The following is a 56,055-nucleotide window of genomic DNA, read 5'->3' as shown; positions in this document are numbered from 1 at the left end:
CCGGGATGAGCAGACCCTGACCGAATCCATCGAACTCGCTCGCCGCTTCAAGGCTGGAGGTCTTGACCTGCTGAGCGTCAGCGTAGGCTTCACCATTCCGGAAACCAACATTCCCTGGGGCCCGGCCTTCATGGGGCCGATCGCCGAGCGGGTTCGCCGCGAAGCCGGTCTCCCGGTGACCTCCGCCTGGGGTTTCGGCACGCCACAGCTGGCGCAGACCGCGCTGGAGTCTGGGCATCTGGACCTTGTGTCAGTGGGGCGTGCGCACTTGGCCGATCCACATTGGGCCTATTTCGCCGCCAAGGAACTGGGTGCGGAGAAAGCGTCCTGGACCCTGCCTGCGCCTTACGCTCACTGGCTGGAACGCTATCGCTGACCTGATTCATCGAGGACGGGTGCACGCTCGTCCTCGATGCATTGTTCAAGACGCTTTTTAACGCGGCCATCGCCGCGCCAGGACGTCTCTTTTTTAGCGAGAAAATCCGGCGGCTTTCATTTCCACGTGCCATGCTCATCGCACCCTGCACAGCGAGGAAGCGACATGACAACGCCTACGGACACGCAAGACCGCCTCGGCATGGCAGTGATCGTTTTCGAATCGCCCATGCTGCCGCGCCTTACGACAGCGGTGCAGAGCCTGGGGCTTGAAGTGCAGGCGTTTGACGATGCCAATGAAGCCCGGGCGTATATCACTCACCCGCAGACCTCGATCAGTGTCGTCATCGCCAGCGGCACCCTTCCCGGCGTGCTCAACGGCGCGGACCTCACGACGACGCTCTCCCGCGACTACCCCGCCCTGCCCTTCATCATCGCGGATCACTACGATGGCCTCGTCGAAAGCAACGTCATGTGCCTCGACTCACCATGGACCGTCGATGAAATCGATGAGCAAGTGGCGGCCATGATCGACAAACTGCCTGAGGGCAAACGTCCGGCCGCCTAGCCTCGGGAAATGGACCGCCTGCACCTCAGAGGCATTGCCGTTTCAATGCCGCCTCCAGCCGCCGAAGAAAAAATCCTCACCCGGCTCGAAACGTGCGCGGGCGCATCCTTGCGCCTTGCCAGGCCTCTCGCGGGTTACATCACGGGCACTCACTTACGAGTCGATGGCGGGCTGTCCCCCGTTCTCTGACCGTTTGGGTGTTGAGCCTGCCGCGTCACCCACGCCACCGCACACAGCACCATCCCGGCCACGTTCAGGGTGACCGGGTTGAACGCATCGACCAGCATGGACGGTTGCATCACAGCGACGTCCACCAGTAGCCCCAGCAGCACAACCGCCGCCAGCATCACAGGCCAGTTCAGTCGTGGGACAAGCAGCAAAACTGCGGCGAGCATCAGCTCCGCAACTCCTGCGGCGTGTGACAACCACGGCGCGCCTTCCAGACCGTGAGCGCGCAGCAACACCTGCTCGCCCGGGCTTAACGCGATGAGTTTGGGCACCAACCCGTGGTAGGCGAACATGAACGCCAGACCACCTCGCGCCAGCCAATGGGCCTGACGCAAAGGGCTCACGACTGCGCCTTGAGAAAGCGCTGCTGATGATCCGGGGTCGGCATCAGGCACACGTCGTATTTGCCGAACAAGCGATAGCGGTTGAGCGCGATGCGGTCGTACGCCCAGTCCCGCAGCGCCCGTGGAAAAACTCGCAGCAGCCCGAGTGCGGGCCAAGGCGCGGGCAGCAGCGATACCACTACGAAAAACGCCTCCGACCTGACCCAATAGTGCTGATCACGAATGACCGCCATGGTGTCGAACGCGTCCACCGCCAAACCCGCCCAGGCCAGCAAATCCTGGCCTTCTCGCGATTGCACGGTGGCGAGTCGGACACGCTTGTGGCGATCGTGACGAATGAGGAATTTCGCCCAGCCGTTACACAGTTTGCAGACGCCGTCGAACAGCACGACGGTTTCACCGGGGGCCAGATGAGGGGCAGCAGTCGGACGTGTCAGAGCGGCAGGCATGGCCGGGCCTTTTGTGTGAAAACGATGGCCGCATTGTAGGACGTTGCTGAGCACGTCTTCCAGCGGCCAGAACCGACAATGCCTGGTGCTTCAGCTCACGCCCGGCGGAATGCCGTCTTTATTGAAATCTTTCAGACGCGCCTTCTCCTCCTCGGTCGAGTGCGCCGGTACGTCAGGTTGTTTGGGTGGCGTTGGCGTTTCGTTCACGGGTGTTTTTTGCTGGTTCATCGCGGAGGGCTCCTGTCGGTCAATCGTGGGGAATCACGCCAGTCATGGCGGTGAACTCGCTCTGCCGGTGCTGCAACTTGTCGAGGACCTCAGGCGGCGTGGACTCCCGAAACACGACCATGTGCCCGACGTCCTTGCCACCTTCGGTGACGCGTTCGATGTCATTGATCATCCAGGTTTTCAACTCGTCGCTGGTCAAGCCGAGCTCCTGCGCCACGCGTTGGTGAAGACGCTCCGCATCGTACTGATTGAATTGATCGGTGTTCATCACGGTCTCTCCTGTGCTGACTGTCAACATCAGGCCCTGATGCGGCGGCACAAGTTCACTGAAATGCACGGTGTCGCCCGTTCAATCCCCTTGCCGGATCTGGCCACGTGTTCAACCCATGGAGCTTCGCGCATGTACCCGACAACCCCCGATGGCCGGTATTTCGTCGTCAAGGAACGGCTGTGGCGCTGCTCCAACCCGGCCCTCGACGAAGCGCAACGTCAGCAGCGAGTGAATGAACTGATGGCGGCGCGGCGGGCGGTCAAAGCCGCGAAAACGTCGCGGGACTCAGCGCAACTGAAAGCGGCGCGGGCGCAGGTCAACGCGGCCAAAGTGGGTTTGGGAGAGCGCGGGCCGGTCTGGTGGAACGACGGAGCGCCTGATTTGAATCGGCGCATGGTCAAGAACACGCCTTACGCCGGGTGGTACGAGGCGTTGAATACACCCGAGTCGTGATCAATCAGGACCTTTTGCCGCTGGACGCGTCCAATCCCAAAGAACCGACCCCACCCGATCGCTCACGCCATAGGACACTCGATGACTTTTTATATCTTTCTGATTGCCTGCGCCGCCGCTGCCAGCACCGGCGTGATTTTCAAACCCGGCAGTTGGTACGAAAGCCTGCAAAAGCCCCGCTTCACTCCGCCAAACTGGGCGTTCCCGGTGGTCTGGACGATCATTTATCTGTTGCTGGCCTGGGCCGGTTATCGACTGACGTTGCTCCCCGACAGCCAAACCGCGTTGGCCTTGTGGGCTGCTCAAATCGCCCTCAACACGTTATGGACGCCGGTGTTCTTTGGCGCCCATCGCATCGTCGCGGGCATGGTCATTCTTGCGGCGCTCTGGCTCACCGTTGCCACGCTGATCGTGGTGGCAATGCCGGTGGACCTGATCACCGGGCTGATCCTGTTCCCCTACCTCATCTGGCTGAGTGTGGCGGCTGCGCTGAATTTCTCGATTTTGCGGCATAACCGCTAAGTCCCTTCACCGCACGGGAGGAGCGTCGGTCGCAGACCGGTTCAGCGTGCTTCGCTCCTCATCACCTTGCTCTCACCACCTGACTCTCACCGCCTCGCTCCCAACCACCACCGAGTGCGCGGACCAGATTCACCGTTGCCGCCGCTTGAACACCGGTCAGGCGGCTCAGTTGCAGCTCGGTCTGCAACACTTGACGTTGCGCATCAATGACATCCAGGTAGCTGATCTGCCCTTCCTCGTACTGTTTTTTCGACAGCCGCTCGGTGCGCTGCGAGGCGCTGACGGCTGTGCTTTGGTCCCGAGTCTGCTCTCCCAGCAACCGAAGGTCGGACAAGCTGTCCTCCACTTCCCGAAACGCGATCAGCACCTGTTCGCGGTAGCGGGCGACGTCTTCTTCATACTGGGCGCGGGCCGTGTCGAGGTCGGCCTGTCGACGGCCACCGTCGAAAAGGGGCAAGGTCAATGCGGTGCCGGTCAACGGCCCCAAGACAAAGGCATGCGTGGACCAGTCAAAGAGATTGCCCAGTGAGCCCGCCTCGAAACCGCCTGCACCATTGATCACCAGCCGAGGAAAAAACGCGGATTTCGCCAGGCCGATGCGCGCGTTGGCGGCGGCCATGGCCCGCTCCGCTGCGGCAATGTCAGGCCGACGTTCCAGCAGTTCAGACGGCATGACGTCTGGCACCTGCATGCGGACCGGCTCCAGCGGCGAGGGGGCCAATCCGAATTCAGCAGGCGTGTGTCCCAGCAATACCGCGAGGCTGTGTTCGGACGCGGCACGAAGCCGCGCCACACCCGATGAGTCGGCGCGGGCCGCGAACAGCTCGTTGCGGGCGCGGGCATCGTTGAGTTCACTGATGTCCCCCTCCTTGAAGCGGGCCTCGACCAATTTCAACGTGTCTTCCCGAAGCGCCACGGTGCGTTGATACAGGCGCAGCTGATTGTCGTACTCACGCAGTTCAAAGTAGTTGCGGGCAACGTCGGCCTGGAGCGCCAGTTGTACCGAATGAAACAACGCCTCTTGTTGCGCTTGATCCGCCACCGCAGCGTTGACGCTTTCACTCACCCTGCCGAACAGATCGGGTTCGTAAGAAGCCGTGGCTTGTGCGCGCCATAGCGTCTGAGTCGGCACGTGGGCGCTGTCCGACTGAAACTGCGACGCTGGAGAAAGCCGCTCGCGGGTCGGCCCGAAGCCTGCGTCGAGGGTGGGAAACCGACTGGCACGGGCCGCAGACGACTCCGCCCTCGCCTGCAGCACCCGCGCTGCGGCGGCTTTCAGATTCTGGTTGGCCTCGGCGGCCTGGCGTTCCAGGTCGTTGAGCACCGGGTCGTTGAAGAGGGTCCACCACTCACCCCGCTGCCGGTCGTCCGCCGGTTCCGCTGTTTTCCAGCGATCGGTCACCGCAGCCTCTTTGAAGCGCGCGGGCGTGCGGACGTCTGGCCGTTCATAAGAGGGCGCGACGGAGCAGGCGCTCAGCAACAAGAGCAGCGCGCTGGCCGCCCACCGTGTGGCGTGGCCGTGTATCAGCCTATCGATCATGGTGAGTTCCTCAGACAGTCGTTGACAGGGACGGCGCGTCTTTCTGCGCCACATGGACCTTGCCGCCTGCCAACGTGCGCAGGACCACATAGAAAACCGGGGTCAACGCCAGGCCGAAACCGGTGACGCCCAGCATCCCGAAGAACACGGAAATGCCCATGGCCTGGCGCATTTCGGCGCCCGCTCCGGAGGAGAACACCAGCGGCACGACACCCATGACGAACGCGATGGAGGTCATCAGGATCGGGCGCAAACGCAGCCGACTGGCTTCGATGGCGGCGCGCAATGGCGTGTAGCCGTCGTGTTCCAGCTCTCGCGCGAACTCGACCATCAGAATCGCGTTTTTTGATGCCAGGGCAACCAACACCATCAAGCCGATCTGGGTGAAGATGTTGTTGTCGCCGTGGGTCAGCCACACACCGGTCAAGGCGCACAGCACACTCATCGGCACGATCATGATCACTGCCAGCGGCAGGGTCAGGCTTTCGTACAACGCCGCCAGCACCAGGAACACCAGCAGCACGCTGATCGGGAACACCCACAGCCCCGCGTTACCGGCCAGCACTTGCTGATAGGTCAGGTCGGTCCATTCGAACTTCACGCCTTGGGGCAAGACCTGTAACGCAATACGCTCAGCCGCTGCCTGCGCCTGGCCCGAGGAATAACCGGGCGCCGGGCCGCCATTGATATCGGCAGCCGTGTAGCCGTTGTAGCGCACGACCATGTCCGGGCCGTACGTCGGTGTCACGTGCAACAGCGAGGACAGCGGCACCATTTCCCCCCGGTCGTTACGCGTCTTTAACTGAAGAATGTCGTCGGCCCGTTGACGGAAAGGCGCGTCGGCCTGGACCCGCACCTGATACACCCGACCAAACGCGTTGAAGTCGTTGGCGTACAGCGAACCGAGGTAGACCTGCAGTGTGCTGAACACATCGGACACGGAGACCCCGAGCTGCTTGGCCTTCACCCGGTCCAGCTCGATGTTCAACTGCGGGAAGTTGATCTGGTAGTTGCTCAGTGATCCGCCCAGTTCCGGGGTTTTGGCGGCTTCGGCCATGAACGCCTTGGCGGCCTTGTCCAACGCCTCATAACCCAGGTCAGCGCGGTCTTCGAGCTGCATCTTGAACCCGCCGAGGGTGCCGAGGCCGAGAATGGGGGGTGGCGGGAAGGCCGCGACGTAGGCCCCCTTGATGCTGGCGAACTTCTGGTTCAGCGACGCGACAATGGCCGCCGCCGTTTCGTCGGCCCCCTGACGTTCGGCAAAGGGCTTGAGCGGCACGAACACGATGCCGGCGCTCGAACTGTTCATGAACCCGTTCACTGACAGCCCCGGATAGCCCACGGCATGGGCCGCGCCAGGCTGATGCATGACGATCTCGCTCATCTGGCGAATCACCTCTTCGGTGCGATCGAGGGACGCGCCGTTCGGCAACTGGGCGATGGTGACCAGGTATTCCTTGTCCTGTTGCGGCAGAAACCCGCCCGGCACGACCTTGGCGATCAGCACGGTCAGCCCCAGCAACACCGCATAGATCATCAGCATGCTGCCCTTGTGCCGGATGACGCCGTTCACTCCCTTCGAATAGCGCTCCGAGCCGCGATGAAAGACGTGGTTAAACGCGCGAAAACCTCGTCCGAATACCCTGTTCATCCCACGTGTCAGCCAGTCTTCCGGCGCGTCATGACCGCGCAGCAGCAGCGCGGTCAAGGCCGGTGAGAGCGTCAGGGAGTTGAACGCGGAAATGACGGTGGAGATCGCAATGGTCATCGCGAACTGTTTGTAAAACTGGCCGGTGAGGCCGCTCATGAAGGCCAGCGGCACGAACACTGCGATCAGGGTCAGGGCGATGGCGATGATCGGCCCGCTGACTTCCTGCATCGCCTGATACGTCGCCTCTCGGGGGGCGAGTCCGCTGGCGATGTTGCGCTCGACGTTTTCCACGACGACGATCGCGTCATCGACCACGATACCGATCGCCAGCACCATGCCGAACAGCGACAACGCGTTGATGGAGTAACCGAACACCAGCAGCAACGCAAAGGTGCCGATGATCGAAACCGGCACGGCGATCAGGGGAATCAACGACGTGCGCCACGATTGCAGGAACACGATGACCACCACCACGACGAGGGCGATGGCTTCGAGCAGGGTGTGGATGACCGCCTGGATGCTGGATTTGACGAAGCGCGTCGGGTCGTACACCAGCCGGTATTCCAAGTCCGTCGGGAACTCAGCGCTCAGGTCCACCAGCTGTGCGCGGATCTCGTCGGAGATGTCCAGCGCGTTGGCCCCCGGCGTCTGGTAAATCGCCAAGGACACCGCCGGTTGGTTGTCGAGCAAAGCGCGCAGGCCGTATTCCGTTGCGGCCAGCTCCACCCGCGCCACATCCCGAAGATGGGTGACGGCCCCGTTGGCGCCGGTCTTGAGCACGATGTCTTCGAACTCGGAAACGGTTTTCAGGCGACCCTGTGCGTTGACGGTCAATTGCATGGCCGTGCCCGGTGCCGCAGGCGCTGCGCCTACAGCCCCCGCCGCCACCTGAATGTTTTGTTCCTTGATCGCGTTGACCACGTCCAGCGCGGTGAGGTTGCGTTGTGCGACCTTGGCGGGGTCCAGCCAGACCCGCATCGAATAGTCACCCGAGCCCCACAAGTCGACGCGACCGACGCCATGGATGCGCTCGAATCTGGTCTTCACGTTGCGCAACGCGTAATTGCGCAGGTAGGTGTTGTCATAGCGGCCGTTCGGCGACACCAAGTGCAGAAACAGCACCAGCGAGGACGTGCTCTTTTGCGTGGTGACACCCAGGCGCTGCACGTCTTCAGGCAACCGGGGCAAGGCCTGATTGACCCGGTTCTGCACCAACTGGGTCGCCAGGTCCGGGTCGGTGCCCAAGGCAAAGGTCACGGTGAGGGTCAAGTTGCCGTCGCTGTTCGCCTGGGATTGCATGTACAGCATGTTCTCGACGCCGTTGATCTTTTCTTCCAGGGGCGCGGCGACGGTTTCGGCGATGACTTTCGGATTGGCGCCAGGGTATTGGGTGCTGACCGTCACCGACGGCGGCACGACCTCGGGGTATTCGGCGATAGGCAGGCGGAAAATCGCAATCAGCCCGCCCAGCAGAATCAGCACCGACAGCACGCCTGCGAAGATAGGACGGTCGATAAAGAAGTTGGAAATTTTCATGAGTCAGTCTTCTGCGTGAGCGTGCGGAATCGAGCGTTGCCGGCGTGGCCGAACGGCGGATGGACATGTCGTTCACTCATGGCTATTGCACCGATGTGCCGATAGATACTTTGTCTCCCGGACGTACCCGTTGCAGCCCGCTGACGACCACCCGTTCGCCCTCCTTCAATCCGGACTTGACGATGCGTTCGTTGCCCTGCAGATCGCCGAGAACGACCTGGCGGTACACGACGTGATCGTCATCGCCGACGACGTAGGCGAACCGCTTGTCCTGATCGGTGCCCATGGCGGCGTCGTCCATCAGCAGCGCGGGATAGGGCTCGCTGCCCCCGACCTTGAGCCGCGCATACAGACCGGGCAGCAGCGCGCCATCGGCGTTGTCGAAGCGCGCCCGCACACGGATGGTGCCGGATGAGGTGTCGAGGGCGTTGTCGACGGATTGAATGACGCCACGGCGCGAATAGCCGGTCTCGTTGCCCAGCCCGAGGTCGACCGGCACCTTGCCGTTGCGGCCTACGCTGCGGATGTATTTCAAGTACGTCTGTTCGTCGGCATTGAACTCGGCGTAGATCGGGTCCATGGACATGACGGTGGTCAGCGATTCCGCACCGGCGCCCGCATGCACGAGGTTGCCCAACGTCACTTCAGCGCGGGAGACCCGCCCTGAAATCGGCGCGATAACCTGGGTGTAAGCCAAGTTGATTTCGGCAGCCTTCAACGTGGCCTCGGCGGTTTTCAGATGGGCGACGGCCTCCAGCGCGGCATTGTTTTTTTCGTCGTAGTCGCGCCGGGCGATGGCATTTTCAGCCAGGAGCCGTTGCGCCCTCGCCCAATCATTCTGCGTGTAGGCCATCCGCGCCCTGGCCGCTGCGACCTCGCCTTTTGCCCGGTCCACCTGCGCCTGATAGGGGCGCGGGTCGATCACGAACAGCACGTCACCCTGTTTCACCATCTGCCCGTCATGGATGTTGACGAACGTCAGCGTGCCGGAGACTTGCGGCCGAACATCCACCCGCTCCACGGCGCTCAAACGCCCCGAGTAGAACTGCCAGTCGGTCACGTTCTGCTGCTTCACCACCGCCACATCGACCACCGGCAAATGTGGCGCTTCCTGTGCGACCGCCTGCTGTGTACGTTCCATCAGGCCATACGTCACGCCAGCGGCAAGTAAACAGCTGCCCGCCAGAACGAGGGCCAGGCGCGGCTTCAATAGGGTTGTCATAGGGGCTCCGAGTCGGTCAATGATCCGTAGATCGAACGGCCGCCCACCCCCTTCTGCCGTATCCAGACGGAGGCTGCACAGTCGCGGGACGTGTTCGATGCCATGGGTGTTGAGGCGCTCAAGGACGCCTGCTCATGAAACGGTGGGCATTTTCGTCACCGCAACGCACAGGGAAAAGGACGTAGTTCCCTCCTTTAACGCCATGAAGGAAACGTTCGCAGTAACCCCCCCAGCGTCTGGGCCTTTTTCGCGAATGAATTCGCGCCTACAGAGGGCAGCGTCTCGCGGTGCTTCCGCGACCTCCTGTGACGATGACGGTTTTTGCGGGTTTTACGCCCTTTGCATCGTTCCGGATCTGGCGGATCATCGGCGGGTCACAGACGTGTGTCGCAAGGAACACAGACGTCACAGAGTGGAATTCACGATGCTTGAATAGGTACTGAGATGCGTGATATCGCCTTCCTGATCTTCCCCGGCTTCCAGATTCTCGACCTCACGGGTCCGCTGGCGGCGTTCGAGCTGGCCAAGGGGGTGGGCGTGCCTGATCCCTATCGGTGTTTCGTGGTGTCGCAATCGGGCGGTCCAGTCAGGAGTTCTTCCGGTCTGGAGGTGACAGCGAGCAAGATCAGGTCCAAGCCTTACGACACGTTGACGGTGGTGGGCGCCGATCTATTGTCCAGACCGTACGATCTTCCCGACATCTCGGATCACTTGGCCAGGGCCGCGGCCAAAGGCACCCGACGCGTCGCCAGCGTGTGCACCGGCGCGTTTTTCCTGGCCGAGGCGGGTTTGCTGGACGGACGTCGGGCCACGACGCACTGGAAGCAGACGGCGCAGTTGCAACGTCAATTCCCGAAAGTGAAGGTCGAGCCGAACCGGATTTTCGTCAAGGAAGGCGGCATCTGGACGTCAGCAGGCGTGACGGCGGGCATCGATCAAGCGTTGGCGATGATCGAAGAAGATCTGGGCAGCGCCGTTTCCCACGAAGTCGCAAGGCTGCTGGTCGTTTATCACCGCCGTCCTGGCGGGCAATCGCAGTTCTCAGCCATGGCCGACATGGAGCCCGCCACCGACCGCATGCGCGAGGTGCTGACCTACATGCGCGAGCATCTGCACGAGCAGCTGTCAACCGAACACCTGGCCGCCATCGCCTGCCTGAGTCCGCGTCAATTTGGCCGAGCTTTTCTGATGGAAACGGGTGAAACGCCCGCGAAGGCCGTCGAACGCTTGCGCGTTGAAGTGGCCAGGCAGCGCGTCGAGCGAAGCGCCGAGCCCATCGAGCTGATCGCCCATTCGGTCGGGTTCAGAGACCCGGAACGCATGCGCCGAGCGTTCATCAGAGTGACCGGCCATCCACCACAAAGCGTCCGTCGGCTCTCTCATCAGAAGGGTGTGGACGACGCCCTCGCCATCGCGCCATAACCGGCGGCCTCACGCGAGGCCGCAAGCCTGGACGTTGAGGCACGCGTCATCCGACAGGGTCAATCAAACCTTCAAGGCCGCGACGACCTTGATCTCGATCTTGAGCTCCGGCAACCCAAGCGCTTCGATACCGATCAACGTCCACGCCGGGAACGGCTCGACGAAATGCCGCTTCTTGACCGGCAGGAAATCGTCGAGGTGCTGTTTCAGGTCCACGTGATAACTGACGACCTCCACCAGATCGCCCATGCCCAACCCTTCCAGACGCAACACCTCAGCGATGCGCTGAAAGGCCAGTTCGGTCTGTTCAGCAACGGAAACCGGCACGGTGCCGTCCGCTTTCACACCCACCAATCCTGCGACAAACAACAGCCCACCGGCCCTGACCGCCGGGGCATATTGCCAGTCGGTGAACGCTTGGGTGCTCACGCCGAACACGTCGTTGCCTTCGGGAATCTCTACGACTGATTTGCTCATGTTCAATCCTCATCACATCATGCGACAGCCACACGTAGCGCTGTCTGTGGCTGTGAAGCCTAAGCGTTGCTTGAGGGAAAACGAACGACACAAATCCCTCGCTTTCGGTCATTGAGGGCCATTCAACGCGGGAGAGCCACGGGCATCCTGTTGTATAGTCGCCCGTCATACGCCTCGGCACTTGGTGACTCATGTCCTACCCGCTCGACACCATCGCCCATACCTATCTGGGCTCCAACGTCTACTCGCAGTTGCGCAACGCGCTGATCACCGGCGGGCTCAAGCCGGATGACCGGCTGCGGATCCGGGAACTGGCCGCCCAGCTGGGCACCAGTGTCACGCCGGTCCGCGACGCCATCCTGCAACTGGCGAAGGAGAAGGCGTTGGTGCTCAAGACCCCGAAGGACATTCGGGTTCCGGTGCTGGATCGCGAAGCGTATCTGGAAATCCGCACCCTGCGCTTCAACCTCGAAGGCCTCGGCGCCGAGGCCGCTGCCAACGTGGCCACAGAGGCCGACATCACGCGCATCGACACCAATATCCAGCTCAACCTTCAGGCCATCGAAAGGCATGACGTGCCCGAAGCGCTGCGACTCAACAGCGAGTTTCACTTTCTGATCGCCGAAGCGGCGCGCATGCCCCTGCTGCGGGGTTATCTGGACAGCCTGTGGATGCGCGCAGGCCCTTTGATCGCTCAGGCGTACGCCCACTTTTCCCTGACCATGGCCATCGAACATCACGTGGAAGTGCTCAGCGCCCTTCGCCAAAAAGATGCGGCCGCCGCCAGACACGCGATCCAGACCGACATCATGGACGGCAACCAGAAGATGCTGGAATTCATCGCCGTCAGTCAGGAAGCACTCGACGAGTGACGTCATTTTCAAGGGCCTATTGACACATCACTCGGCTAAAAAACATGATGCATCAAACTTCATACCTACGGAGAGACCATCATGACTGCCAAGAAGACGCTCCTGTTGACCGGCGCCAGCCGCGGTATCGGTCATGCCACCGTCAAGCATTTCCACGCTGCGGGCTGGGAAATCTTCACCGCATCCCGGCAGGATTGGGTCGCGGAATGCCCGTGGGCGGAAGGCCTGCTCAACCACATTCACCTCGATCTGGAAGACATCGACAGCGTCAGCGACAGCATGGCGGCGATCAAGGACAAGCTCGGTGGACGCCTGGACGCGCTGGTCAATAACGCCGGCATATCACCCAAAGGTCCGGAAGGTGCGCGAATGGGCGTTCTGGAATCCGACTACGCGACCTGGACCAAAGTGTTCAACGTCAACCTGTTCTCTACCGCACTGCTGGCGCGGGGCCTGTTTGATGAACTCAAGGCCGCGAAAGGCAGCATCATCAACGTCACCTCGATTGCTGGCTCGAAAGTGCACCCGTTTGCCGGGGTCTGCTACTCCACGTCTAAAGCCGCGCTCTCGGCCCTGACCCGGGAAATGGCCTACGACTTCGGTCGTCACGGCGTACGGGTCAACGCCATTGCGCCGGGAGAAATCGACACGTCGATCCTCTCCCCCGGCACCGCAGACATCGTCGAACGGCTGGTGCCGATGCACCGCCTGGGCAAGCCTGAAGAAGTCGCGTCGCTGGTGTATTTCCTCTGCACCAGCGGCGCGTCGTACGTGAACGGCTCGGAAATCCACGTCAACGGTGGTCAGCATGTCTGAAGCAGTGATGACTGACGTCTCCTGCGCGAAGCTCATGACGACCCAAGCGCCCGAGGTGGACGAACGCAGAGCGCTGGAAATGGCCGCGCAGGTCTACGGCCTGAACGGGACGATTCAGCCGCTGAACGGGGAACGGGATACGAATTTTCTCGTGCGCTCCGATCGGGGCGCGTACGTGCTGAAAGTCATCAATCCAGCGGAAAGCCCCAGCGTCACCCACTTCCAGACGCAGGCCCTGTTGCACATCGAGCGCCATGGCGCCCACCTTCCGGTGCCTCGCGTGCTGGCGGCATTGAACGGTGAGTTCGAGCCCTGCGTGCGGGTCGGTGAACAGCATTTCACCGTACGCGCGGTGACCTACCTGGAAGGCATTTCGCAGAATCAGGGCACGCCCAGCATGGCGCTGATGCATCAGTTGGGCACGATCCTGGCGGACGTCAATCTGGCGTTGAACAACTTTCAGCACCCCGGTGCGCAGCGCAATCTGCTGTGGGATGTGGGCCATGCCGAACGCACCCGCCCTCACTTGCACTGCGTGGACGCCGCGCAACAACCGCTGGTGACCGCGCTGATGGACCGCCACGAAACCCACGTGAAGCCTCGACTGGCCAAGCTGCGCGCGCAAGTTATCCATAACGACCTGAACCCGCACAATGTCATGCTCGATGCCGCGACCGGCACCCGAGTGACGGCCATCATCGATTTTGGTGACGCCCTGTTCGCCCCTCTTATCAATGATTTGGGCACTGCGCTGTCGTACCAGTTCGACGCTGACGCCGCCGACCCGCTCTGGCAAATCAAGGCCTTTGCTGCTGCCTACTCCAGACGCATTCCGTTGCTGCGCGAAGAGCTTGAGGTCCTCGGCGACCTGATCGCCATGCGCATGGCCATGGCGATCACCATCGCCCAATGGCGAGCAAGCCTGTACCCGGACAACCGCGCCTACGTGCTGCGCAACCTCAGCACCACTTGGCGCAACCTGCAATCGCTGGTCGCCCTGCCCGCTGGGCAACTGACCCAAGCGCTGATCAATGCCTGCACACCGGAGGCCGCATGAGTTCCGATCTGCTTTCCCGCCGCGAGCATGCCCTCGGCGCCAGCTACCGCCTGTTTTACGAAGAACCCTTCGCACCGGTGCGGGGCGAAGGCGTCTGGCTGTTCGACCAGAACGGCACGCCCTTTCTGGACGCCTACAACAACGTGGCTTCCGTGGGCCACTGCCACCCGGCGGTGGTGCGGGCGATTGCCGAACAGAGCGCGCAGCTCAACACCCATACGCGTTACCTGCACTCGGCGATCGTCTTCTACGCCGAAGATTTGCTCAGCGAATTTCCCGAGTCCCTGAACAACCTGACCATGACCTGCACCGGCAGCGAGGCCAATGACCTCGCGCTGCGCATCGCCCACTGTCACAGCGGCGGCACGGGGATTCTCGTGACACGCTGGGCCTATCACGGCGTCACCAGCGCGCTGGCAGAAATCTCGCCGTCATTGGCGACTGGACTGCCCACCGCCAGCCATGTGCGCTTGCTCGACCCGCCGGATTCGTATCGCGGCAACCATTTCGTGGCCAGCGTCAAAGCCGCCCTCGCGGACATGCGGGCTCACGGCATCCAGCCTGCGGCGTTGATGGTGGACAGCATTTTTTCCAGCGACGGTGTGTTTTCTCCATCCAACGGCGAACTGGCCGCTGCCGCTCAGTGCGTGCGCGAAGCTGGCGGCCTGTACATCGCCGATGAAGTCCAGCCCGGATTCGGCCGCACCGGCGCGCAGCGCTGGGGATTTCAGCACGACGCCGTGATTCCGGACCTCGTGACCCTGGGCAAGCCCATGGGCAATGGCCACCCCGTCGCAGGCGTGGTGGGCCGCTCGACGCTGTTCGACCAGTTCGGCCGTCAGCAGCGCTATTTCAATACGTACGGCGGCAATCCCGTGTCTTGCAAAGCCGCGCACGCAGTGCTCGGCGTGCTTCGCGATGAGAACCTACAGGCCAATGCCCATGACGTGGGCGGCTACCTCAAACGCGGGTTGCAAGCCTTGGCCGAGCGCTTCGAAGTGATCGGCGATGTTCGTGGCGAGGGCCTGTTTCTCGGCGTCGAACTGGTGGAAGACCGCACTACCCAATCCCCCGCCACCCGCATTGCGGCAGCGACGGTGAATGGCATGCGCCGCAGGCAGGTGCTGATCAGCGCCACCGGCCCCGCCGCCAACGTCCTCAAGATCCGTCCGCCACTGGTGTTCCAGCGCAACCATGCCGATCTGTTGCTGGAACGGTTGGAAGCCACGCTAAGGGCGGTCACATAAAGCCCCACCCGGATTGGCCCGCACCGTCTAAACTCCATCCAGTCGCAAAAAGAACGGGCCGCGTCGCTTTTGTAAGAAAAATTCAAAAACGGCATGCCAAGCTGCGTTCCATACCCGACCAAGGGCGTGACAAAGATCGCGCCGGGTACAACAAGATGCCCGACAAGGGTGCCCTGGCTTCGGCCTGAAAATCCACGTGCCCGTGACGTGGTACATGCGCCGCAGCCCACACTTTCGGACAACCGACAACCATCTGGTTCGTCCGTGACCGTGAGGAATGCTGTATGCCTGACCAGATGTCGATTCTGCCCATGGTCAACAGCCTGCTGGAGCGCCACAAAGGCTCTGCGGGCGCACTGTTGCCCATTCTCCACGAGATTCAGGAAGGCATCGGTTACATCCCCGACGTCGCCATCCCCGACATAGCCCACGCCCTCAACCAAAGCCAGGCCGAAGTGCGTGGCGTCATCAGTTTCTATCACGACTTCCGCACCGCGCCACCGGCCCGCCATATTCTGCGCCTGTGCCGGGCCGAGTCCTGCAAAAGCCGGGGGGCTGAGCAATTGGCGGCGCAATTGCGCGACCGTCTGCAACTGGACGATCACGGCAGCAGCGCCGACGGCAATATCAGCTTGCGGCCGGTGTATTGCCTGGGCGCCTGCGCGTGCTCACCCGCGCTGGAGCTGGACGGAAAACTGCACGCGCGGCTCAGCGCTGAGCGTCTTGATGCCCTGCTCGACACGTGCCGGGAGGACGCACAATGACGCGTCTATACCTGCCCGCCGACTCCGTGGCCCGCGCCGTGGGGGCGGACGCCGTTGCCGTGGCCCTCGCCAGCGAAGCGCGCGCACGCAACCTGCCGCTGGACTTGCACCACACCAGCTCCCGAGGCCTTTACTGGCTGGAACCGCTGCTGGAAGTGGACAGCCCGCAAGGCCGCCTCGGTTTCGGCCCGCTGACGGAAGATGACGTCCCCGGCGTGCTCGACGCGCTGCTCGGCGATCCCTCCAGCCATCCGTTGTCTTTGGGATTGGTGGAAGAGTTGCCCTATCTGAAGACCCAACAACGCCTGCTGTTCGCCCGCGCCGGGATCACTCAACCGCTCTCGCTGCAGGATTACAAGGCCCACGGCGGTTTCGAGGGCCTGACCCGCGCCATTGCCGTGGGTGGCGACGAGACAGCTACCGCCGTGTTCGACTCCGGCCTGCGCGGTCGCGGCGGCGCGGCCTTCCCTGCCGGGATCAAATGGCGCACCGTCCGCAGCACGCAAGCCGCGCAGAAATACGTGGTGTGCAACGCCGACGAAGGCGATTCCGGGACCTTCGCCGACCGCATGCTGATGGAAGGCGACCCCTTCCTGTTAATAGAAGGCATGGTCATCGCCGGGATCACCGTCGGCGCCAGCCTCGGCTACATCTACGTGCGCTCGGAATACCCCCAAGCCATCGCCACCCTGCGCGAAGCCATCACGATTGCCCGCTCCGCTGGCTTCCTCGGCAACGACGTCGCGGGCAGCGGCCTGGCGTTCGATCTGGAAGTGCGGGTCGGTGCAGGCGCGTACATCTGCGGTGAAGAAACCGCGCTGCTGGACTCACTGGAAGGCAAACGTGGGCTGGTGCGTGCCAAGCCGCCGATCCCTGCGCTGAAAGGGCTGTTCGGTCAGCCGACCTTGGTTCATAACGTGCTGACCCTGGCGTCGGTGCCGCTGATTCTGGCCAAGGGCGCGCAGTTCTATCGCGATTACGGCATGGGTCGTTCTACCGGCACCATGCCCTTTCAACTGGCGGGCAACATTCGCCACGGCGGTCTTGTAGAGCGGGCGTTTGGCCTGACCTTGCGGGAACTGGTGGAAGTCTATGGCGGCGGGACCGCCAGTGGTCGTCCGCTGAAAGCCGCGCAAATTGGCGGCCCGCTGGGCGCCTGGGTACCGCCGTCACAGTTCGACACACCGCTGGACTACGAGGCGTTCGCTGCCATCGGCGCGATGCTCGGCCACGGCGGCGTGGTGGTGGCTGACGACACCCTGGACATGGCCCACATGGCGCGGTTCGCCCTGGAATTCTGCGCCGAAGAATCCTGCGGCAAATGCACACCCTGCCGCATCGGTTCGACCCGGGGCGTCGAGGTCATCGACCGGATACTGGCTGCGCCTGACCAAAACATCCGGGATCAGCAGGCCATCATCCTCAAAGACCTGTGCGACACCCTGCAATTCGGTTCGCTCTGCGCGCTCGGCGGCATGACCGCCTACCCTGTCGCCAGCGCGCTGAAGCACTTCCCTGCCGACTTTGGTCTGCAACTCTCGGAGGCCGAGCAATGATCACGATATTCGACCCGAAAACCGACGCCGACTTAGGCACGCCCGCCCGCCACAGCGGCGTGCAGGTCACCCTGAACATCGACGGCCAACGTATCAGCGTGCCTGAAGGCACCTCCGTCATGCGTGCCGCCGCGCTGATGGGCACCACCATTCCCAAACTGTGCGCCACCGACAGCCTCGAAGCGTTCGGCTCCTGCCGCATGTGCCTGGTGGAAATCGAGGGCATGCGCGGCTATCCGGCCTCGTGCACCACGCCGGTCACCGAAGGCATGACCGTGCACACCCAGACGCCGAAACTTGCGACGCTGCGCCGCAACGTCATGGAGCTGTACATCTCCGATCACCCGCTGGACTGCCTGACGTGCTCGGCCAACGGCAACTGCGAACTGCAAACCGTTGCCGGTCAGGTCGGCCTGCGGGAAGTGCGCTACGGCTACGAAGGCGAAAACCATCTCGCTGACAAAAAAGACGTGTCCAACCCGTATTTCGATTACGACCCCAGCAAGTGCATTGTCTGCAGCCGCTGCGTGCGGGCCTGTGAAGAAACCCAGGGCACTTTCGCGCTGACGATCACTGGACGCGGCTTCGAATCCCGCGTGTCCGCCGCCGGTGGCGACAACTTCCTCGAATCGGAGTGCGTGTCCTGCGGCGCCTGCGTGCAAGCCTGCCCCACCGCGACCCTGATGGAAAAAAGCGTGGTGGAGAAAGGCCAGCCGGAGCACAGCGTCATCACCACCTGCGCCTATTGCGGCGTGGGCTGCTCGTTCCGCGCCGAGATGAAAGGCGATGAACTGGTGCGCATGGTCCCGGACAAGAACGGCCATGCCAACCATGGCCACTCCTGCGTCAAGGGCCGTTTCGCCTGGGGCTATGCAACCCACCCGGATCGCATCACCAAACCGATGATCCGCAAGCACATCAGCGACCCTTGGCAGGAAGTCAGCTGGGACGAGGCCGTGACTTACGCCGCCAGCGAAATGCGTCGCCTGCAACAGAAATACGGCCGCGATTCCATTGGCGGCATCACCTCCAGCCGCTGCACTAACGAAGAAACCTATCTCGTACAGAAACTGGTGCGCGCCGCGTTCGGCAACAACAACGTCGACACCTGTGCGCGGGTTTGCCACTCGCCAACCGGCTATGGCCTGAAACAGACGCTGGGCGAATCGGCAGGCACCCAGAGCTTCGACTCGGTGATGAAAGCCGATGTGATTCTGGTCATGGGCGCCAATCCGAGCGACGCCCACCCGGTGTTCGGTTCCCAACTCAAGCGCCGCCTGCGCGAAGGCGCTCAATTGATCGTCATCGACCCACGGCGCATCGATCTGGTTGATTCGGTTCATGGCCGGGCCAAGATTCACCTCGCGCTGCGTCCGGGCACCAACGTCGCCATGCTCAACGCCTTGGCTCACGTGATCGTCACCGAAGGCTTGCTCGATCAGGCGTTCATTGACGCCCGCTGCGAAGGCAATGACTTTGCCCGCTGGAGCGAATTCGTCAGCCGCGCAGAGAATTCGCCGGAAGTACTGGGCCTCATCTGCGGTGTGAACGCCGCCGACATTCGCGCCGCCGCCCGCCTCTACGCCAGCGCCAACAACGCCGCCATTTATTACGGGCTGGGCGTCACCGAACACAGTCAGGGCAGCACCGCCGTCATGGGCATCGCCAACCTGGCCATGGCCACCGGCAATATTGGCCGTGAAGGCGTCGGCGTCAATCCGCTGCGTGGGCAGAACAACGTCCAAGGCTCCTGCGACATGGGCTCATTCCCCCACGAACTGCCGGGCTATCGCCACATCTCCAACGAAGTTGTGCGCACTCAGTTCGAGAATGCCTGGAACGTCACGCTGCAACCCGACCCAGGCCTGCGCATTCCCAACATGTTCGAATCGGCGCTGGCCGGTCAATTCAAGGGCTTGTACTGCCAGGGCGAAGACATCGCCCAGAGCGACCCGAACACCCAGCACGTGACAGCAGCCCTGTCGGCCATGGAATGCGTGGTGGTGCAGGACATCTTCCTTAACGAAACCGCGAAATTCGCCCACGTGTTCCTGCCGGGCGCTTCGTTCCTTGAAAAAGACGGCACCTTCACCAACGCCGAACGCCGCATCTCACGGGTGCGCAAGGTCATGGACCCGCTGGGCGGCAAGGCCGACTGGGAGGGCACCGTCGCTCTGGCCAACGCCTTGGGCTACCCGATGAGCTACACACACCCGTCGGAGATCATGGACGAAATCGCCAGCCTGACGCCAACGTTCACCAACGTCAGCTACGCCGCGCTGGACGTTCACGGCAGCCTGCAATGGCCGTGCAACGAAGGCGCGCCCGACGGCACGCCGACCATGCACATCGACCAGTTCGTGCGTGGCAAAGGCCGCTTCATGCTCACCGGCTACGTGCCCACCGAGGAAAAGGTCAATACCCGCTACCCGCTGCTGCTCACCACCGGCCGCATCCTCAGCCAATACAACGTTGGCGCCCAGACCCGTCGCACCGAGAACGTTGCCTGGCACGAAGAAGACCGGCTGGAAATCCACCCGACCGACGCCGAAAGCCGTGGGGTCAACGAAGGCGACTGGGTGGGCATCGGCAGCCGCGCCGGCCAGACCGTGCTGCGCGCCCGGGTGACCGAACGCGTCGCACCGGGCGTGGTGTACACCACCTTCCACTTCCCGGAATCCGGCGCCAACGTCATCACCACGGACAACTCCGACTGGGCCACCAACTGCCCGGAATACAAAGTCACCGCCGTGGAAGTCAGCCGCGTCTACCACCCTTCCGAGTGGCAAAAACGCTACCAGGCCTTCAGCGACGAACAGCAACGCCTGCTCGACGAACGGCGCCAGGCTCGCCACACCGACAAAGCAGAGGTGCGCCGATGAGCGACGCCAACCTGATCAAAATGGTCAACCAGATCGCCAAATACTTCGCCACCGAACCGGATCAAGAGGCCGCAGTTCTCGGTGTGCGCAACCACATCCAGATGTTCTGGACGCCGGGGATGAAGAAGGAGTTGGTGGCGTTGCAGGCGGCGAATCACGGCGCGGAATTGCACCCGCTGGCGCAAGATGCGGTAAAGGGGGCTGGATGGTAGAACCGGCCTGAGGTGAATGCTGAAACCCAAAAGCCCCGAGTGATCGGGGCTTTTCTTATGACTTGAACAGATGCTTCGCTGCCCACCCGTTTGAACAGAGCATGAATGCGAACGTTAACGAGTTGCATGCTGACAGGGCACTGTCTACCCTTGAGCACATGCACGCCATCACTAACGACAACAAACGGCGTTTTGCCCGCTACCAGCGGCACCTCCAGGACCTGTCCTGGGTTTCGTTCGCCGATGACAGCCCCTCCCCCGGCACCCATGGTTTCGTCTTGCCCACAGCAAAAACGAACGCTCCGTGCTGCCGCTACAACCCGATCCGCATGCTGCACGGCCTTCACCCCGGCGTACATCCCACTGAGCCTTTTGCCAGCGTGCTCTCTACCGAGCTCAAGGTCACGGACGAGCTGTGCCAGGCGTTGTTGAAGTTATCTAAGAGCCAGGCCGTCAGCCAGGATCAAGCACGCGACATGTGCGCGCTGATCCGCTCGACAATTACTCAACTACTTTCGGCACATACCTCATGATCAGCACACTGGGCATCATGCAACCCTACTTCTTCCCTTATCTGGGCTACTTCCAACTCATTGCCTCGGTGGAACGCGGCGTGATCTTCGATACCGCGCAGTACGGGCGAAAGAGCTGGATGAATCGCAACCGAATACTCGATGGCAAAGGCAGCTGGCAGTACATCCAGGTGCCGGTCAGCACGACGCTGGGCAGCTCGATTCAAGCCACCACGGTGATCGATCACCGCGCCGCCCAGCAACGCATTCAGGGCCAACTCGGTATCTATCGAGGCAAGGCACCGTTTTACCGTCGGGTGACTGAATTGATTCCAGCCGTCTTCGATTCGGTGACAGGCAACAGCATCAGCGACCTGAACACGCGTTCACTGCAGGTGGCGTGCGATTACATCGGCCTGCGCTTCAACTGGACACCGCATTCAGCGTTGAACCTGGAACTGCCGCCCATTGAGCATCCCGGTCAGTGGGCGCTGGAAATCAGCAGCCAGATGGGCGCCCGACGCTATATCAATTCGCCGGGCGGAAGGGACATATTTGTCCCCGATGAATGGCACCAGCGCGAGATCGAATTGCGCTTTCTGGATCTGTCGACTTTCGTTTACCCCACCGGCGCGTTGCCCTATGTCGAGAATCTGTCGATCCTCGATGTATTGATGTGGAACGAACCCGGCGACGTCGCCCGCTACATCCGCGAGCATACCCGAGTGGCCTGCTGACTCAGACCCCGAGCATGGGCTAAAAGCTGGGTGTAGCGGCGATCAACAGCCGTTTGCGAGACAACGCGACACCCGGCTGCAATACCACCCACTCGTTCCTGACCACCCGGCGCAGGTACTCGTAGTGACTGGCGGGCATGCCCGCATCGACGATGATGGGCATCGAATCGAACTCGGGATGACGGGACAATGCCCGCAAGCGACACCAAAACTCGGGCATCCAATGATCGAACTCCACCGATGCGGCCCGAGATCAGAGTGCCTTCATCGGCATCCGCAAGCGTGCGCTTCAAGTCTGTTATCGCGTTGCTTGCACAGCCGAGCCCTGTTTAGGCGCAATCGGAAGCTGGCTGAAGTCACGCAGACTCCCAGGATTGTGCGGGTTGCCAATCAGGAGGCGTTCGGATTTATACCCTTGGCTCGCAATACTCCTGGCCGGCTCAAACTCATCAAAACGCAGCCCTGCCAAATCTGTCCACGTGTGGATGAAGTGAGACGTACTGTAGGGGCGTGCCAGGTAGTCAGCAGGTTCCAGAATCGTGCCTTGTGCAGCTTTCCAACTGGGCGATTTCCAAACGATGAATGGCACTGTGTACATTGGGCGAGTGGGTGCAGCCTCGTTGCGGCCCAGCACCTCTGGCGCTACCGGGTCATATACGGATTCACCGTGATCAGACAGGTAGAGCAGGAAGCCGTTAGGGTCTGTGTCGCTGAAGCGCTTGATCAGCGACGAGACGACGTAATCGTTGTACCGCACCGCATTGTCGTAGCTGTTGTAGACCTCTAGCTGGCCATCAGTGACATTTGCCGGCACCCCGATCCGATCCTTGAAGTAATCGTATGTGGGTGGGTAGCGATACTTGTAGCTCATGTGCGTGCCCAGCAGGTGCACCACAATCAGCTTACGTGGCGCGTCGTCTTCCAAAACTTTAGAGAACGGGTCCAGGACGTCCTCGTCGTATTGGCTGGTCTCGTTCTGATCGCGGTTGTTGTTCAGGTAGGTCTGCTGGTCTGCCTGCTGAGAAAACAGGGTGAGCATTGTGTTGCGCTTGGTCATGGTCTGCTGGTTGGTAATCCAGAACGTCTTGTACCCGGCCTGCTTCATCACGCTGATCAGGGTTGGCGTACTCAGGTATCGATCCGGATGCTCCTCGTCAGCAAATGTCAGTACCTGCTGGAGGGTCTCGATCGTATAGGGGCGTGGCGCGACCACTTCGCTGAATATCTGCAGTTGGCCACGTAGCTGGTCCAGATTGGGCGTCGTAGGACGGCCATAACCATAAACGCTCATACGCTCCCGGTTCGTTGATTCGCCAATGACCAATACCAGCGTGGAGCGTTGACCTGCATGCGTGTCGGTCAGGTTCTTGAGAGGAGGAATCTGCGCCTGGGTCGCCATCATCGTCGACATCTCGGCGAGTTGCTGACGATACTGGTGATATCCGACGACCATCTGCCAAAGGGCCGCGGCTTCGATATTTTCTTCGAATTTCGCTGCCGCCAGTTGAAGGGTCGGTCGCTTACGATACTGGTTGACAGCGTTGAAGCCCACGCCGACGGCAATGAACAAAACACAACAGGTCACTAGCGCCTTACGCGTCAGGTACGCTGGCCTGACCCGCGTCCACAGCACCAGCCCTGCGAAGGTGTAAGCGGCGATTGCCCCCACAATCGACCAGGAAAAATAGTGCCCCAAGTACTCTGTTGACTCCTGCATGTTCGAGTCGAACATGATGAAAATCACGCTCTGGGAAAACTCCTGCCCATAAATCAGAAAGTATCCGAGGCCGGTCAGTGAGGACGCCCAAAGAAGAAGTCCAATGACGCCAGCGAGAATCCTCGCACGGGCGGGAAACAGGATCAGCGGAATCAGCCACAGCAACGTGACCATCGACGCCTGGATCATCCCCTTCCAGCCTGCAACGCCAGCGCGAATGATAAGGAGCTGTGCGACACCGGAGAAGTACCAGAAGAACAGATAGGCCCAACCTAGACGCGCCCAGACTGCCCGGTTCGGTGTTGCGGGTCCTGAAACTTTAGCTTTCATAACGTCCTCGATTAAACCGCTCTTTACCGAGCGAGGCAGGCCTTCAGGCACCAAACCCTGTGATTCAACGACCGGTGAGTCATTGAGATAAAGCGCGTCCGAACGCTTCAAACATGAGTTTCTACCGCTGGGTGGGAATTGCCTTGCTGATTGATCAGCAACTGACGTACCAGTTGGGCGCAGATCGCCTGTACCCGTTCCAGCGGCTGGCTGGCGTCCACGTCGATAATTTTCGCGTTATTGAAACGGAGCAACGAGGTTGCCTGTACTTTCTGCTTCAGCAGAGAAAGGTTGTGGTCGGGCTTGCGAGAAAATGCCGTATCGGCATCAATGTTCAATCTAATGACCAGCGTAGGCAGATGGCTGACCATCCTTTGGTAAAGCGCAAACTCACGCTTTGCAAGCCACGCCGTAAAGCGGCCAGTAGGCGTTGATGCGTTCAGGCCCGGGCCGTCATAGAACCCCGGCACGTCAACTTGAGGGTATCTGTCGCAAATAACGATGGAAGCCCGATCGCGTAACGCCTGCATCGCCCTGAAGCGACGGACTCGCAGCAGCGAAAATCCGTAGATGGTCAACGCCGTGAAGACCCCAGGGATTTTTTGGCCTTTGGTACGAGCTTGTGTCGCCTTGGCGGCCAATCGACGTCCGACAGCAGGCCCGATCAATGGCCAGGCCTGTATCTTGAGTCCTATGGTGCCTGTACCCAATCCCAAGTAGGCATAGGCAGCGCCCTCACCTGCCAGGGTGGAGCAAAGGTGGGCCGCCACGGTGGTTTTTCCCGCACCGTCCGAACCGATAATGGCCACGAGCGGCGCCAGAGGGCGGTCGCCTCTCCCGCGAGGAGTTTCGAATAGGGCGCGCATGTCTGCTACCTCTCCCCCTACGGATTCGCCAGGCTGCGGGACACCGCTGCTTTGGCTTGCGCAATGACCTCTTCGAGCGGCAGGCGACTGTCGAGATCCAGAATCGGTGCTCCCTGATATTCAAGCTTGGGGACGTTCGCAATCTTGAGTGCAAGCGATTCGTAGCGGTGATCAGGTTTGCGCGCAAACGCGGTCTCGACATCCACGTTCAAGCGAACAACCAGATCCGGACGGTAGCTGATCATGTAGTCGTACAGCTTTTTCTCACGCGCCGCCAGGAACCGAATCAGCGCGTTCCCATGCTTGACTGCGAGCAACCCGGGGCCATCGATTTTCATATTGGCAACTGCGATCTGCGGAAAACGATCAGCGACGATGGTGATGCCTTGGCGTCGCAGCTTCATCATCTTCTGGTAACGACGATACCGGCGGATCGACAACAGGAAGATGGCAAATGCCGCCAAGGTGCTGGGGCCGCTGGAGATTTGTGCGTGTTTGTGATTGCCACGTGGAGAGTTGGCAGCGATCAGCCGACCGATTGCTTTGCCCACCAACGGCAACCTGACCAACCTTTCACCTATCTGCTTGGACTGAATGCCCAAATGGCAACTCTGCACAGGTTGCGACCGGCTCAGCCACGTGAGGATAGCCTCCGAGACGGTCGACTTTCCGGAGCCATCACAGCCGACAAATGCAATGAGCGGCCCAAGCACCCTTCCTTTCTTGTCCAGGTGCGGCTGACGTTTCGGAACCTGGACTTCGCCGTTCTGCTCCACATGATGATCTGGCGCAGGTGCATGTTGGTGTTTAGAAGAAAGCATTATTGGGCCCGTCTCGTACGAGTAAAAAGAAGCTGGATGCAGAGTCAAACTTCCAGATTGGAAGGCTCATTGACCAGATAGGCACGGTTTTTCATTCGCTTGATCTCGCCGTCCCTGAGCTCGATGATTTCGTCAGCGATGTCGATAAGCCCCGGACGATGAGAAACGGCAATGATGGTGATCTCTGGCGCCAACGCTTTCAGCGACTCACAGATATCTTTCTCGGCATCCGGGTCGAGCGAGCTGGTCGCTTCATCCAGAATGAGCAACTGAGGTCTGTGGGCGAGCGCACGTGCAATCACTATTCGTTGCCGCTGACCACCTGAAAGCTTGCCCCCTCGTTCGCCCACGATCGACTGCATGCCTTGGGGAAGTTGGGATACGAACTCCCATGCACCTGCCTGGCGCAATGCTCGCTCCGCATCCGCTTCGGTGAGCGCTGGCTCGCCCAAAGTGACATTCGCAAGGACGGTGTCGTGTAAAAGCAAAGTTTCCTGCGTGACGTAGCCAATCATGCGACGCCACATACGGCGATCAAGGTCAGGAAGCGGAATACCGTCTATGAGCACTCGACCTTGTTGAGGGCTCAACAACGCACACACCAGGTCGAGAATCGTGGTTTTCCCTGCTCCGGATGGGCCCACCAGCGTCGTCATCGTCCCGACATCGAAAGTCAGTGATGCGCTGTTCAAAACCTTGCGCTCGCCATAAGTAAATGTGACGTTCTGAAACTCGATCCGGTCTTTGAGCGTGGGCTGCACGGTACCGCCGACAGGCTCGGCTTCTCCCCTGGCCGTCACTACCGCTTCGCGCAGCGCCCAAAAGGCACTCTCTTGCCCCGCCATGCGGTGGTAACGCTGCTGCGCCTTGTGCATAAGGCCTAGCACTCTCACCACCATAAATATGAGCACCATGACGGATGACAACGGCAACTTCCAGATAACCAGGCCCGCATACAGACCGGCTGCGGCGAGAATGGCCAGCAAGGGCTCCTGGAGTGCGCGCAATGTCTCGCGGCTGGTGACCTCCTTCTCCATTGCCCCATTCAGCTCAGCAGCCTGATGGCGCAACAACGAATCGGCGATATCCTCCCTGGCCATTGCCTTCAATGGTTTGACTGACCCCAAGGTGTCGCTGAGGTTGATCAGCAACTCCCGCATCAGGCTGGTCTGGCCCTTCCCTGCTTTACGGGATGTTTTGACCAAACCACGCAGGGCGAAAAGAATGACCACGCCGAGAACCAGGCACACCAGCGCAGCTTGCCAGGAGACGAACAGCGCGATGACGCCGTAAGCGATCGCCTGGATGGAGAGCGCAACCATGTTCGCGGCATGCTCATAAGCGGTTGATGCTCGGTAGGCTTCGGTGGCCACGGCGTTGGCCAATGCTCCACCCGGCTGACGCAGATAGTATTCCCAGCGGCTACCCAGTGTTGCGTTGATCAGATCGACCCTCAGGTCGGTTGCGACATGGGCTACGGTGTAGCCAACCTGGCGGTTGGCCAGAAGAATCAACAGACTGCTGATGGCCATGCCCACGACAATGATGACGAGTAGCGTGATGATCGTTGGCTCCAATCCAAAGAACTGAAGCGCGTTGCCAACAAGGGCGCCAAACGTCGAGTGCGCATTGTCGCCCAGCATCACCGACATCAGGGGCAGCATCGTTGTCAGACTGACGCTCTCGACCAGGCCGGCAACGACCAGGCTAAGCAGCATCAATGCCGTTCGTATCGGATACGAACGCCCAAAAACAAAAATAATTCGCATAACACTCACATTCGGTTCAAGGTTCTCTGCACCGCACGGCAATTCCCTGCACTACAGTTCGTCTGCACCCCTCGCTGTCAGGCCGTAGGCTCAAGCAATGGACGTAGAGCGGCGAACGCTTCGATGATCTGATCAATTTGCGCGGTTGTGTGGGCGGCGCTGACACTGCAGCGAACCAATGTGACGCCCGACGGCGTGGCAGGTGGAAGTACCAGATTGACATATACACCCTGATCAATGAGTGCTCGCCAGAACTGTACACCCTGCTCTTTGCTACCGACCATGACCGGGACAACGGGGCTCACGCTCGGGCCTAACGAATAGCCCAATTCCGCCAGCCCATCGTAAAGCCGACGGGCATTGTCCCAGAGGTTCGCCCGCAGATCCGGGCGCGCAGCAATTGTCTTCAAGGCCGATCGCACAGACGCCACGACCGAAGGAGAGGGTGAGGCCGTGAAGATGTAGGGACGGCTGGCATAACGCAGCACTTCCATCCCACTGCTCAGGCCCGCGGCAAAACCACCGATTGCAGCCAGACTCTTGCTGAAGGTTCCCAGGATGATATCGACATCATCCTCCACGCCCTGCTCTTCCGCCAGGCCTCGACCGTTAGGGCCCATGACGCCAAACGAGTGAGCTTCGTCAACCAACAAGAAACCGCCCAGACGGCGTTTAACGTCAACGATTTCTTTGAGTGGAGCCACGTCGCCGAGCATGCTGTAGATGCCTTCCACGATGATCAGCGCATCCTTCGCGCGATCCCCAAGGCGCAGCATGCGGCGCTCAAGGTCTTTTGCGTCGTTATGATGAAAACGGATGATTTCAGCCCCACCCAAGGCGCATGCATCATAGATACTCGCGTGACAATCGGCGTCGAGCAGTACCACTTCGCGCGGGCCGGCAAGCGTCCCGATGATGCCCAGGTTAGCCACATAACCAGTGGAGAAAACCATGACCGATGGCCGATCCAGAAATTCGGCCAACTCTGCTTCCAGCGCCGAATGACCGCCGTAGCTGCCGTTGGCCATTCTTGACCCGGTTGTGCCCGTACCTTCGGCGGTCAGCGCTTTGCGCGCAGCTTCGATAGCGTCTTCATCGAATGTCAGGCCCAGGTAATTGTTAGTGCCAGCCAAAATGACATCGGTACCGCCGATACGCCCACGCGTCGATGAATAGAGCGCTTCGATTCGAGTACCAAAAGGGCTGGGGTCAAGCGCCTGCAGACTGGAACGCTCAGCGGCCAGGCGGGAGAATTTGTCATACAGTCCCATGACTTTTCTCCAGATAGCCAATCAGAGAGGCGGCAAGCTGCCTTGGCGTGCGAACGTCCATGAGGATATTGATCGGTATCGACAGGTCATAGTCGTCCTCAAGCTTCATCAACAAATCCATCATTTTTACCGACTCAAGGCCTAGGTCATCGACCATGTCGCTGTCAGGCCCTACCTCACCTGCAGCGGGAATCATGTCCCGAAGACACGTCAAAACATTCTCTATGATCACATCTTGCGTAAACATACTTAGCCTCGTTGGCGCGCGAATTTGCACACGTTCAAAACAAACCTTCCTGCAGGGCACGTCGTAGCTTTATCTGGGGACTCCAGCCGGTTGCGGCCGTTATCGCCGTGTTGCTGCATGTCCAGTCAGGGTGTGTGAGCTCATTGACTTTGCTGGTGGTCAGCATTGGGTTACCGCGCACCACGTAGGAAATGACCAGGTTTGCGCGGGCAACGGCTCTCAAGACGGCGGTTGAAATGGCCAGTGATCGAACTGGAGCCGCCCGTATATCGGTCGCAATCTGCGCCAGCCCCTTCCAGCTGTATCCGCCGAGCGTGCCGTCACTGATTTCGTAAAGAGCCGAATTCGAGTTCGGCGCTCCAAGCCATTGCCCAACAGCCGCTACAAGGTCAAAGACGTGCACAAAGCTGAGATGCGTATCCCCTGCGCCGAGCCTGATCTGCAGCCCCTTGAGCAACCAGGTGAACAGTGGCCGTAGTTCGCGATCTCCCGGGCCATAGACTGCCGTCGGACGGAAGATCGTGACGGCCATGGCTCCTGCTACCCGGATGACTTCCTGCTCGGAGTCATGTTTGGATTTTGCGTACCACGAGAGTTCTGGATGGCGAGCGGCAAGAGATGACATCAACAGAAAACGTTTGCAGGTGCCGGCTTTAGCAGCGGCTTCAGCGACCCGACGGCTGCCGTCCACATTGGCAATGCGGAAACTACGGGCATCACGCCCTCGAACCGCCCCCGCGCAGTGGATGACGATATGTGCCCCTGCAACCAGCTTTGCCAGTGAGTCACTGTCCTCAAGCGATCCCTTTACCCACAGAACACCGTTTTCAAGCCCAGCCTGTGTGCGACTGAGCGCGCGCACACGGACACCACGACCAACGAGCATTCGCGCTATTTGACCGCCGATAAAACCGCTGCCACCGGTAAGGGCAATCGTTGGCTCGGTCATGCGGTTTCGGCCGCAGCGAAGCTCTCGGGGAGTGCGGCGCGAAGACTCATGAAGCGCTTGCGGGCTTCGGCCCGGGCTGGTTTTCCCGAGGAGGTGCGAGGAATGCTATGGGGCGGTACCAGGTCGATGGTCGGGGAGATACCGAATTCACTGTGGACCTTGGCAAACAATGTATGAGAAAGACGCGCCCTCTTCTCCTCATCGAGGATGCGGTATTGAACCTGGATCACCACCGATGGATCAGCGTCCTTGTCGGTAATGAAAACGATCGCGTCCCCCGGCCTGATTTCCGGCTCGGACTCGACAATGAGTTCAATGTCTTGAGGCCAGATGTTACGACCTCGGATGATGATCAGATCCTTCTTGCGCCCGGTGACGTAAAGATCCCCATCGAAAAGATATCCCAGGTCGCCAGTATCGAGCGTTTTGGTCGCTGCGAGAGTTTGAATGGAATCGTGATCCTGGAAATAGCCCGTCATCAGGCTCGGGCCAGAAATCATGACTCTGCCCACTTCGCGCTCGGCCAGGACATTGCCAGAGTCATCTACGATCAGCAGTTCGTGCCCCGGCAGCGCGCGGCCGCAGTTAACGAAAGCACTGACCGCTGAAGATTTTTCAGTGGCGCTGAGCGCCCTACCTTCCGTTTCCAAAATGTCTCGGTCGATCCTGTCAACCTGAGCACCTGTGTCCGGTCTGGCAAAGCTGACAGCCAACGTGTTTTCTGCGAGCCCGTAGCACGGCATAAATGCGCCAGCCTTGAACCCAGCGGCGGCAAAGTGCTCGGCAAATCGGTCGAGTGTGGCGATGGAAATCGGTTCAGCGCCAACACCCGCTACGCGCCAGTTCGACAAATCGAGGCTTTCTACTTCAGCGGCACTGCAACGACGTACACACAGATCGAACCCGAATGGCGGCGCCACCGAGACCGTACCCCTGTTCCGACTCAGCAAGTTAAGCCACTGTTTGGGCCGCATCGCGAAGTCTTGCGTGCGCAGGTAGTCGACCGATATCTGCGTGGCCATGGGCGCCAATACAAAACCTACCAACCCCATGTCGTGGTAGTACGGCAACCAGGAGACACAGCGGTCGCCGGGACGTAACCGGATTCCATCAGTGCTGATACCGCGCAGATTGGCCATGACCGAACGCTGGGTGACCATGACGCCACGCGGAAAACGGGTACTCCCAGAAGTGTATTGCAGATAGGCAACGTCATCGGGTTGAGCTGGGACAAGAGCGGCACCACCCATAGGAAGCGCTTCCAGATCGTCATCCGTGCCGATGAATTTCAGCTCAGTGGTGCCCAGTGCTTCGCGCGCGTAGGGCAGCCATTCCTGCTCCCCGAGCACAACCGATGGCGAGCAGCTTGCGATGAGTCCACGGAGCTTTTCGACGTACGATTGGTGTTGCCCTACCCCAGCGGGAACCGGCAGCGGAACAGCGACCAGGCCTGCGTACTGGCACGCGAAGAAAAACTCGACGAATGAGGGTGTTGTGTCCGCGATCAGGGCGACGCGATCACCTTTGGACAAACCCAAGGTCAGTAACCTTCTGGCGGCGCCCTGGGCTCTGGCCTTGAGCTCTCTGTACTCGAGCACTGCCGTCAGTTGGCAGCGTCGGTCATAAAAATTCATCCCCGTGCGACCCAGCGCTGCGTAGTCCAGAGCGTCCGCTAAAGAAGGGAAATCTGCAAGTCGCTGCACCAGTTCTTGAGTAGAGCTAGTTTCGGACAAATATAAAACCGTCATTAATTTGGACTCTAATCAGGGCACTACGAAAACCGGCACTTATGGGGCAGGCGCCGCCGCACGTCCAAAAAGCAAGGTTCGTAGAGATAGCTGAATATGGACGCCGTCACATTTTCAGGCATCGCCTAAAGCGAATAACTGGCTCGTGGACCTGAGCCATTTTGAAAAGCCGGCTTCCATAGCTTTCCTAAAAGAGTACCGTCAGATAGATCGAGATCTACTATCAAACGAATTAATACTCTACATTGACAATGGTCGATAGACGTAACGAAATATTTCAGCGACAGTCAGGAGCCGCCGCCGGATACCTCGCTCGACGTTGGAACATCAGGCCTCACCGTCCACTTTTTGCCTAGAAGGCCTGCAGGCTAATGAATAAGAACAACCCGCTGCTTACCATTGAAGCAGCAGAGAACCGGCAGTCGCTGAACGACTTCGTAACGTTTCCAGGCACGCTCTATAAAAACGATCCCTCTTGGATCGAGCCGCTCTACGTTGAACGGTTAGAGCATCTCTCACCCAAAAATCCGGCCTCAGGACACGTTACGTGGAAAGCCTGGCTCGCCAAACGCAATGGTGCTGTTGTAGGCCGCATTCTTGCTCAAGTAGATACTTTGCACCGGGAGTTGCATGGAGCAGACACAGGCCACTTCGGTATGCTGGACGCGATCGATGATGGTGAAGTATTCGCGGCGTTGATCGCCACCGCCGAGCAGTGGCTCAAGGGTCAGGGTGCTCAGCGGATTACCGGGCCTTTTACCCTGAACATCAACCAGGAAAGCGGCCTCCTCGTCGACGGCTACGAGACGCCGCCATCCGCGTTCATGAACCACAACCATCCTTACTATGAAAACCATGTGCTGGGATCAAAGTACGAACCTGCCATGGATTTGATTGCCTACTGGATGCGCCGGGACGAACTCAATTTCCCGGCCCCGCTCAAGAAAATGATGGACCGGGAAAGGTCTACGATCCGTATCCGCCAGATTGATCGGTCAAAATTTGCCGCCGAAATGCAAATTCTGCGGCAGATATTCAACGATGCCTGGGCCAACAACTGGGGTTACGTTCCCTTTACCGAGCACGAGTTTTCCGAGCTAGGCAAGCAGTTGAAATTCCTTGTTCCCAGCGACCTTATTTATATCGCTGAAATAAACGATGAGCCCTGCGCATTCATCGTGGCCATGCCTAACATTCATGAGGCCATCGCGCCTCTCAAAGGGCGTATGCTGCCATTTGGATGGTTGCGTCTGATTTGGAAACTCAAAGTCTCCGGAACACGAACCGCCCGCGTGCCTTTGATGGGCGTCAAGCAACAATATCAGTTCAGCCGCCAAGGCCCTGTCCTGGCATTACTGCTTATCGAAGCTCTGAAAGCCCCCTTCCTCCGGCGCAATATCGAGGCCCTCGAAATGTCTTGGATCCTCGAAACGAATGCCGGGATGCGCGGAATTCTGGAGCGCATAGGTGCCAAAGCCTATAAGCGGTATCGGCTCTATGAAAAGCACATTTGAATCGGCGCGCTATTCGGCCCTCATTCTGGCAGGTGACAGACGCCCAGGAGACCCCGTTGCCGCCCTTGGGGACGCAGGCTGTAAAGCGTTGACGCCTGTCCTTGGTCTGCCAATGCTTCATCGGGTAGTCGGCGCATTGCGGGACTCCAAGCACGTGTCCGATATCACATTGGTCGGCCCAGGCAATCGGATGCTCGACAGTGATCCAACGCTGCGCGAGATGATTGATCGTGGCGAGTTGGCAATGCTCGAACCGGCGGCATCACCGAGCCTGAGCGCGTATCGCGGCTTGACCCATATCCGCTCGCGGCCAGTGCTGGTGACGACTGCCGATCACGCGTTACTGCAATCTGACATCGTCGATTATTTTCTCGAACGTTCTCAGATGAGCGGATGCGACGTGACCGTGGCCTTAACACCACTTGCCACGGTCATGGCCAAATTCCCCGAGAACAGGCGGACGGCTATCAAGCTCAAAGGCGGCCCGTACTGCGGCAGCAACCTGTTTGCGTTCATGACCGAGGAAAGCGCCAAGGTCGCCGACTTTTGGAAAGACATCGAGCAGCGCCGTAAAAACCCTAAAAAGGTCGTCATGGGTGCACTCGGCATAGCGTCGACTGTGCGATATCTCTTGGGAACCCTAAGCCTTGATCAGGCCATGCAACGAATCTCCCACACCTTGGGTGTTCGCGTGGGCGCCGTGATCATGCCGTTTGCCGACGCTGCCGTGGACATCGACACCGTAGAAGACTTTCTACTGGTCGAAAAAACGCTCCGGCTGCGGGCATCAATGTGAATACCACCCAGCCTCCTCATTGGGCCAGGCGAGCTATTGGCTGCAAATCCGCGGGAGCTTCACGATGTTTCTGATCGAACGGTACATCATTGCCGAGATTCGTCGCCCGGTAACGGTGATGGTCGGTATCTTGACCTTCGTATTCGCAAGTTATTCGGCAGAACGCTACCTGACCCAGGCCACAAATGGCACGCTGGCTGTGCAGTCCGTGGCGGACATGGTGATGTACAAAGTCATCATCGCGCTGGAAATGCTGGTACCCGTTGCCCTCTACACGTCTGTAGCAATGGCGTTGGGCAGGCTTTATCACGACTCCGAAATCACCGCCATCCTGGCCTCAGGCAGCAGTCCTGTACGCCTCTACAAAGCGATCGCCCTGATCTCGCTACCTCTCGCCATCGCTGTGACAGTGTTGTCTGTCTATGGACGTCCCTGGGCGTATACACAGAGCTACCAGTTGGAGCAGCAGTCCAAAACCGACCTGGACGTCAGTCACCTCCTGCCTCAGCGTTTCAACCTCAATCCTGACAACGGCCGGATGATCCTCGCGGAATCCATAGACAAGGATTCAGGTGAGCTCACTGACGCATTGATCTATGACCCGGGCGACGGTAAATCCCGCATCTTTCGGTCTCATACGGCAAAAGTCATCGACGCCAACCCTGCTGCCCCCTTGGTTGAACTCACCAAAGGGAGCTCGTACACCCTGGATCATCAGGATTCCAAGGACGTGGTAAATACTTTCGACAACAAGCTGCAACTGCAGCTGAAACCTTTGGAACTTGAACCCGACAACAAGCGCAAATCAACCTCGACTGCGATGTTGAGCATTTCGGCGCAGCCTCAAGACAAGGCCGAGCTTCAATGGCGTGAAACCCGCGGCATCAGTGCAATGCTCCTGGCCCTGCTTGCAGTGCCGCTGAGCCGAACGGCGCCCCGCAAAGGACGCTTTTCCACGCTCCTGCCCATCGCGATTGTTTTTGCCGTGATCTTCTACGCCGGCAACATCTGCAGGACACTGGTGGGTAACGCAGCCATCCCCCTCTTGCCTGGCGTGTGGCTCGTTCCGCTGGCCATGAGTATCGCGTTGCTAGGTTTCCTGACCAGAGACCTCGCACTTTTGCGTCGTCGTCGCAAATGATAAAACTCAGCTTCTATCTGATTCGCAACGTGCTGATCGGTTTCGCGGCCGCTGCCTTGTTGTTGCTGCCATTGTTCACGACGTTCGATCTTATCGCTGAGCTCGATGACGTGACTTCCGGGGGCTATCGCTGGACGCAAGCGGTTGAAGTCGTCCTGATGACATTGCCCCGCCGGGCAGTCGATCTCGGGCCTTTCATCGCCTTGCTGGGAGGCATCACCGGGCTTGGTCAGCTTGCGTTGACTCAGGAACTGACGGCCATGCGTGCGGCCGGCGTATCGATCATGCGCATCGCTGTTACGACCATGGCGGCCGGTCTGATCGTGGTCGTCGCACTCGGCGCCATGGACGAATGGCTGGCGTCTCCACTCCAGCAGCATAGCGTTCAGCTGCGCAATACCGCGCTGGCCATTTCCGGCGAAGCGGCGAAGCCTACCGGCAGCATCTGGGCGCGCCGAGGCAACGAGGTTGCACGAATAGGTGCGATGTCACGCCACAACACGCCACTCAACGTTGAAATCTTGCGCCTCACCTCTGACATGCGCCTGGCCTCTTACATTTTCGCGGACAGCGCGGAAGTCCGCCCGGACGGTTCGTGGCTGCTCCACCATCCACGGATCAAAGAGTGGGAGCAAGACAATGAGGTGACGCGCGAAGAAGATCAGATGCTATGGAACTCTGTGTTTTCAGATCGCCGCTTGAAAGAACTGTCGCTACCGACGGACAGCTTCTCGATTCAGCAACTGAGTCACTACATCGCCTTTCTCAATGGATCCGACCAACCCTCGGGCGAGTACCAGATGGCAATGTGGCAAAAACTGGGAAGGCCGATCCTCACATTGGCCATGATTCTCTTTGCCGTTCCATTCACCTTTGTCCAGCAACGCTCACCGGGATTGGGCGGTCGATTGGCCATCGGAGCCGTTGTGGGTCTGCTGATCTATGTGGCGAATCAGATTGTGGCCAACCTCGGTCTGCTCCTGAACGGGAACGTGATCGTCACTACGTTGGCGCCCTCGATTGTGCTCCTGGCCCTCGCCTTGTGGCTGGTCTACCGATTTGACCGTGCAGCGTGACATGACATGACTATTGCTCCTATCACCCAACAAGACACCGCCTCGAATCCTCCACAGGCTTTCGTAACCCTAAATCATGACAACGCCCCTTCAGCACAACGAATAGGCGTGGTGCTCAATCCCAAAGGGGGCTACGTACGTCGGCATCTTGTTAAATTCAGACACCACGTCGCTCAGCTCACCGACGCCCATGTTGTGGAGGCGTCAACGCCGACGCAAATCAGTGCGGCCATTCAATCCTTCGCACTCGAACCACAGGATCTCTTAGTCGTGATCGGTGGGGATGGGAGCCTGCAGGCGGCATTGACGGCCCTGATGCATCTGCAGCCCATGAGTATGCCTGACGTACTCATTGTCCCGGCAGGCACCACCAACATGAGTGCAATCGATCTGGGCGTGCGGCGACGCCCACTGCAAGTGCTCTTGGCGCTCCATCGTTGGCGAAGTGGCACACGCTCGGCTCCCGCATCGAGATTGCGCAATGTGCTCAAAGTATTCGACCCAGACTCACTACAGACTCAATGCGGTCTGTTCTTTGGAGCCGGGGCGGTGGTTGAAGGCGTCAGGTATTTTCACAGCCGTGTCCGTAGCAAAGGTATCCGCGGAGCCTTGGGCCCGTCACTGGCGTTCGGCAGAATGTTGGTGTCACTGCTCTGGAAGCGAAGCCTGCCGTTTGAGTCTGCGGCCACGGCCAGGCTGCACCTTGCGCAACACACCTTGAACGCCAAGTGGATGGTCATTCTCGCCACCACACTCGACACCCTGCTGCTCAGAAGCACTCCCTACTGGGGCACTGAGAAGGCGCCGATCCATTTCACGGCAATTGGTCACCGTGCTCCTGAGCTCGTGCGCTCCCTCTTTCATGTGCTGCGAGGCAAAACGAGTCCGGTCATCACGCAGAATCAGGCTTATGTGAGCCACAACCTCAACGCTACCACCATCGACGGGTTAACCGAGTACCTGCTGGACGGCGAGATATTCTCCACGCAAGGCCAGCTTGAGTTGTCTGCGACCCTCCCTGTCCGTTTTGTGATGTTTTAAGAGAAGCTGAACGTGGAACAGGCCTCCCCTACTTCAACAATCAGCGTCCTGATCGGCGTTATGTCCGAGGAATGCGCGCGCCCGGTCGCAGCCCCATTGAATGCACTGACTGATGAATTGGTATCGCGATTTGGCAACGCCGTCAGTGCCGTTCTTCTGTATGGATCCTGCCTTCGCAGCAGCAATTTTTCAGATGGCCTGGTCGACCTTTATGTCCTTGTAGACAGCTACGCCAACGTAAGGACAAGCAAGATCAAGGAGCTGGTGGACGCCTGGCTTCCCCCTACCGTTTTTTCGATCAATGTGCTGGCGCCGGACGGTTCGCTGCTAAGGGCAAAATGCGCGCTGATTACACTGGCGGACTTCGAGAAGGGAACCGCATCGTGGTTCCACGGTTATCTGTGGGGACGCTTTTCGCAGCCCTCTCGACTGGTTTTTTCTCGCGATCAAGCCGTTAGCACCCGTGTGCATACGGCCTTGGCCAACGCAGTGAAAAGAATGACGTCCGAAGCACTGCCTGATAAACCGCAAGTGCTGGATAGCGCCACATTGTGGGAACACGCCCTCACGTTGACCTATCGCACGGAATTGCGCCCGGAGCGCGCCAGTCGCCCGGCAGAAATCGTAGGGCATGATGTCGGCTACTACAGGCGTATCACCCTCGCGGCGGTGCAATCCGTACCAAGGCTTTCCCTTCTGCCTGGGCAGGATGACCGATACTCAGTGTCCCCCGCAGATGCAGGAGCGGTTCCCCACGCCGTCCGGTGGCAACGCAGACGAGGCGCCGGTCGCCTACTCAATGTGCTGCGCCTGATCAAATCGTTCTACACATTCGAGAATGGTCTGGATTACGTCATCTGGAAGCTTGAACGCCACCTTGGGGAACCTGTGCCGATCAGCCCGCGCCTGCGTCGTTATCCACTCATCTTTTGTTGGCCGCTGCTGTGGCGGTTACTGAGAAACCGCCAGCTTCGCTAAGTCTTCTAAAAATCGTCGGCAGGATCAGATATGCAAACAGAGCCCACGCAGCTTCCACACAAAAAAGCCAAACGCAAGCATCGGCCAAGCGTCGCAGTAGGGTTGTGGATCATCAAAAAACTTGAGCGGTTCATTCGCCGGCACTCCTCGGTCGGAAACACACCGTTTTTCGATCCGTCACAGTTCGAGTGGGCAAAGACGCTGGAGTCCAACTGGCCTGTGATCGTCGACGAGTTGAATGCCGTACTCAAAAATCACGACGGCATCCCAAACTTCCAAGACATTTCCAAAGACCAGCGCAACCTGACACAAGATGACCGATGGAAGACCTTCTTCCTGCATGGCTACGGTTACAAAATGGATGGCAACTGCGTCAAGTGCCCCAAAACTGCAGAGATTGTTGAATCAATCCCAGGCATGTTTACGGCTTTCTTTTCCATCCTGAGCCCTGGCAAGCACATACCTCCGCACCGGGGGCCCTACAACGGGCTGCTCCGCGCACATCTGGGATTGATCATCCCTGAGCCCAGGGAGAATTGTCGTATCCAGGTAGGAGATGAAATCAGGCATTGGCAGCCCGGCAAGGTGATGGTGTTTGACGACACCTACCGCCATCAGGTCTGGAATGACACCGACGGCATCCGCGTCGTGCTTTTCCTCGACATCCACCGCCCGCTCGACCGCTTTGGCACTGTGCTCAACAAATGCGTGCTGAAGCTGATCCAGTGGTCTCCCTTCATTCAGGATGCACGGAAAAACCATAAGGCGTGGGAGAAAGGCCTCCACTGAGACGGAGGTCGGCGCCTTCGCCCCTCTGCTTGCTTTGAGCTGAAACAGAGGGACGGCAATAGAAAACTCAGGCTGATGGCTTAGCGGCAGAACTGCTGCAATCCGGTTTGACCGTGTTCGACCGCGAGGCATCCACAGCACCTATGTGCTGCAAGGCACTTCTGCCCAAGCTCACGTTGTACCCTTTTTTACCCGGAGGCTTGAGACTGAACTCCTCCTGATAGACCTGCGTACCCAGGCACAAACTCATCTTCACCACCTGGCGATGACTGCTGCCAATCACCCCCTTGGCTTTCGCATTGCGAACGATCTTTTGCTCGAAAGTGACGTCGGATAAAGACCCGGTGAGACCGGTCGGTATTTGTAAAACAAACCGCACCCACTTCTCGTCACCCTTGTCGAAAGGGACAATATTGACAGCTCCCAGAGACGAGTTTTCGGAGCCCGTATCGAGTTCTACTTTGACCGGGGTTCGATCAGGCAACAGTACGCCCTGCTCCTCCCAGCCAAAGGCTTGGTTGGGAGACGCTGAGTATGAAATGGAAGGCAGCAAAAGCGAAAAAGCGACACCAGCTATCACTTTTTTGAAGATTTTCATGAGGGATATCCCGAAGCACGCACAGGCAAACTCACCTGCGTCATAAGGCCATGGTTTAGGGCGGATTTCAAATTAAAAAAGCCGCAATGACTCTCCATAAATCCCTGGAATTCCCACCCATTTCAGCCCCAGAAAACACCCTACCAAATTGCCGGGGATTCAGTTTGTATCCTGCTCCACCGCAACAACGGCAGCGGGAGCCTGGCCACCCTCTTTCAGCTTCGCACGGTGTCGACGATCTTGACCGCGTTGCCGCGACGCCTGCTGCCTGGCATGCAGAGCCTGTGTGGCAGTTACTACGCCAACTGGTTGACCACTCAAGTCCAGGCGCGGCGCATTCTCCACCATGCTTGCCCAATACCGGGTTCCCCGGCACCAGGTTGAGACACCTAGCTTTAATTGTTCGTGGGTCAACCCGAGTAGCTCCAAGTGCTGCTCTGCATCGTGAAGAATGCCCTCTTTGAGCGGAACTTTAGGAGCCGGATTGACGGGGAACGCCAGTGGAAAATGCTTCTGCAATGGCCAGATGGCTTCCACAGCGGGATCATGGTTACGAGGCTTCGCCCGCGTTGAGGAATTACGCTTGATGTGTTGAGTGCCATCCACCTGTTGCGGCTTTTTTTCAGCCCGCAGTTGGTCACGTAGCCCAGCCAGTTGTTCAAAACCCATCGTTCTATTCACTACTCTTAAGCGACTGCGGAGTGCAAGGATATTCCATACAACGCTGGGGAGCAGCAGAAAGAATACTCGTCTCTTTTTCACCACCCTGCCAAGGCGAAGAATGTGACGGAATCCAGGCTAATCGTCCCAACCCCGTCAGATGTGCCTCCGAAATGGTTTTCTCGCGGCCGTGTCCGAGAAAACAATCAAACGAACCCGATGTGAGCGGCGCATGAGGCTGTGCTTGGCTACCAAAGCAATCGCGTGCCTTTCAGCATGAAATGCAAAACACAAAAAAAGGGCCCAGATTTCTCTGAGCCCTTGATTTTACTGCGTTTGGCGGGAAACCAGGGATTCGAACCCTGGGAACGCTATTAACGTTCGCCGGTTTTCAAGACCGGTGCATTCAACCACTCTGCCAATTTCCCGAGGCATCCGATCAATGAAGGTGTAGTGTGCAGCTGGCGAGATCCTAAAATAGGAACTCAGGGACCTGTTACAGTCGGCAGTCTTCAAGACTGCTGCCTTAAACCACTCGGCCACACCTCCCATTGCGTTGCGGGCGCCATAATACCGTAATGAAACAAGCTGTCAAACTCTCTGGCTCGCGTGTCACTGCGGCTCTGTTATGATCTTTGCAACTTGAGATTTCAGATCCCCCTTTCAACCACCAGGAGTAGCGCCATGCGCGAACAGGATTACGCAGTCAACAACCGCGTGCAGGTCGAGCAGCTAGAGGTTAGCCGCGTCCTGCGCAACACTTACGGCCTTCTGGCCCTTACCCTCGCCTTCAGCGGGATCATGGCATTCGTCGCTCAGCAGATGAACGTTCGTTATCCGAACGTGTTCGTCGTGCTGATCGGTTTCTACGGGCTGTTCTTCCTCACCAACAAACTGCGCGATTCGGCGTGGGGTCTGGTGTCGGCGTTCGCACTGACCGGTTTCATGGGCTTCATTCTCGGCCCGATCCTCAACCGTTACCTCGGCATGCAAGGCGGCGCTGAAATCGTCTCTTCCGCCTTCGCGATGACGGCCCTGGTGTTCGGCGGTCTGTCGGCGTACGTGCTGATCACCCGCAAGGACATGAGCTTCCTGGGCGGTTTCATCACTGCCGGTTTCTTCGTCCTGCTGGCAGCGGTGCTGGCGAGCATGTTCTTCCAGATCAGCGGTCTGCAACTGGCAATCAGCGCAGGCTTCGTGCTGTTCTCGTCGGTGTGCATCCTGTTCCAGACCAGCGCCATCATCCACGGTGGTGAGCGCAACTACATCATGGCGACCATCAGCCTGTATGTGTCGATCTATAACCTGTTCATCAGCCTGTTGCAGATCTTCGGCATCATGGGCAGCAGCAAAGACTGATCCACAGCCTCAATAAAAAGCCCGCTTCGGCGGGCTTTTTGCTGTCTCCGCCCTTTGAATTCTTTATCATTGGCCCCATTCACCCTGCCACCCCGCTGACCGAGCCGCCCATGAAGTTCGCCATCGCTCTCTATTCACCCGCTCACGCCCCCTCTTCGCGCCGGGCCTTGAGGTACGCGCAGGCCGTGCTGGAAGGCGGGCATGAAATCGTGCGGTTGTTCTTTTATCAGGATGGGGTGCACAGCGCGTCGGCCAATGTGGTCACGCCTCAGGATGAACAGGATATCCCCGCGCAATGGCGCGACTTCGTGAACGCCCACCAACTGGACGGCGTGGTGTGCATCGCCGCCGCCCTTCGTCGGGGCGTACTGAATGAAGAAGAAGCCGAGCGTTATTCGCGCCCCGCTGCCAATCTTTCTGCTCCGTGGGATCTGTCCGGTCTCGGACAGCTGCACGACGCCGTGCAAACCGCTGACCGTTTGATCTGCTTCGGAGGGCCTTGAAATGCCGAAGTCGTTGCTGATCATCAGCCGCCAATCGCCATGGTCCGGCCCCAGCGCCCGCGAAGCCCTGGACATCGGATTGGCGGGCGGGGCGTTCGATTTGCCGTTGGGCATGTTGTTTCTGGACGATGGCGTGCTGCAATTGTTGCCCGCTCAACGCGCCAGCCAATTGCAACAGAAAGACCTGACGGCCAACCTTCAGGCCCTGGAAATGTTCGGCGTCGAAGACCTGTACGCCTGCAATACCAGCCTGGCCGAACGCGGCATGTCGCCGAGCGCACTCAGCGTCGAGACACTACAGGTGCTGCGTGACCATGAAATCGCCGCACTCATTGACCGTTATGACCAAGTGATCACGATCTGATGTCGACCTTGCATGTGTTATCTCATTCCCCGTACGCCGACTCCCGCCTGAGCAGTTGTTTGCGCGTGCTCGGTCACGAAGACGCGATCCTGCTGTGCGGCGACGCGACGTATGCCCTGACGCCTTCAACCGCTGCGCGCCAGTCGCTGGACGACAAAGCAGACAGCCTGCGCGTGTTCGTGCTCGATGAAGACGCCCAGGCACGAAACCTGACGCTGCCCGACTGGGTGAAAAGCGTCGATTATCCTGGGTTCGTCGAACTCTCGGTGCTGTTCGACAAGGTCAACACCTGGCTATGAAGCAGCTCATCGTCAACGGTCGCACCCTGCCGCTGGACAAGGACGGCTACCTCGAAGACCTGCACGACTGGTCCCGCGAAGTCGCCGAGGCCCTGGCGCTGGAGGAAGACATCGTCCTGAAGCCCGAACATTGGGAAATCCTTGACCTGCTCCGCGCGTTTTACGCCGAATACCAGTTGTCTCCCGCCACTCGCCCGCTGGTGAAATACACCGCGCAAAAGCTCGGAGCTGAAAAAGGCAACAGCCTGCACCTGAATCGCCTGTTCAACGGCACTCCCGCCAAACTTGCCGCCAAGCTGGCGGGCCTGCCAAAGCCGACCAATTGCCTATGAACGATGTCGCCCCACTCCTGACTGAAACGCCCGCCGAACACCCCTTTGCGCCGTTCGTGCGCATCCTCGGAAAAGGTAAGCGCGGTGCCCGCAACATGACCCGCGAAGAAGCGCGCGAGGCCATGGGCATGATCCTTGATGAAAAGGTCGAGGACACACAACTGGGCGCGTTCCTGATGCTGCTGCGCCATAAAGAGGAAAGCCCTGAAGAGCTGGCGGGCTTTACCGAAGCGGTACGTGAACGCCTGACCGCCCCGCCGCTGACCGTCGATATCGACTGGCCAACCTACGCGGGCAAGAAACGGCATTTGCCGTGGTACCTGTTGGCAGCCAAATGCCTCGCGCAGAATGGCGTGCGCGTGTTGATGCACGGCGGCGGCGCGCACACGGCGGGTCGGCTGTACAGTGAGCAATTGCTGGAGCTGCTGGGCATTCCGTTGTGTCGCGACTGGGCTTCGGTGGAGCAGGCACTGGAGCGGCACAACATCGCGTTCATGCCATTGGGAGACTGGGCACCGCAGTTGCAGCGCATGATCGACCTGCGCAACACCCTGGGCCTGCGCTCGCCGATCCACTCACTTGCGCGCATTTTGAACCCGTTGAGCGCCCGCTGCGGACTCCAGAGCATCTTCCATCCCGGCTATCAGTCAGTGCACCGCGACGCCAGCAGCCTGTTGGGCGATCACGCCATCGTCATCAAGGGCGACGGCGGCGAAGTGGAAATCAACCCGGACACGATCAGTCATTTGTACGGCACTACCGACGGCCAGCCATGGGATGAGGAATGGCCTGCGATGTCCGAACGCCGCCACGTCAAGCCGGCAACGCTCGACCCGCAGCAGCTCGTCGGCATCTGGAAAGGTGAGGTCCAGGACAGCTACCCGCAACTGGCCCTGATCTCGACCATAGCCCTCGCCTTGCGCGGCCTCGGAATACCCCGCGCAGAGGCCTTCGAGCAGGCTGAGCGTTTTTGGGAAAACCGTAACAGATCGATTTAACCGATCATTACACCCCGACTCTTTGCGCTATTTGTTCGAACGATTGTCTCTAGACTGACCTCCAACGTACGAACGTACTCAGTGATTGGAGTCAGACATGGGCCTTCTCGTTGAAGGGCGCTGGCAAGACCAGTGGTATGAAAGCAAAGACGGCGCGTTTCAGCGCGAGCAGGCGCAGCGCCGCAATTGGGTGACCGCAGACGGCCGTCCAGGACCGTCTGGCGAAGGCGGCTTCAAGGCCGAAGCAGGCCGTTATCACCTCTACGTATCGCTGGCCTGCCCATGGGCCCATCGAACGCTGATCGTGCGCAAACTCAAAGGCCTCGAAAGTCTGATCGACGTTTCGGTGGTCAGCTGGCTAATGCGCGAAAACGGATGGACCTTCGACAAGCAGACAGGCTCCACGGGCGATGCGCTGGACGGTCACACCTTCTTCTATCAGCGTTACCTCGCTGACAACCCGAATTACACCGGTCGCGTGACGGTGCCCGTGCTGTGGGACAAGAAGCTGCAGCGCATCGTCAGCAATGAGTCCTCGGAAATCATCCGCATGTTCAATTCGGCGTTCGATGATCTGACCGGCAACCGTCTGGATCTGTACCCCGAGTCGCTTCGTCCGGAGATCAACCGGCTGAATGACGCGATTTATCCCGCCGTCAACAACGGCGTGTATCGCGCCGGATTCGCCACCACGCAGAAGGCTTACGAACAAGCCTTCGACGAGGTATTCGCTGAGCTGGACGTGCTGGAAAACCTGCTGGGCGAGAAACGTTACCTGGCTGGCGAATACCTGACCGAAGCCGACGTGCGCCTGTTTACCACGCTGATTCGGTTCGACGCGGTTTACCACGGGCACTTCAAATGCAACCTGCGTCGTATTGCTGACTATCCGAACCTGAGCAACTGGTTGCGCGAGCTGCACCAATGGCCGGGCATTGCCGAGACGGTCGACTTCGTGCACATCAAGCATCACTACTATGCCAGCCATGCCACCATCAATCCGACTGGCGTAGTGCCCAAGGGGCCTGCGCAGGACTTCAAACTCGACCATGACCGCACCCGATTGAGCGGAAATGGCATCATCACGGGCGCCGCCTGACGAAAATGCTTATTTCCATTCTGAATAAGCATGGGAAAACTTAGTATTTTGAGGAATCAAACAGCGTGGTAGTTTGGACTCATTCAAACTGCCGCGTTGCCTCTAACTCGTGACCTGAATGCGAAATGATCGTTGTCAGTCATTCAAGTCGAGACGTGTTTATACCCTTCTCACCGGACAGGGTCATTCATTGCCAGATAGAGCGCGCGCCTTATTGCAGGGCACGGAATGTCGAACTATCTGGACGATCAACATCGCGCTGAAATTTCAAATGTTCTGAATACATTTACAGGGCGCACAGAGTGGCCAACCTGGCTGCTGATCATTGCCTTCTACAGCGCGTGGATCGGCCTCGTCTTTTTTGGTCAGGCTTGGGGAAAACTGGCGTCCGCCGGAGTGCTGTTGCCACTGGCCGTTCTCTGGATGTCGATTCAGCATGAATGCATTCACGGCCACCCCACGCGCTGGCCTTTCATCAATAAAGCGCTGGGGTATCTGCCATTCGCGATCTGGTACCCCTATGACCTGTACCGCAGCAGTCATCTCGCCCATCACGCAGACGAAACGCTGACGCTGCCCGGTGTCGATCCTGAGAGCCGATACATTTCAGTGGAGGAATGGGAAAGGTCATCAGGTTTCAAACGCCTGATGTTACAGATGAACAAAACGGTGGCAGGCCGTCTGGTCATCGGCGTTCCGATGGCGCTAGGCGCCTTGATCTTTGCAGACATCCCGAAAGCCATTGTTTCGGGAGGTGCCCATTTGCACATGTGGATCGCCCATAGTGCAGGTGTCGCAATCATCCTCTGGACGGTTGAACAGTACAGCGCTCTATCCGCATGGGAATACATTGTCTATGTTTCGGTACCCGCGCTGGCCATCGGAATGCTCCGCTCTTTTTATGAACATCGGCCCGCTGAACGCCCGGAGCATCGATCTGTGCTCAATGAATCCAGAGGTCTTTTCAGCTGGCTATTCCTGAACCTGAACTTCCACTTGATTCATCACGACCTGCCTAAGTTGCCTTGGTATTTCCTGCCGACACTCTACTCTGCCCGACGCCAGGACTGGATCGATCGTAGCAACGGGTACGTTGTTGGCAACTATCGAGAACTGGCGACTCGGTATTTGAGTGTACCGATCGACCATCCCGTGCACCCGCTCGTGCCGCCGCCCTCGCAAGAAGTGTCCACAGCAACGTCGCTGGAACCAAGGCGTTCGGTGCAAACAGCGTAAAAGCCTGAAACGGGCATCCCCACCTCAGGCTTGTCTCACTCAAACGCCGTTTTGGGCGCCTTCGAACCACGCCAGTTTGTCCCGCAACGTCACCACTTCGCCCACGATCACCAGCGTCGGCGCATGCACTTCATGCTCCGCCACCAGTTGCGGCAGGTTGGCCAGCGTGCCGGTGAACACGCGCTGGTTGGTGGTGGTGCCTTGCTGGATCAGCGCGGCCGGGGTGTCGGCCGAACGCCCATGCTTGACCAGCTCGCTGCAAATGATCGGCAAGCCAATCAGGCCCATATAGAACACCAGCGTCTGCGCAGGTGAGACCAGGTCTTTCCACGGCAGGTCGGTGGTGTTGTTCTTCAAGTGCCCCGTCACGAAACGCACGGATTGCGCGTAATCGCGGTGGGTCAGCGGAATCCCGGCATACGCCGCGCAACCACTGGCCGCCGTGATACCCGGCACCACTTGAAACGGAATGCCGTTCGCCGCCAACTCTTCGATTTCTTCGCCGCCACGGCCAAAGATGAACGGATCGCCCCCTTTGAGCCGCACGACGCGCTTGCCCTGTTTGGCCAGCGCCACCAGTTGCTGGTTGATCTGGTCCTGCGGCAAGGCATGATCGGCGCGCTGCTTGCCGACATAAATGCGGTCCGCGTCGCGACGGCACAGTTCGAGAATCGCCGGGGCCACCAGACGGTCGTAGAGCACGACATCGGCTTGCTGCATCAGGCGCAAGGCCTTGAAGGTCAGCAGGTCCGGATCGCCCGGGCCCGCACCGACCAGATACACCTCGCCTGACGCGCTTGGCGCATCGCCGTCGATCTTCGCCTGTAACAGACGTTCGGCTTCGGCGCCCTGCCCGGCCAGTTGCCTGTCCGCGATAGGCCCTTGAAACACGTCTTCCCAGAATGCCCGGCGTTGCTGGACATTCGGAAACAGGTTCTTCACCTGGTGACGGAAACGCGCTGCGAGACCGGCCAGATGGCCATAGGTCGGCGGAATCCAGCTTTCCAGCTTGGCCCGGATCAAGCGCGCCAGCACCGGCGCATCGCCGCCACTGGACACAGCAATCACCAACGGCGAACGGTCGACGATGGCCGGAAAAATCACGCTGCACAGGGCAGGCGCATCCACCACGTTGACCGGTACGCCGCGCTGACGAGCATCGGCAGAGACATGGGCATTGAGCGGTTCGTCGTCGGTGGCGGCGATGATCAGCACGCAGCCGTTCACATCCGCCTCGTCGTAACCACGGAGAATCTGCTCGCCACCGCTGCTGTCGATCAGCTCGCGCAGCTCTGTTCCGATCTGGGGTGCAACCACCCGCAGGACCGCACCGGCGTCAGCCAGCAAGCGAGACTTGCGCAAGGCAATCTCGCCGCCGCCCACCACTAGCACGCGGGCACCCCGAAGGTTGTGGAACAGCGGCAGGAATTCCATTTAGCCGATGACCTCGATGCCACCCATCCACGGCTTGAGCACTTCCGGCACGCGAATCGAACCGTCCGCCTGCTGATAGTTCTCCAGCACCGCCACCAGGGTACGACCCACGGCCAGGCCGGAGCCATTCAGGGTGTGCACCAGTTCCGGTTTGCCGGTTTCCGGGTTGCGCCAGCGGGCCTGCATGCGGCGCGCCTGGAAGTCGCCGCAGTTGGAGCACGACGAGATTTCGCGGTATTTGTCCTGGCTTGGAATCCACACTTCCAGGTCGTAGGTTTTCACAGCACTGAAACCCATGTCGCCGGTGCACAGGGCCAGCACGCGATACGGGAGCTCCAGCAATTGCAGCACGCGTTCGGCGTTGCCGGTCAGGCCTTCGAGCGCCTCCATGGATTTGTCAGGCTCGACGATCTGCACCATCTCGACCTTGTCGAACTGGTGCTGACGGATCATGCCGCGGGTGTCGCGACCCGACGCACCGGCTTCGGAACGGAAGCACGGGGTGTGGGCGACGAACTTCAGCGGCAGCTGTTTGGCATCGAGAATTTCACCGGCGACGAGGTTGGTCAGCGACACTTCCGCCGTTGGGATCAGGTACAGATCGGCTTCACCTTCGCGCGCGATCTTGAACAGGTCTTCTTCGAACTTCGGCAATTGACCGGTGCCTTGCAACGCCGGGGCTTGAACCAGATAAGGCGTGTAGGCCTCTTCATAGCCGTGTTCGTTGATGTGCAGCGTGATCATGAACTGCGCGAGGGCACGGTGCAGGCGCGCAATCGGGCCACGCAGCACGGCAAAACGGGCGCCGGACAGCTTGGCGGCGGTTTCGAAATCCAGCCAGCCGAACTTTTCGCCCAACGCAACGTGGTCCTGAACGGCGAAGTCGAACGAGGCAGGCGTACCCCATTTGCGCACTTCAACGTTTTCCTCTTCATCGGCACCCACCGGCACGGATTCGTGAGGCAGATTCGGCATGTTCAGCAGAATGACGTCGAGCTCGGACTGAATGGCGTCCAGCTCTTTCTTGCCAGTGCTCAGCTCTTCAGCCATGCGGTCGATGTCGGCCATCAGCGGCGCGATGTCTTCGCCACGCTGCTTGGCCTGGCCAATGGATTTGGAACGGGCATTACGCTCGGCCTGAAGCTGCTCAGTGCGGGTCTGCACTGTCTTGCGCTGGTTTTCCAGCGCTTCGATGCGGGCCACGTCCAGTGTGAAGCCACGGGAAGCCAGGCGATCCGCTACGTCCTGAAGTTGGGTACGTAACAGTTTGGAGTCGAGCATATCGTTGCCTCGTGATTGAATCGGGTTCGTTGAATTCGGGTCTATTACATTCGGGTCAGCGACAGACCTGCCCAGGTCGCCAGCAGCCCGCCAAACACACTGATCACCGCATAGCCGATGGCCAGTGGAGCCTGCCCGCTTTCGAGCAAACGCAGGGTATCCAGAGAAAAAGACGAAAAGGTCGTCAGGCCGCCGACAAAACCGACGATCAGACCGGCACGGATTTCAATCGGCACTTCCGGGCGCAACAGGAACCAGCCGTACAGCACGCCGATGATCAGGCAACCCACCAGATTGACCGCCAGCGTCGCCGTGTAGAAATGCTTCGGCCAGTTCGCCGACACCCAAGTGCCTGCCGCAAAACGCAATAATGTACCAGCGATGCCCGCAATCGACACCGCAAGAATCGTCTGAATCACTATTTTCTCCGCTGACGGGGGCTGGCGCGGTCGAGTGCGGCCAAGTGTTTGAGTTTTTCGCCGATTTTCAGCTCCAGCCCGCGCGGGACCGGCTGGTAATACTGACGCGGTTCCAGCTCGTCAGGGAAGTAGTCTTCACCTGCGGCGTAGGCATCCGGTTCGTCATGGGCGTAGCGATATTCTTCGCCATAACCCAGCTGCTTCATCAATTTGGTCGGGGCATTGCGCAAATGCAACGGCACTTCCAGCGAACCGTGCTCGGTCGCCTCGCGCATCGCCATCTTGAAGCCCATGTACACGGCGTTACTTTTCGGTGCGCAGGCCAGGTAAACAATGGCCTGCGCCACCGCCAGCTCGCCTTCCGGGCTGCCCAGCCGTTCCTGCACATCCCAGGCGGACATGCACAGTGGCAGCGCGCGCGGGTCGGCGTTGCCGATGTCCTCGCTGGCCATGCGCACCACGCGCCGGGCGAGGTACAGCGGATCACAGCCCCCGTCGATCATCCGGGCGAACCAGTACAGTGCCGCGTCAGGATTGGAGCCGCGAATCGATTTGTGCAGCGCGGAAATCTGGTCGTAGAACGCCTCGCCGCCTTTGTCGAAACGTCGACGGCTGTCGCCCAGCAGGCTTTGCAGCAACTCGGGCTCGATCTCGCTGTTGTCTTCCGCCAGGTCCGAGGCGTTTTCCAGCAGGTTGAGCATGCGACGGCCGTCACCATCGGCGGCGGCCAGAAGGGTCTTGAACGCTTCGTCGCCCAAGGTCAGATGCCGATTGCCCAGCCCGCGCTCTTCGGTCAGGGCACGGTCCACCAATTGGCGCAGGGCGGTTTCGTCGAGGCTTTTCAGCACATAGACGCGGGCGCGTGAAAGCAAGGCGTTGTTCAATTCGAAGGACGGATTTTCAGTGGTCGCGCCAATGAAAATCAACGTGCCGTCTTCGACATAGGGCAGAAACGCATCCTGTTGCGACTTGTTGAAGCGGTGCACTTCGTCGACAAACAGAATGGTGCGACGGCCATACTGACCTGCTTGTTGCTTGGCGACTTCGACGGCCTGACGGATCTCCTTGACCCCTGCCAGCACCGCCGACACGGTTTCGAAGTGCGCGTCGGAAACCTTCGCCAGAAGCCGCGCCAGGGTGGTTTTCCCCACGCCCGGCGGCCCCCAGAAAATCATCGAGTGCAGCGCGCCCTGCTCCAGCGCTTCACGCAAGGGCTTGCCGTGGGCGAGCAAGTGCTGTTGGCCGACGTACTCGTCCAGGTTGGTCGCCCGCAAACGGGCGGCCAGGGGCTGGGCAATCGGCTCACTGCTGAACAGGTCCATGCTGGACTTTCGAACCTCTTATTCCTGGATGACGTCCGCGCCTTTCGGGATCTGGAACTGGAATTTGCTCGCCGCGACAGGCTCGTTGGCCTTGACGCCGGTGAACAGGATATTGGTGCGCTGGCCGACGCTGTCGATCAACTGCATGTCGTTGATCATGCCGTTACGGAACGACAGGCGCAGGTTGTCGAACAGGGTGTCCTTGGATTTCGGCTTCAGCACGAAGTCGATCACACCGCCCGCTTCCTTGGCGCTGATGTCGAAGCTTTCGCTGATCTTCGACACGTCACCGGACAGCAGCAAGGCGGGGGTCTGGGTCAGGCGCTGGTCGAGGGTCTTGATGGTGACCTGTTCGAGGTCCGGGTCCCACAGCGAGACTTTCTTGCCGTCAGAGACCATCAGTTGTTCCTGAGGCGCGTCAGTGTGCCAGTAAAACAGGCCTGGGCGCTGCAACACCATGTCGCCTGCGGTTTCCTGCAACTGCGTGCCACCGCCGTCCAGCGTCAGCTGGGAAAAGCGGCCGCTCAGGGTTTTCGAGCTTTCCAGCAGCTGGGTCAGACGCGCCACGTCCTTGCTGTCGGCGTGGGCCGGGAGAGCGGAAAAAGCCAGTGCAGATACCAACAACATGCGGATAAGACGCATGGGAGTCCTCTTTGGGGTCAATTAACACGGACGGCGCCATGAGGCGCCATCCGATCACATGTCATGGGCGAAGTGTCAATCACGCGCGGGGCTGGGTGCAATCACTTCCCGCGAGCCATTGGTGTTCATGGCGGTCACGACACCGGCCATTTCCATGGCTTCGATCATCCGCGCGGCGCGGTTGTAACCAATCTTGAGCTTGCGCTGCACGGCGGAGATCGACGCACGGCGGCTTTCCAGCACGAAGTTGACCGCCTCGTCGTACAGCGCATCGGTTTCGGCGTCGTCACCGTCGCCTCCGCCGCTGCTGCCCTCGAACCCGCTTCCGGCCTCTTCGACGCCATTGAGGATGTCGTCGTTGTATTGCGGCGTGCCACGGAGCTTCCAGGCTTCGACGACGCGGTGAACCTCGTCATCGGACACGAAGGCACCGTGCACCCGGATCGGCAGGCTGGTGCCCGGCGGCATGTACAGCATGTCACCGTGGCCGAGCAGCTGTTCGGCGCCGCCCTGATCAATGATGGTCCGGGAATCGATCTTGCTCGACACCTGGAACGCCATACGGGTCGGAATGTTCGCTTTGATCAGACCGGTGATCACGTCAACCGACGGACGCTGGGTCGCGAGGATCAGGTGGATGCCTGCGGCACGGGCCTTCTGCGCGATACGGGCGATCAGTTCTTCGACCTTCTTGCCGACGATCATCATCATGTCGGCGAATTCGTCGACCACCACGACAATCGTCGGCAGCTTGGTCAGCAGCGGCGCTTCGTCGTGAATGCTTTCGCGGTGATACAACGGGTCTGAAATCGGCGTCCCGGCGTCTTCCGCTTCCTTGATCTTGTGGTTGAAGCCCGACAGGTTACGGACGCCCATCTTGGCCATCAGCTTGTAGCGACGCTCCATCTCGGCCACCGACCAGCGCAGGGCATTGGCGGCGTCCTTCATGTCGGTCACCACCGGGCACAGCAGGTGCGGGATGCCTTCATAGATGGACAGCTCAAGCATTTTCGGGTCGATCATGATCAGCTTGGCGTCTTCCGGGCCGGACTTGAACAGGATCGACAGAATCATCGCGTTCACACCCACCGACTTACCGGAACCGGTCGTACCGGCCACCAGCAAGTGCGGCATCTTGGCGAGGTCGGTGATGATCGGCTTGCCGCCGATGTCATGCCCCAGCGCCAGTGTGACCGGCGATTTGAAATTGTCGTATTCGGGGGTCGACAACACCTCGGAGAAGCGCACGATCTGCCGGTCTTCGTTAGGGATCTCGATACCGACGGTGGTTTTGCCCGGAATCACCTCGACCACGCGGACGCTGGTCACGGCCAGAGAACGCGCCAGGTCTTTCGCGAGGTTGGAGATGCGGCTGACCTTGACCCCCGCTGCCGGTTGGATCTCATAGCGGGTAATGACCGGACCGGGATGGATCGAATCCACGGTGACTTCGACGCCGAATTCCTTGAGCTTGATTTCCAGCAGGTGCCCAACGGCGGCCAGTGACTCAGGCGAATAGTTGAGCTGCTTCTTTTCTGCCGGGTCGAGAATCGAGATAGGCGGCAGGGTGCCTTCCACGGCGCTGTCGACGAACAACGGCGCCTGTTTCTCTTTCAATACACGCTTGCTCGGCTCCGGCGGCTTGGCCGGCGCCGGGGCGATGACCGCAGGGATGTGTTTCTCGCGAGCCACCATGTGCTCGCTCAGGGCCTGTTCGCGCTCGATCAGGCGCTCCTTGGCCTTGGCCTGTTCACGACGATCCGGCACCACGGGCGCCACCACTTCGTCGACACGCATGTCGACTTCCCGCAGTTGAGCGACCATTTGCTTGCGCTCGGTGCGCTCGGACCACCAACGGTTGATCGCGCCCTGAAACAGCTCGAACAGGTCCAGCGTGATCTTGCCGGTGGTGTCCATCACCTTGAACCACGACAAGTCGGTGAACACGGTCAGACCGAACAGGAACAGCGCGATGAACAGCAAGGTGCTGCCCTGCACGTTGAGCGCTCGCTTTGCCAGATCGCCCAGCACCTCGCCCAGCACACCACCCGCGGAACCCGGCAGGCCCGATGCGGAGTGGAAATGGATATGCGCCAACGCGGCGCCGGCCAGTATCAGGAACACCAGGCCAATCATGCGCCAGGAAAACAGCCAGCCACTCCATTGCCATGGGTCGTGCCGCTGCCGGAACACCTGGTACGCCTTGACGCCGAGCAAAATCGGGAAGATGTAGGCGAAATAGCCCAACACCATGAACAGAATATCGGCGGAGAACGCGCCCGCACGGCCTGCGGCATTCTGCACCTGGACGGAACTACTGGTATGGCTCCAGCCCGGATCGGCCTGATCGTAGGTCAACAAGGCCATCATCAGGTACAGGCACAAGAAGCCGAATGCGATCAGCGCACCTTCCTTGAGTCGGTAGTGCAAATGCTGCCGCCAGAGCGGAACGGGACTGGGTGCTGCGGTGGATTTCTTCAAAACGCTTCAATTCCTGCGCGCTAGCGCGAACATCTGGTGGTTGACTATAAACGACTGAATTGACGAAATAGCACTGACCGATTCCTGTCGTATCTGAAACGCGGTCGTCGTTGAACGCACGCTCGACAGGTGACTTGAAATGAGGTTAAACAACATCGGGCATTGTACGGATTTGCACGCTGCACGCCACGATAGTCTGGCGCGGACCTTGCCGATCTTCAAGCGTCGATGCCAACGGGCGATTTGAGCATGCATTTTCTTTGCTGACAAAGGGTTATGACGTGTTTTTCTCGCGCTACGGAACTGTCGAATGGCCATGATCCACATGAAGGGTGAAAATCTGCACCGCCCGTCACAATGCGGTGCCGGTCAAGGCCCTGTGACCGCATTCCTGGCGTGTAGTTGCACGGGCCCGCGCACTCCCCTCCCCTCTCGCCAAAGCGGAACGCTATGCTGACTTGGTTACAACGCGACACCCTTGATTTTCCACCGCTGGAAAAAGCCATGCGTGAACCCAACGGGTTGCTCGCAGGCGGTGGGGATCTGTCTGCCGATCGACTGATTCAGGCCTACCGGCATGGCTGTTTTCCGTGGTACCAGCAGGGCCAGCCGATCCTCTGGTGGTCGCCCGATCCGCGCACCGTCTTGTTTCCCGACGAGCTGCACGTCTCCCGAAGCCTGGCAAAAGTGCTGCGACAAGGACGTTATCAGGTGACATTCGATCAGGACTTTGAGGCCGTCATCCGCGCCTGCGCGGGGCCACGGGCCTACACCCACGAAACCTGGATCACCGGTTCCATGCAAGCGGCTTACGTCGAGCTGCATGCTCGCGGATTCGCTCACAGCGTTGAAGTGCGTGAAAACGGTGAGCTGGTCGGCGGTTTGTACGGCCTGGCGATGGGTCAGCTGTTTTTCGGCGAGTCGATGTTCAGCCGCGCCGACAATGCCTCCAAGGTCGGTTTCGCCACCCTGGTTGAACATCTCAAGGCATGGGGTTTCGTGCTGATCGATTGTCAAATGCCGACACAACACCTGCAAAGCTTCGGCGCCCGGCCAATCCCACGACGAACCTTCGCCGACTACCTGAACAAACACCTCGATCTGACGCATTCCGCCGACTGGCTACCTAGGCGAGTTTGAGTCGGCTGGCATACACTCTTAACTAAAGTTTTTTCCGAGGGTTGATCATGACCGAGCTGGCGCGGCTTAAGTTTTATGCCACTCAACCCCACTCCTGCAGCTACCTGCCCGAAGAACAAGCCACAACGCTGTTCCTCGATCCCAGCCAGCCGATGGACGTGCAGGTCTATGCCGACCTTTCCGACATGGGCTTTCGCCGCAGTGGCGACCATCTCTATCGACCGCACTGCCAGAATTGCAGCGCGTGCGTGCCTGCGCGCATTCCTGTCGGGCTGTTCGTGCCCGATCGTCAGCAAAAGCGCATCCTCAAGCGCAACGCAGACATCGAAGTTATCAGTACAAAGCCGCATTTCAGTGAAGAGTATTTCGACCTTTACCAGCGCTACATCGAGCAGCGCCACGCGGACGGCGACATGTACCCGCCCAGCCGCGATCAGTTTTCGACCTTCCTGGTGCGCGACCTGCCTTTCTCCCGGTTTTACGAATTCCGTCTGGAAGGTCGGCTGCTCGCCGTGGCCGTCACCGACTTGCTGCCGAATGGCCTGTCTGCCGTTTACACGTTCTACGAACCTTCCGAGGAGCGCCGAAGCCTGGGACGCTTCGCCATTCTCTGGCAAATCGCCGAAGCGGCGCGTCTGCAGCTGCATGCGGTGTACCTCGGTTACTGGATCAAGAACTGCAAAAAGATGAATTACAAGACGCAATATCGCCCTATCGAGCTGCTGACCAATCAAAGATGGGTCACTCTTTACTGAATCCCTTGGCTTGCCCCTCACTTTTCGGGCACAATGCAGCCCGCTTTTGCCTGGCTGCCGTTTGCACCGGGCCATTCATTGGATACCGAGGGCTTTACTGCATGTCGAAAGAAGACAGCTTCGAAATGGAAGGCACTGT

The 56,055-nt window shown here is 59.5% G+C and carries 58 protein-coding genes and 1 tRNA gene (2 of these 59 running past the window's edge); 33 read left to right on the top strand and 26 right to left on the bottom strand.

Translation table 11 applies throughout. The features are described from left to right. Nucleotides 1-376 carry the 3' portion of an NADH:flavin oxidoreductase/NADH oxidase gene (locus tag GVN17_RS08865; RefSeq protein ID WP_166594873.1) on the top strand. It extends 716 nt beyond the left edge of the window, so the window shows 376 of its 1,092 coding nt (coding positions 717-1,092); its start codon lies off the left edge, out of view; it ends in the stop codon at nucleotides 374-376. A gap of 165 nt (nucleotides 377-541) precedes the next feature. Next, entirely contained in the window at nucleotides 542-943 is a 402-nt protein-coding gene (locus GVN17_RS08860; protein WP_166594872.1) for a hypothetical protein, read from the top strand. Between the two features lie 149 nt (nucleotides 944-1,092). On the opposite strand, the gene GVN17_RS08855 is transcribed toward GVN17_RS08860, so the two are convergent. From GVN17_RS08855 to GVN17_RS08840, 4 genes are all read right to left on the bottom strand, one after another. Then, nucleotides 1,093-1,515: a DoxX-like family protein gene (locus GVN17_RS08855; protein WP_166594871.1), complete on the bottom strand. Its 423-nt coding sequence runs from the start codon at nucleotides 1,513-1,515 to the stop codon at nucleotides 1,093-1,095. Next, entirely contained in the window at nucleotides 1,512-1,964 is a 453-nt protein-coding gene (locus GVN17_RS08850; protein ID WP_166594870.1) for a thiol-disulfide oxidoreductase DCC family protein, read from the bottom strand. Before GVN17_RS08850 ends, GVN17_RS08855 begins: the two co-directional genes overlap by 4 nt. Before the next feature lie 90 nt (nucleotides 1,965-2,054). After that, nucleotides 2,055-2,192, bottom strand: coding sequence for a hypothetical protein (locus GVN17_RS08845; protein WP_166594869.1), 138 nt, complete (start codon nucleotides 2,190-2,192; stop codon nucleotides 2,055-2,057). A 19-nt stretch (nucleotides 2,193-2,211) separates the two neighbouring features. Continuing rightward, nucleotides 2,212-2,460, bottom strand: coding sequence for a hypothetical protein (locus GVN17_RS08840; protein WP_166594868.1), 249 nt, complete (start codon nucleotides 2,458-2,460; stop codon nucleotides 2,212-2,214). A gap of 132 nt (nucleotides 2,461-2,592) precedes the next feature. Between GVN17_RS08840 and GVN17_RS08835 the strand changes: the two genes are divergently transcribed. Both GVN17_RS08835 and GVN17_RS08830 read left to right on the top strand, forming a co-directional pair. Further along, nucleotides 2,593-2,916, top strand: a complete 324-nt coding sequence (locus GVN17_RS08835; protein WP_166594867.1) for a hypothetical protein — start codon at nucleotides 2,593-2,595, stop codon at nucleotides 2,914-2,916. Between the two features lie 81 nt (nucleotides 2,917-2,997). Beyond that, on the top strand, nucleotides 2,998-3,438 hold the full coding sequence (locus GVN17_RS08830) for a TspO/MBR family protein (RefSeq protein WP_166594866.1): 441 nt from the start codon (nucleotides 2,998-3,000) through the stop codon (nucleotides 3,436-3,438). A 61-nt stretch (nucleotides 3,439-3,499) separates the two neighbouring features. Here GVN17_RS08830 and GVN17_RS08825 read toward each other — a convergent pair whose 3' ends face one another. The 3 genes from GVN17_RS08825 to GVN17_RS08815 form a co-directional block, all read right to left on the bottom strand. Then, complete coding sequence (locus GVN17_RS08825) at nucleotides 3,500-4,978, bottom strand: efflux transporter outer membrane subunit (protein WP_166594865.1); 1,479 nt, start codon at nucleotides 4,976-4,978, stop codon at nucleotides 3,500-3,502. A gap of 10 nt (nucleotides 4,979-4,988) precedes the next feature. Then, nucleotides 4,989-8,165 (bottom strand): efflux RND transporter permease subunit, encoded by a 3,177-nt coding sequence (locus GVN17_RS08820; protein ID WP_166594864.1) that lies wholly within the window; start codon nucleotides 8,163-8,165, stop codon nucleotides 4,989-4,991. A gap of 82 nt (nucleotides 8,166-8,247) precedes the next feature. After that, a complete protein-coding gene (locus GVN17_RS08815) occupies nucleotides 8,248-9,387 on the bottom strand; it encodes an efflux RND transporter periplasmic adaptor subunit (protein ID WP_166594863.1) in 1,140 nt (379 codons plus the stop codon). A gap of 444 nt (nucleotides 9,388-9,831) precedes the next feature. On the opposite strand from GVN17_RS08815, the gene GVN17_RS08810 reads away from it, so the two are divergent. Beyond that, nucleotides 9,832-10,809 (top strand): GlxA family transcriptional regulator, encoded by a 978-nt coding sequence (locus GVN17_RS08810; protein WP_166594862.1) that lies wholly within the window; start codon nucleotides 9,832-9,834, stop codon nucleotides 10,807-10,809. Between the two features lie 63 nt (nucleotides 10,810-10,872). On the opposite strand, the gene GVN17_RS08805 is transcribed toward GVN17_RS08810, so the two are convergent. Next, on the bottom strand, nucleotides 10,873-11,286 hold the full coding sequence (locus GVN17_RS08805; RefSeq protein WP_166594861.1) for a Rid family hydrolase: 414 nt from the start codon (nucleotides 11,284-11,286) through the stop codon (nucleotides 10,873-10,875). 191 nt (nucleotides 11,287-11,477) lie between these two features. Between GVN17_RS08805 and GVN17_RS08800 the strand changes: the two genes are divergently transcribed. The 10 genes from GVN17_RS08800 (at nucleotide 11,478) to GVN17_RS08755 (ending at nucleotide 21,941) form a co-directional block, all read left to right on the top strand. Then, entirely contained in the window at nucleotides 11,478-12,158 is a 681-nt protein-coding gene (locus GVN17_RS08800) for a GntR family transcriptional regulator (RefSeq protein ID WP_166594860.1), read from the top strand. 81 nt (nucleotides 12,159-12,239) lie between these two features. Next, nucleotides 12,240-12,974, top strand: coding sequence for an SDR family NAD(P)-dependent oxidoreductase (locus tag GVN17_RS08795; RefSeq protein ID WP_166594859.1), 735 nt, complete (start codon nucleotides 12,240-12,242; stop codon nucleotides 12,972-12,974). Next, complete coding sequence (locus tag GVN17_RS08790; protein WP_166594858.1) at nucleotides 12,967-14,031, top strand: phosphotransferase; 1,065 nt, start codon at nucleotides 12,967-12,969, stop codon at nucleotides 14,029-14,031. The genes GVN17_RS08795 and GVN17_RS08790 overlap by 8 nt, the downstream gene beginning before the upstream one ends. Then, nucleotides 14,028-15,278, top strand: a complete 1,251-nt coding sequence (locus GVN17_RS08785; RefSeq protein ID WP_166594857.1) for an aspartate aminotransferase family protein — start codon at nucleotides 14,028-14,030, stop codon at nucleotides 15,276-15,278. The genes GVN17_RS08790 and GVN17_RS08785 overlap by 4 nt, the downstream gene beginning before the upstream one ends. A 284-nt stretch (nucleotides 15,279-15,562) precedes the next feature. Then, nucleotides 15,563-16,042 carry a formate dehydrogenase subunit gamma gene (locus GVN17_RS08780; RefSeq protein ID WP_166594856.1) on the top strand — a complete coding sequence of 160 codons (480 nt, stop codon included), beginning with the start codon at nucleotides 15,563-15,565 and terminating at the stop codon, nucleotides 16,040-16,042. Further along, nucleotides 16,039-17,598, top strand: a complete 1,560-nt coding sequence (locus GVN17_RS08775) for an NADH-ubiquinone oxidoreductase-F iron-sulfur binding region domain-containing protein (RefSeq protein WP_166594855.1) — start codon at nucleotides 16,039-16,041, stop codon at nucleotides 17,596-17,598. Before GVN17_RS08780 ends, GVN17_RS08775 begins: the two co-directional genes overlap by 4 nt. Continuing rightward, the gene (fdhF, locus tag GVN17_RS08770) at nucleotides 17,595-20,480 is read left to right on the top strand and encodes a formate dehydrogenase subunit alpha (protein WP_166594854.1); all 2,886 of its coding nucleotides are present in this window, start codon (nucleotides 17,595-17,597) and stop codon (nucleotides 20,478-20,480) included. The genes GVN17_RS08775 and fdhF overlap by 4 nt, the downstream gene beginning before the upstream one ends. Next, nucleotides 20,477-20,692 carry a formate dehydrogenase subunit delta gene (locus GVN17_RS08765; RefSeq protein ID WP_166594853.1) on the top strand — a complete coding sequence of 72 codons (216 nt, stop codon included), beginning with the start codon at nucleotides 20,477-20,479 and terminating at the stop codon, nucleotides 20,690-20,692. Before fdhF ends, GVN17_RS08765 begins: the two co-directional genes overlap by 4 nt. A gap of 101 nt (nucleotides 20,693-20,793) precedes the next feature. Next, a complete protein-coding gene (locus GVN17_RS08760) occupies nucleotides 20,794-21,225 on the top strand; it encodes a hypothetical protein (protein WP_166594852.1) in 432 nt (143 codons plus the stop codon). Next, entirely contained in the window at nucleotides 21,222-21,941 is a 720-nt protein-coding gene (locus GVN17_RS08755) for a WbqC family protein (RefSeq protein ID WP_166594851.1), read from the top strand. Before GVN17_RS08760 ends, GVN17_RS08755 begins: the two co-directional genes overlap by 4 nt. 19 nt (nucleotides 21,942-21,960) lie before the next feature. Here the strand turns inward: GVN17_RS08755 and GVN17_RS08750 are convergent, their stop codons facing one another. The 9 genes from GVN17_RS08750 to GVN17_RS08710 all read right to left on the bottom strand — a co-directional run bounded on the left by GVN17_RS08750 (nucleotide 21,961) and on the right by GVN17_RS08710 (nucleotide 31,659). After that, nucleotides 21,961-22,161, bottom strand: a complete 201-nt coding sequence (locus GVN17_RS08750) for a hypothetical protein (protein ID WP_166594850.1) — start codon at nucleotides 22,159-22,161, stop codon at nucleotides 21,961-21,963. A 78-nt stretch (nucleotides 22,162-22,239) separates the two neighbouring features. Next, the gene (gene cptA, locus GVN17_RS08745; RefSeq protein ID WP_166594849.1) at nucleotides 22,240-23,988 is read right to left on the bottom strand and encodes a phosphoethanolamine transferase CptA; all 1,749 of its coding nucleotides are present in this window, start codon (nucleotides 23,986-23,988) and stop codon (nucleotides 22,240-22,242) included. A gap of 107 nt (nucleotides 23,989-24,095) precedes the next feature. Next, on the bottom strand, nucleotides 24,096-24,797 hold the full coding sequence (locus GVN17_RS08740) for a hypothetical protein (RefSeq protein ID WP_371928517.1): 702 nt from the start codon (nucleotides 24,795-24,797) through the stop codon (nucleotides 24,096-24,098). A 74-nt stretch (nucleotides 24,798-24,871) separates the two neighbouring features. Further along, nucleotides 24,872-25,675 carry a nucleoside triphosphate hydrolase gene (locus tag GVN17_RS29640; protein ID WP_256665155.1) on the bottom strand — a complete coding sequence of 268 codons (804 nt, stop codon included), beginning with the start codon at nucleotides 25,673-25,675 and terminating at the stop codon, nucleotides 24,872-24,874. 44 nt (nucleotides 25,676-25,719) lie between these two features. Then, nucleotides 25,720-27,444, bottom strand: coding sequence for an ABC transporter ATP-binding protein (locus GVN17_RS08730; RefSeq protein WP_166594847.1), 1,725 nt, complete (start codon nucleotides 27,442-27,444; stop codon nucleotides 25,720-25,722). Nucleotides 27,445-27,521: 77 nt separating this feature from the next. Continuing rightward, complete coding sequence (locus tag GVN17_RS08725; RefSeq protein WP_166594846.1) at nucleotides 27,522-28,715, bottom strand: aminotransferase class I/II-fold pyridoxal phosphate-dependent enzyme; 1,194 nt, start codon at nucleotides 28,713-28,715, stop codon at nucleotides 27,522-27,524. After that, complete coding sequence (locus tag GVN17_RS08720) at nucleotides 28,702-28,962, bottom strand: acyl carrier protein (RefSeq protein ID WP_166594845.1); 261 nt, start codon at nucleotides 28,960-28,962, stop codon at nucleotides 28,702-28,704. Before GVN17_RS08720 ends, GVN17_RS08725 begins: the two co-directional genes overlap by 14 nt. Before the next feature lie 34 nt (nucleotides 28,963-28,996). Then, nucleotides 28,997-29,911, bottom strand: coding sequence for an NAD(P)-dependent oxidoreductase (locus tag GVN17_RS08715; RefSeq protein ID WP_166594844.1), 915 nt, complete (start codon nucleotides 29,909-29,911; stop codon nucleotides 28,997-28,999). Continuing rightward, nucleotides 29,908-31,659: a fatty acyl-AMP ligase gene (locus GVN17_RS08710; protein ID WP_166594843.1), complete on the bottom strand. Its 1,752-nt coding sequence runs from the start codon at nucleotides 31,657-31,659 to the stop codon at nucleotides 29,908-29,910. Before GVN17_RS08710 ends, GVN17_RS08715 begins: the two co-directional genes overlap by 4 nt. Nucleotides 31,660-32,030: 371 nt before the next feature. Here GVN17_RS08710 and GVN17_RS08705 point away from each other — a divergent pair, with 371 nt between their 5' ends. From GVN17_RS08705 to GVN17_RS08675, 7 genes are all read left to right on the top strand, one after another. After that, nucleotides 32,031-33,173 (top strand): N-acetyltransferase, encoded by a 1,143-nt coding sequence (locus GVN17_RS08705; protein ID WP_218576137.1) that lies wholly within the window; start codon nucleotides 32,031-32,033, stop codon nucleotides 33,171-33,173. Between the two features lie 22 nt (nucleotides 33,174-33,195). Next, nucleotides 33,196-33,969: an NTP transferase domain-containing protein gene (locus GVN17_RS08700; protein WP_371928522.1), complete on the top strand. Its 774-nt coding sequence runs from the start codon at nucleotides 33,196-33,198 to the stop codon at nucleotides 33,967-33,969. A gap of 64 nt (nucleotides 33,970-34,033) precedes the next feature. Further along, the gene (lptF, locus tag GVN17_RS08695) at nucleotides 34,034-35,110 is read left to right on the top strand and encodes an LPS export ABC transporter permease LptF (protein ID WP_166594841.1); all 1,077 of its coding nucleotides are present in this window, start codon (nucleotides 34,034-34,036) and stop codon (nucleotides 35,108-35,110) included. Continuing rightward, nucleotides 35,107-36,186: an LPS export ABC transporter permease LptG gene (gene lptG, locus GVN17_RS08690; protein ID WP_166594840.1), complete on the top strand. Its 1,080-nt coding sequence runs from the start codon at nucleotides 35,107-35,109 to the stop codon at nucleotides 36,184-36,186. The genes lptF and lptG overlap by 4 nt, the downstream gene beginning before the upstream one ends. A 6-nt stretch (nucleotides 36,187-36,192) precedes the next feature. Beyond that, the gene (locus GVN17_RS08685) at nucleotides 36,193-37,227 is read left to right on the top strand and encodes a diacylglycerol kinase family protein (protein ID WP_166594839.1); all 1,035 of its coding nucleotides are present in this window, start codon (nucleotides 36,193-36,195) and stop codon (nucleotides 37,225-37,227) included. Between the two features lie 12 nt (nucleotides 37,228-37,239). Next, complete coding sequence (locus tag GVN17_RS08680; protein WP_371928515.1) at nucleotides 37,240-38,205, top strand: hypothetical protein; 966 nt, start codon at nucleotides 37,240-37,242, stop codon at nucleotides 38,203-38,205. A gap of 30 nt (nucleotides 38,206-38,235) precedes the next feature. After that, on the top strand, nucleotides 38,236-38,994 hold the full coding sequence (locus GVN17_RS08675; RefSeq protein ID WP_166594838.1) for an aspartyl/asparaginyl beta-hydroxylase domain-containing protein: 759 nt from the start codon (nucleotides 38,236-38,238) through the stop codon (nucleotides 38,992-38,994). A 67-nt stretch (nucleotides 38,995-39,061) separates the two neighbouring features. Here GVN17_RS08675 and GVN17_RS08670 read toward each other — a convergent pair whose 3' ends face one another. From GVN17_RS08670 to GVN17_RS08660, 3 genes are all read right to left on the bottom strand, one after another. Then, nucleotides 39,062-39,592 carry a RimK/LysX family protein gene (locus GVN17_RS08670; RefSeq protein ID WP_166594837.1) on the bottom strand — a complete coding sequence of 177 codons (531 nt, stop codon included), beginning with the start codon at nucleotides 39,590-39,592 and terminating at the stop codon, nucleotides 39,062-39,064. 159 nt (nucleotides 39,593-39,751) lie between these two features. After that, complete coding sequence (locus GVN17_RS08665) at nucleotides 39,752-40,261, bottom strand: ProQ/FinO family protein (RefSeq protein WP_166594836.1); 510 nt, start codon at nucleotides 40,259-40,261, stop codon at nucleotides 39,752-39,754. A 328-nt stretch (nucleotides 40,262-40,589) separates the two neighbouring features. Continuing rightward, nucleotides 40,590-40,680, bottom strand: a tRNA-Ser gene (locus tag GVN17_RS08660). 256 nt (nucleotides 40,681-40,936) lie between these two features. Here GVN17_RS08660 and GVN17_RS08655 point away from each other — a divergent pair. From GVN17_RS08655 to GVN17_RS08620, 8 genes are all read left to right on the top strand, one after another. Then, nucleotides 40,937-41,611, top strand: coding sequence for a Bax inhibitor-1/YccA family protein (locus GVN17_RS08655; RefSeq protein ID WP_166594835.1), 675 nt, complete (start codon nucleotides 40,937-40,939; stop codon nucleotides 41,609-41,611). 110 nt (nucleotides 41,612-41,721) lie between these two features. Further along, nucleotides 41,722-42,114, top strand: coding sequence for a sulfurtransferase complex subunit TusD (gene tusD / locus GVN17_RS08650; RefSeq protein ID WP_166594834.1), 393 nt, complete (start codon nucleotides 41,722-41,724; stop codon nucleotides 42,112-42,114). Nucleotide 42,115: 1 nt separating this feature from the next. Further along, nucleotides 42,116-42,478: a sulfurtransferase complex subunit TusC gene (gene tusC, locus GVN17_RS08645; RefSeq protein WP_166594833.1), complete on the top strand. Its 363-nt coding sequence runs from the start codon at nucleotides 42,116-42,118 to the stop codon at nucleotides 42,476-42,478. Further along, nucleotides 42,478-42,777, top strand: coding sequence for a sulfurtransferase complex subunit TusB (gene tusB, locus GVN17_RS08640; protein ID WP_166594832.1), 300 nt, complete (start codon nucleotides 42,478-42,480; stop codon nucleotides 42,775-42,777). The genes tusC and tusB overlap by 1 nt, the downstream gene beginning before the upstream one ends. After that, nucleotides 42,774-43,109 carry a TusE/DsrC/DsvC family sulfur relay protein gene (locus GVN17_RS08635; RefSeq protein ID WP_166594831.1) on the top strand — a complete coding sequence of 112 codons (336 nt, stop codon included), beginning with the start codon at nucleotides 42,774-42,776 and terminating at the stop codon, nucleotides 43,107-43,109. The genes tusB and GVN17_RS08635 overlap by 4 nt, the downstream gene beginning before the upstream one ends. Then, entirely contained in the window at nucleotides 43,106-44,107 is a 1,002-nt protein-coding gene (locus tag GVN17_RS08630) for a glycosyl transferase family protein (protein ID WP_166594830.1), read from the top strand. The genes GVN17_RS08635 and GVN17_RS08630 overlap by 4 nt, the downstream gene beginning before the upstream one ends. Nucleotides 44,108-44,204: 97 nt before the next feature. Further along, nucleotides 44,205-45,206 carry a glutathione S-transferase family protein gene (locus GVN17_RS08625; protein WP_166594829.1) on the top strand — a complete coding sequence of 334 codons (1,002 nt, stop codon included), beginning with the start codon at nucleotides 44,205-44,207 and terminating at the stop codon, nucleotides 45,204-45,206. Nucleotides 45,207-45,434: 228 nt separating this feature from the next. Then, nucleotides 45,435-46,442 (top strand): fatty acid desaturase, encoded by a 1,008-nt coding sequence (locus GVN17_RS08620; RefSeq protein ID WP_166594828.1) that lies wholly within the window; start codon nucleotides 45,435-45,437, stop codon nucleotides 46,440-46,442. Nucleotides 46,443-46,481: 39 nt separating this feature from the next. On the opposite strand, the gene cysG is transcribed toward GVN17_RS08620, so the two are convergent. From cysG to ftsK, 6 genes are all read right to left on the bottom strand, one after another. Then, nucleotides 46,482-47,876, bottom strand: coding sequence for a siroheme synthase CysG (gene cysG, locus GVN17_RS08615; protein ID WP_166594827.1), 1,395 nt, complete (start codon nucleotides 47,874-47,876; stop codon nucleotides 46,482-46,484). After that, nucleotides 47,877-49,157 carry a serine--tRNA ligase gene (gene serS / locus GVN17_RS08610; RefSeq protein WP_166594826.1) on the bottom strand — a complete coding sequence of 427 codons (1,281 nt, stop codon included), beginning with the start codon at nucleotides 49,155-49,157 and terminating at the stop codon, nucleotides 47,877-47,879. Nucleotides 49,158-49,201: 44 nt separating this feature from the next. Further along, the gene (gene crcB, locus GVN17_RS08605) at nucleotides 49,202-49,576 is read right to left on the bottom strand and encodes a fluoride efflux transporter CrcB (protein WP_166594825.1); all 375 of its coding nucleotides are present in this window, start codon (nucleotides 49,574-49,576) and stop codon (nucleotides 49,202-49,204) included. Next, on the bottom strand, nucleotides 49,576-50,898 hold the full coding sequence (locus tag GVN17_RS08600; RefSeq protein WP_166594824.1) for a replication-associated recombination protein A: 1,323 nt from the start codon (nucleotides 50,896-50,898) through the stop codon (nucleotides 49,576-49,578). Before GVN17_RS08600 ends, crcB begins: the two co-directional genes overlap by 1 nt. 18 nt (nucleotides 50,899-50,916) lie before the next feature. Continuing rightward, nucleotides 50,917-51,540 carry an outer membrane lipoprotein chaperone LolA gene (gene lolA, locus GVN17_RS08595; RefSeq protein WP_166594823.1) on the bottom strand — a complete coding sequence of 208 codons (624 nt, stop codon included), beginning with the start codon at nucleotides 51,538-51,540 and terminating at the stop codon, nucleotides 50,917-50,919. 75 nt (nucleotides 51,541-51,615) lie between these two features. Further along, on the bottom strand, nucleotides 51,616-54,021 hold the full coding sequence (gene ftsK / locus GVN17_RS08590) for a DNA translocase FtsK (protein WP_166594822.1): 2,406 nt from the start codon (nucleotides 54,019-54,021) through the stop codon (nucleotides 51,616-51,618). A 450-nt stretch (nucleotides 54,022-54,471) separates the two neighbouring features. Here ftsK and aat point away from each other — a divergent pair, with 450 nt between their 5' ends. The 3 genes from aat to infA all read left to right on the top strand — a co-directional run. Then, nucleotides 54,472-55,161, top strand: coding sequence for a leucyl/phenylalanyl-tRNA--protein transferase (gene aat / locus GVN17_RS08585; protein WP_166594821.1), 690 nt, complete (start codon nucleotides 54,472-54,474; stop codon nucleotides 55,159-55,161). Nucleotides 55,162-55,208: 47 nt separating this feature from the next. Beyond that, on the top strand, nucleotides 55,209-55,916 hold the full coding sequence (locus tag GVN17_RS08580) for an arginyltransferase (protein ID WP_166594820.1): 708 nt from the start codon (nucleotides 55,209-55,211) through the stop codon (nucleotides 55,914-55,916). Nucleotides 55,917-56,017: 101 nt separating this feature from the next. After that, nucleotides 56,018-56,055, top strand: partial view of a translation initiation factor IF-1 gene (gene infA / locus GVN17_RS08575; RefSeq protein ID WP_002553999.1) — the start only. The gene runs 181 nt beyond the window's last position; 38 of the gene's 219 nt are visible here — the first part of the coding sequence; its start codon is at nucleotides 56,018-56,020; its stop codon lies off the right edge, out of view.

Source organism: Pseudomonas sp. SLFW (assembly GCF_009905615.1).
Lineage (GTDB): Bacteria > Pseudomonadota > Gammaproteobacteria > Pseudomonadales > Pseudomonadaceae > Aquipseudomonas > Aquipseudomonas bambusae.
The sequence above is the reverse complement of the archived record's forward strand: the minus strand, read 5'-3'. Positions and strand labels throughout refer to the sequence as shown.

Coding starts and splice junctions, on each gene's coding strand:
- GVN17_RS08800 (WP_166594860.1), top strand. CDS start 11,478: ATGTCCTACCCGCTCGACACCATCGCCCATACCTATCTGGGCTCCAAC.
- fdhF (WP_166594854.1), top strand. CDS start 17,595: ATGATCACGATATTCGACCCGAAAACCGACGCCGACTTAGGCACGCCC.
- GVN17_RS08760 (WP_166594852.1), top strand. CDS start 20,794: ATGAATGCGAACGTTAACGAGTTGCATGCTGACAGGGCACTGTCTACC.
- GVN17_RS08655 (WP_166594835.1), top strand. CDS start 40,937: ATGCGCGAACAGGATTACGCAGTCAACAACCGCGTGCAGGTCGAGCAG.
- GVN17_RS08790 (WP_166594858.1), top strand. CDS start 12,967: ATGTCTGAAGCAGTGATGACTGACGTCTCCTGCGCGAAGCTCATGACG.
- tusC (WP_166594833.1), top strand. CDS start 42,116: ATGCCGAAGTCGTTGCTGATCATCAGCCGCCAATCGCCATGGTCCGGC.
- tusB (WP_166594832.1), top strand. CDS start 42,478: ATGTCGACCTTGCATGTGTTATCTCATTCCCCGTACGCCGACTCCCGC.
- GVN17_RS08820 (WP_166594864.1), bottom strand. CDS start 8,165: ATGAAAATTTCCAACTTCTTTATCGACCGTCCTATCTTCGCAGGCGTG.
- GVN17_RS08850 (WP_166594870.1), bottom strand. CDS start 1,964: ATGCCTGCCGCTCTGACACGTCCGACTGCTGCCCCTCATCTGGCCCCC.
- serS (WP_166594826.1), bottom strand. CDS start 49,157: ATGCTCGACTCCAAACTGTTACGTACCCAACTTCAGGACGTAGCGGAT.
- lolA (WP_166594823.1), bottom strand. CDS start 51,540: ATGCGTCTTATCCGCATGTTGTTGGTATCTGCACTGGCTTTTTCCGCT.
- GVN17_RS08635 (WP_166594831.1), top strand. CDS start 42,774: ATGAAGCAGCTCATCGTCAACGGTCGCACCCTGCCGCTGGACAAGGAC.
- GVN17_RS08710 (WP_166594843.1), bottom strand. CDS start 31,659: ATGACGGTTTTATATTTGTCCGAAACTAGCTCTACTCAAGAACTGGTG.
- aat (WP_166594821.1), top strand. CDS start 54,472: ATGCTGACTTGGTTACAACGCGACACCCTTGATTTTCCACCGCTGGAA.
- GVN17_RS08730 (WP_166594847.1), bottom strand. CDS start 27,444: ATGCGAATTATTTTTGTTTTTGGGCGTTCGTATCCGATACGAACGGCA.
- GVN17_RS08780 (WP_166594856.1), top strand. CDS start 15,563: ATGCCTGACCAGATGTCGATTCTGCCCATGGTCAACAGCCTGCTGGAG.
- lptG (WP_166594840.1), top strand. CDS start 35,107: ATGATAAAACTCAGCTTCTATCTGATTCGCAACGTGCTGATCGGTTTC.
- GVN17_RS08825 (WP_166594865.1), bottom strand. CDS start 4,978: ATGATCGATAGGCTGATACACGGCCACGCCACACGGTGGGCGGCCAGC.
- cysG (WP_166594827.1), bottom strand. CDS start 47,876: ATGGAATTCCTGCCGCTGTTCCACAACCTTCGGGGTGCCCGCGTGCTA.
- GVN17_RS08720 (WP_166594845.1), bottom strand. CDS start 28,962: ATGTTTACGCAAGATGTGATCATAGAGAATGTTTTGACGTGTCTTCGG.
- GVN17_RS08815 (WP_166594863.1), bottom strand. CDS start 9,387: ATGACAACCCTATTGAAGCCGCGCCTGGCCCTCGTTCTGGCGGGCAGC.
- GVN17_RS08775 (WP_166594855.1), top strand. CDS start 16,039: ATGACGCGTCTATACCTGCCCGCCGACTCCGTGGCCCGCGCCGTGGGG.
- lptF (WP_166594841.1), top strand. CDS start 34,034: ATGTTTCTGATCGAACGGTACATCATTGCCGAGATTCGTCGCCCGGTA.
- GVN17_RS08670 (WP_166594837.1), bottom strand. CDS start 39,592: ATGAAAATCTTCAAAAAAGTGATAGCTGGTGTCGCTTTTTCGCTTTTG.
- GVN17_RS08860 (WP_166594872.1), top strand. CDS start 542: ATGACAACGCCTACGGACACGCAAGACCGCCTCGGCATGGCAGTGATC.
- GVN17_RS08795 (WP_166594859.1), top strand. CDS start 12,240: ATGACTGCCAAGAAGACGCTCCTGTTGACCGGCGCCAGCCGCGGTATC.
- cptA (WP_166594849.1), bottom strand. CDS start 23,988: ATGAAAGCTAAAGTTTCAGGACCCGCAACACCGAACCGGGCAGTCTGG.
- GVN17_RS29640 (WP_256665155.1), bottom strand. CDS start 25,675: ATGCTTTCTTCTAAACACCAACATGCACCTGCGCCAGATCATCATGTG.
- GVN17_RS08625 (WP_166594829.1), top strand. CDS start 44,205: ATGGGCCTTCTCGTTGAAGGGCGCTGGCAAGACCAGTGGTATGAAAGC.
- GVN17_RS08675 (WP_166594838.1), top strand. CDS start 38,236: ATGCAAACAGAGCCCACGCAGCTTCCACACAAAAAAGCCAAACGCAAG.
- GVN17_RS08600 (WP_166594824.1), bottom strand. CDS start 50,898: ATGGACCTGTTCAGCAGTGAGCCGATTGCCCAGCCCCTGGCCGCCCGT.
- GVN17_RS08725 (WP_166594846.1), bottom strand. CDS start 28,715: ATGGGACTGTATGACAAATTCTCCCGCCTGGCCGCTGAGCGTTCCAGT.
- GVN17_RS08715 (WP_166594844.1), bottom strand. CDS start 29,911: ATGACCGAGCCAACGATTGCCCTTACCGGTGGCAGCGGTTTTATCGGC.
- GVN17_RS08830 (WP_166594866.1), top strand. CDS start 2,998: ATGACTTTTTATATCTTTCTGATTGCCTGCGCCGCCGCTGCCAGCACC.
- GVN17_RS08835 (WP_166594867.1), top strand. CDS start 2,593: ATGTACCCGACAACCCCCGATGGCCGGTATTTCGTCGTCAAGGAACGG.
- GVN17_RS08705 (WP_218576137.1), top strand. CDS start 32,031: ATGAATAAGAACAACCCGCTGCTTACCATTGAAGCAGCAGAGAACCGG.
- GVN17_RS08685 (WP_166594839.1), top strand. CDS start 36,193: ATGACTATTGCTCCTATCACCCAACAAGACACCGCCTCGAATCCTCCA.
- GVN17_RS08620 (WP_166594828.1), top strand. CDS start 45,435: ATGTCGAACTATCTGGACGATCAACATCGCGCTGAAATTTCAAATGTT.
- GVN17_RS08750 (WP_166594850.1), bottom strand. CDS start 22,161: ATGCCCGAGTTTTGGTGTCGCTTGCGGGCATTGTCCCGTCATCCCGAG.
- GVN17_RS08845 (WP_166594869.1), bottom strand. CDS start 2,192: ATGAACCAGCAAAAAACACCCGTGAACGAAACGCCAACGCCACCCAAA.
- tusD (WP_166594834.1), top strand. CDS start 41,722: ATGAAGTTCGCCATCGCTCTCTATTCACCCGCTCACGCCCCCTCTTCG.
- GVN17_RS08580 (WP_166594820.1), top strand. CDS start 55,209: ATGACCGAGCTGGCGCGGCTTAAGTTTTATGCCACTCAACCCCACTCC.
- GVN17_RS08805 (WP_166594861.1), bottom strand. CDS start 11,286: ATGAGCAAATCAGTCGTAGAGATTCCCGAAGGCAACGACGTGTTCGGC.
- GVN17_RS08840 (WP_166594868.1), bottom strand. CDS start 2,460: ATGAACACCGATCAATTCAATCAGTACGATGCGGAGCGTCTTCACCAA.
- GVN17_RS08755 (WP_166594851.1), top strand. CDS start 21,222: ATGATCAGCACACTGGGCATCATGCAACCCTACTTCTTCCCTTATCTG.
- GVN17_RS08785 (WP_166594857.1), top strand. CDS start 14,028: ATGAGTTCCGATCTGCTTTCCCGCCGCGAGCATGCCCTCGGCGCCAGC.
- GVN17_RS08630 (WP_166594830.1), top strand. CDS start 43,106: ATGAACGATGTCGCCCCACTCCTGACTGAAACGCCCGCCGAACACCCC.
- GVN17_RS08765 (WP_166594853.1), top strand. CDS start 20,477: ATGAGCGACGCCAACCTGATCAAAATGGTCAACCAGATCGCCAAATAC.
- GVN17_RS08665 (WP_166594836.1), bottom strand. CDS start 40,261: ATGGGTTTTGAACAACTGGCTGGGCTACGTGACCAACTGCGGGCTGAA.
- GVN17_RS08810 (WP_166594862.1), top strand. CDS start 9,832: ATGCGTGATATCGCCTTCCTGATCTTCCCCGGCTTCCAGATTCTCGAC.